General features: G+C 49.7%; 36 protein-coding genes. 12 read left to right on the forward strand and 24 right to left on the reverse strand.

The window, feature by feature from the left end; all coding sequences use genetic code 11:
- Together PHW04_09005 and PHW04_09010 are read right to left on the reverse strand one after the other, a co-directional pair.
- A partial coding sequence (locus PHW04_09005; protein MDD2716018.1) for an ankyrin repeat domain-containing protein occupies positions 1-1,707 on the reverse strand: 1,707 nt, incomplete at its 3' end.
- Between the two features lie 97 nt (positions 1,708-1,804).
- Positions 1,805-2,713: a hypothetical protein gene (locus PHW04_09010; protein ID MDD2716019.1), complete on the reverse strand. Its 909-nt coding sequence runs from the start codon at positions 2,711-2,713 to the stop codon at positions 1,805-1,807.
- Positions 2,714-2,850: 137 nt separating this feature from the next.
- On the opposite strand from PHW04_09010, the gene PHW04_09015 reads away from it, so the two are divergent.
- Complete coding sequence (locus PHW04_09015; GenBank protein ID MDD2716020.1) at positions 2,851-4,602, forward strand: ABC transporter substrate-binding protein; 1,752 nt, start codon at positions 2,851-2,853, stop codon at positions 4,600-4,602.
- A 47-nt stretch (positions 4,603-4,649) separates the two neighbouring features.
- Positions 4,650-6,395, forward strand: a complete 1,746-nt coding sequence (locus PHW04_09020) for an ABC transporter substrate-binding protein (GenBank protein ID MDD2716021.1) — start codon at positions 4,650-4,652, stop codon at positions 6,393-6,395.
- Positions 6,396-6,439: 44 nt separating this feature from the next.
- Here PHW04_09020 and hrcA read toward each other — a convergent pair whose 3' ends face one another.
- From hrcA to groES, 3 genes are all read right to left on the reverse strand, one after another.
- Complete coding sequence (gene hrcA / locus PHW04_09025; protein MDD2716022.1) at positions 6,440-7,504, reverse strand: heat-inducible transcriptional repressor HrcA; 1,065 nt, start codon at positions 7,502-7,504, stop codon at positions 6,440-6,442.
- A gap of 80 nt (positions 7,505-7,584) precedes the next feature.
- A complete protein-coding gene (gene groL / locus PHW04_09030) occupies positions 7,585-9,228 on the reverse strand; it encodes a chaperonin GroEL (GenBank protein MDD2716023.1) in 1,644 nt (547 codons plus the stop codon).
- Between the two features lie 30 nt (positions 9,229-9,258).
- A complete protein-coding gene (gene groES / locus PHW04_09035; protein MDD2716024.1) occupies positions 9,259-9,555 on the reverse strand; it encodes a co-chaperone GroES in 297 nt (98 codons plus the stop codon).
- A gap of 361 nt (positions 9,556-9,916) precedes the next feature.
- Between groES and PHW04_09040 the strand changes: the two genes are divergently transcribed.
- A complete protein-coding gene (locus PHW04_09040) occupies positions 9,917-10,603 on the forward strand; it encodes a hypothetical protein (protein MDD2716025.1) in 687 nt (228 codons plus the stop codon).
- A gap of 82 nt (positions 10,604-10,685) precedes the next feature.
- Here PHW04_09040 and PHW04_09045 read toward each other — a convergent pair whose 3' ends face one another.
- On the reverse strand, positions 10,686-11,342 hold the full coding sequence (locus PHW04_09045) for a hypothetical protein (GenBank protein MDD2716026.1): 657 nt from the start codon (positions 11,340-11,342) through the stop codon (positions 10,686-10,688).
- Positions 11,343-11,487: 145 nt separating this feature from the next.
- On the opposite strand from PHW04_09045, the gene PHW04_09050 reads away from it, so the two are divergent.
- Positions 11,488-13,560, forward strand: coding sequence for an adenylate/guanylate cyclase domain-containing protein (locus PHW04_09050; GenBank protein ID MDD2716027.1), 2,073 nt, complete (start codon positions 11,488-11,490; stop codon positions 13,558-13,560).
- 17 nt (positions 13,561-13,577) lie between these two features.
- On the opposite strand, the gene PHW04_09055 is transcribed toward PHW04_09050, so the two are convergent.
- Entirely contained in the window at positions 13,578-14,981 is a 1,404-nt protein-coding gene (locus PHW04_09055) for an adenylate/guanylate cyclase domain-containing protein (protein MDD2716028.1), read from the reverse strand.
- A gap of 193 nt (positions 14,982-15,174) precedes the next feature.
- Between PHW04_09055 and PHW04_09060 the strand changes: the two genes are divergently transcribed.
- Positions 15,175-18,600, forward strand: a complete 3,426-nt coding sequence (locus PHW04_09060; protein ID MDD2716029.1) for an FAD-dependent oxidoreductase — start codon at positions 15,175-15,177, stop codon at positions 18,598-18,600.
- Positions 18,601-18,799: 199 nt separating this feature from the next.
- Here the strand turns inward: PHW04_09060 and PHW04_09065 are convergent, their stop codons facing one another.
- The 9 genes from PHW04_09065 to ribD form a co-directional block, all read right to left on the reverse strand.
- Positions 18,800-19,465: a HAMP domain-containing protein gene (locus PHW04_09065; protein ID MDD2716030.1), complete on the reverse strand. Its 666-nt coding sequence runs from the start codon at positions 19,463-19,465 to the stop codon at positions 18,800-18,802.
- A 10-nt stretch (positions 19,466-19,475) separates the two neighbouring features.
- The gene (locus tag PHW04_09070; GenBank protein MDD2716031.1) at positions 19,476-19,811 is read right to left on the reverse strand and encodes a hypothetical protein; all 336 of its coding nucleotides are present in this window, start codon (positions 19,809-19,811) and stop codon (positions 19,476-19,478) included.
- Positions 19,808-20,725 carry an RluA family pseudouridine synthase gene (locus PHW04_09075; GenBank protein ID MDD2716032.1) on the reverse strand — a complete coding sequence of 306 codons (918 nt, stop codon included), beginning with the start codon at positions 20,723-20,725 and terminating at the stop codon, positions 19,808-19,810. The genes PHW04_09070 and PHW04_09075 overlap by 4 nt, the downstream gene beginning before the upstream one ends.
- 9 nt (positions 20,726-20,734) lie before the next feature.
- Entirely contained in the window at positions 20,735-21,205 is a 471-nt protein-coding gene (gene ribE, locus PHW04_09080) for a 6,7-dimethyl-8-ribityllumazine synthase (protein MDD2716033.1), read from the reverse strand.
- Positions 21,206-21,230: 25 nt separating this feature from the next.
- A complete protein-coding gene (locus PHW04_09085) occupies positions 21,231-22,436 on the reverse strand; it encodes a bifunctional 3,4-dihydroxy-2-butanone-4-phosphate synthase/GTP cyclohydrolase II (GenBank protein MDD2716034.1) in 1,206 nt (401 codons plus the stop codon).
- 72 nt (positions 22,437-22,508) lie between these two features.
- A complete protein-coding gene (locus PHW04_09090; GenBank protein MDD2716035.1) occupies positions 22,509-23,060 on the reverse strand; it encodes a riboflavin synthase in 552 nt (183 codons plus the stop codon).
- Positions 23,041-23,820 carry a HEAT repeat domain-containing protein gene (locus tag PHW04_09095; protein MDD2716036.1) on the reverse strand — a complete coding sequence of 260 codons (780 nt, stop codon included), beginning with the start codon at positions 23,818-23,820 and terminating at the stop codon, positions 23,041-23,043. The genes PHW04_09090 and PHW04_09095 overlap by 20 nt, the downstream gene beginning before the upstream one ends.
- Positions 23,817-24,251: a GatB/YqeY domain-containing protein gene (locus tag PHW04_09100; GenBank protein MDD2716037.1), complete on the reverse strand. Its 435-nt coding sequence runs from the start codon at positions 24,249-24,251 to the stop codon at positions 23,817-23,819. The genes PHW04_09095 and PHW04_09100 overlap by 4 nt, the downstream gene beginning before the upstream one ends.
- Positions 24,252-24,402: 151 nt before the next feature.
- Positions 24,403-25,539, reverse strand: a complete 1,137-nt coding sequence (gene ribD / locus PHW04_09105; protein ID MDD2716038.1) for a bifunctional diaminohydroxyphosphoribosylaminopyrimidine deaminase/5-amino-6-(5-phosphoribosylamino)uracil reductase RibD — start codon at positions 25,537-25,539, stop codon at positions 24,403-24,405.
- Between the two features lie 205 nt (positions 25,540-25,744).
- Between ribD and PHW04_09110 the strand changes: the two genes are divergently transcribed.
- Both PHW04_09110 and ord read left to right on the forward strand, forming a co-directional pair.
- Entirely contained in the window at positions 25,745-26,419 is a 675-nt protein-coding gene (locus PHW04_09110; GenBank protein ID MDD2716039.1) for a hypothetical protein, read from the forward strand.
- Positions 26,420-26,562: 143 nt separating this feature from the next.
- Entirely contained in the window at positions 26,563-27,609 is a 1,047-nt protein-coding gene (gene ord, locus PHW04_09115; GenBank protein ID MDD2716040.1) for a 2,4-diaminopentanoate dehydrogenase, read from the forward strand.
- 46 nt (positions 27,610-27,655) lie between these two features.
- Here the strand turns inward: ord and rfaE2 are convergent, their stop codons facing one another.
- Genes rfaE2 through PHW04_09130 form a run of 3 tightly spaced genes read right to left on the reverse strand, consistent with a single transcriptional unit; the run spans position 27,656 to position 30,648 of the window.
- Complete coding sequence (gene rfaE2, locus PHW04_09120) at positions 27,656-28,105, reverse strand: D-glycero-beta-D-manno-heptose 1-phosphate adenylyltransferase (GenBank protein ID MDD2716041.1); 450 nt, start codon at positions 28,103-28,105, stop codon at positions 27,656-27,658.
- Positions 28,106-29,134 carry a D-glycero-beta-D-manno-heptose-7-phosphate kinase gene (gene rfaE1 / locus PHW04_09125; GenBank protein ID MDD2716042.1) on the reverse strand — a complete coding sequence of 343 codons (1,029 nt, stop codon included), beginning with the start codon at positions 29,132-29,134 and terminating at the stop codon, positions 28,106-28,108. It lies immediately after the preceding gene.
- On the reverse strand, positions 29,131-30,648 hold the full coding sequence (locus PHW04_09130) for a S1/P1 nuclease (protein ID MDD2716043.1): 1,518 nt from the start codon (positions 30,646-30,648) through the stop codon (positions 29,131-29,133). The genes rfaE1 and PHW04_09130 overlap by 4 nt, the downstream gene beginning before the upstream one ends.
- A gap of 154 nt (positions 30,649-30,802) precedes the next feature.
- Between PHW04_09130 and PHW04_09135 the strand changes: the two genes are divergently transcribed.
- Positions 30,803-51,100 carry a hypothetical protein gene (locus PHW04_09135; GenBank protein MDD2716044.1) on the forward strand — a complete coding sequence of 6,766 codons (20,298 nt, stop codon included), beginning with the start codon at positions 30,803-30,805 and terminating at the stop codon, positions 51,098-51,100.
- 220 nt (positions 51,101-51,320) lie between these two features.
- A complete protein-coding gene (locus tag PHW04_09140; GenBank protein MDD2716045.1) occupies positions 51,321-52,628 on the forward strand; it encodes an AAA family ATPase in 1,308 nt (435 codons plus the stop codon).
- 60 nt (positions 52,629-52,688) lie between these two features.
- Here the strand turns inward: PHW04_09140 and PHW04_09145 are convergent, their stop codons facing one another.
- From PHW04_09145 to PHW04_09160, 4 genes are all read right to left on the reverse strand, one after another.
- The gene (locus PHW04_09145) at positions 52,689-52,952 is read right to left on the reverse strand and encodes a type II toxin-antitoxin system RelE/ParE family toxin (GenBank protein ID MDD2716046.1); all 264 of its coding nucleotides are present in this window, start codon (positions 52,950-52,952) and stop codon (positions 52,689-52,691) included.
- Positions 52,939-53,193, reverse strand: coding sequence for a hypothetical protein (locus PHW04_09150; GenBank protein ID MDD2716047.1), 255 nt, complete (start codon positions 53,191-53,193; stop codon positions 52,939-52,941). The genes PHW04_09145 and PHW04_09150 overlap by 14 nt, the downstream gene beginning before the upstream one ends.
- Before the next feature lie 147 nt (positions 53,194-53,340).
- Positions 53,341-53,616, reverse strand: coding sequence for a type II toxin-antitoxin system RelE/ParE family toxin (locus PHW04_09155; protein ID MDD2716048.1), 276 nt, complete (start codon positions 53,614-53,616; stop codon positions 53,341-53,343).
- The gene (locus PHW04_09160; protein ID MDD2716049.1) at positions 53,609-53,851 is read right to left on the reverse strand and encodes a CopG family transcriptional regulator; all 243 of its coding nucleotides are present in this window, start codon (positions 53,849-53,851) and stop codon (positions 53,609-53,611) included. The genes PHW04_09155 and PHW04_09160 overlap by 8 nt, the downstream gene beginning before the upstream one ends.
- 207 nt (positions 53,852-54,058) lie before the next feature.
- Between PHW04_09160 and PHW04_09165 the strand changes: the two genes are divergently transcribed.
- The 3 genes from PHW04_09165 to oraE are packed head-to-tail and all read left to right on the forward strand — an operon-like array spanning position 54,059 to position 56,974.
- The gene (locus tag PHW04_09165; GenBank protein MDD2716050.1) at positions 54,059-54,409 is read left to right on the forward strand and encodes an STAS domain-containing protein; all 351 of its coding nucleotides are present in this window, start codon (positions 54,059-54,061) and stop codon (positions 54,407-54,409) included.
- 29 nt (positions 54,410-54,438) lie between these two features.
- Positions 54,439-54,801, forward strand: coding sequence for an ornithine aminomutase subunit alpha (locus PHW04_09170; protein MDD2716051.1), 363 nt, complete (start codon positions 54,439-54,441; stop codon positions 54,799-54,801).
- Positions 54,794-56,974, forward strand: a complete 2,181-nt coding sequence (gene oraE, locus PHW04_09175) for a D-ornithine 4,5-aminomutase subunit OraE (GenBank protein MDD2716052.1) — start codon at positions 54,794-54,796, stop codon at positions 56,972-56,974. Before PHW04_09170 ends, oraE begins: the two co-directional genes overlap by 8 nt.
- 9 nt (positions 56,975-56,983) lie before the next feature.
- On the opposite strand, the gene PHW04_09180 is transcribed toward oraE, so the two are convergent.
- A complete protein-coding gene (locus PHW04_09180; GenBank protein MDD2716053.1) occupies positions 56,984-57,505 on the reverse strand; it encodes a hypothetical protein in 522 nt (173 codons plus the stop codon).
- Between the last annotated feature and the right edge of the window lie 166 nt (positions 57,506-57,671).

Genomic DNA, 57,671 nt, shown 5'->3' on the forward strand with positions numbered 1-57,671 from the left:
TTTCTCAGTATTGACCGCATTCGGATCAGCCCTGTTCCTGATCAGGAGTTCCCAGATTTCGGATGCGTCCATCTGGTAGAAAGAGGGGTTGGCTCTGCCCAGATAATGCAGGGCAGTATTTCCTTCACAGTCAACAGCAGAAGCGCATGCTCCGCAGGCAATAAGGGTTTTCGCTTTAGCCAGATCCCAGCGGCTGAGTGCATGCAGCAGCGGAGTCCTGCCCTTCGAATCCCTGGCCTCCAGGTCTAGCCCCTGACCGGCCAGGAATTTTACCAGTTCCGCGTCGCACAGGTGAAGGGCTGTCTCTCCTGTCGAGTTTCTGGCAAAAGGATCGGCACCCTGATCGATCAACTGCCGCACCGTGCCTGGAGATGAACAGCAGGCATGAAGCAGTGGTGTGTTGCCTTCCCTGTCGGCTGCATTCACGTCTGCACCGGCACTGATAAGTAAGGCGGCCTCTACGCTCCCCTGAAATTCGTTGACCAGCATCAGCGGTGTCAGGCCGCTGCTGTCTGAAAGATTGGGGTCAGCGCCATAGTTCAGCAGCAGCCGGACCAGGGCGGGATCGTTCCTGTAATGATAGTGTCCGTATCTTAAACTGCAGGGATTGTTCATCACGCTGAGCAATGCAGTCGCACCGTTTTTATTGCGCTGATTCACCGAAACCTCGCGGGACAGCATCAGCCCGGCGATCCTGCAGTTCCTGGTCAGCATCAGGGACGTATTGCCGTCCTGATCCACTGAGTTCACATCCGCCCCGCAGGACAGGAGATAGACGAACGACTCATACTTGTTGGCTGCCAGAGTAAGCAGATAAGGGTTGCCGTCCGAATTCACTGCATTGACGTCCAGGCCATTGGAGACAAGTTTTCTGAGCATTTCGCAGCCTTCGATGGCTTTCAGGGGAATCATCTTACCCGCTGATCCGGTTTCTTTGATTCTCTGCAGGACTTTTTTAAAGGTCGCTTCATTGTGTGCGGCTGCTGCATGATGGAGCCCTGGCCCAGGGTGCCGTTCCAGGAGCAGGTCGACGACAGTGCGGGCTGAGTATCTAGCCAGGGCGATGTACAGTGCGTCTTTCCCCTCTACATCGACCAGGGAAGGATCACCGCCGTATCGCAGCAGCAGCCTGATATCCTCCTCTTCGCAATATCCCTCTGCCGCAATCTGCATCGGCGTCTCCAGCGTGCCCGGCAGCCGCAGGTTCGGGTCAGCGCCTGCCCTGAGCAGCATCTCCAGGCAGCAGCAATGGCCATTCATCATGTTTGAAGTCAAAGCGCAATTGGAATATATCTTTCCCTCATAATTATCGGTGTAACTCAGATTCGGATCAGCTCCGTATCTCAAGAGCAACTGGGCCAGCGGTTTGCCGTTGCTGCCAAAGCAGCAGACTTCCATCAGAGGAGATGGCGACCTTCTTCCCTGAAATTCTCCCCCGAAATCAGGATCAGCCCCTGTCTTCAGCAGCAGTTCGACGATCTCCAGCTTGTCACCCTCCCTCCGGTTCGCGCAGGCCATGAAGAGGGGGGAATGGCCGTGGAAATAGTAATCCACTCCGAAATTGAGATTCTCTTTCGTGACTGAGAGCAGGGCCTGCAGTTCGGCAGTACTGGAATGGAGAACTGCGTCCAGGATAGCCTTCCTCGAATCCTGTGCCTGCAATCCGAAACAGTTGATGAAAAAAATCAGAGCCAGCAGTCTGGTCATGGACATCTCCTGTTCCAGTTTCATGATTCAGGTAATCCTACTCTCTTCAATCCCATTTAATCATGACACTAAACCTTCAAATCCTGTCTGCTGCCGGTCAGAGCCAGGCTGCCGTATGCTTGTGAGTTTTATCAGGAGTGGTTACGACCTGTAAACCGGAACCGTCTGCTTTGATTCTGCAAATCTCCATGGTCCTCGATGGTTTGACAGGCATGGAAAAAATGATGCATTTTCCGTCAGGAGAAAAACGCGGATTCATAACCGCTGTATATGGTTCATATGGGAACTTGTAAACTTCGTGAAGGCCTGTGCCGTCAATCTGCACGATGGAGATCAGGTTCTGCTTGCCGGAAAGTCCTTTGAAGACAATTTCCCTGCCGTCCGCTGAAACGCTTAGATACTCGCAGGAATACATATCTTGAAGGTCAATGATCCTTGTTTCTGATGTTGTTTTCAGGTTATAGGAACTCAATCCGAATCTCCCTTTTCTAATGCAGGAAAAAACGATTGTGTCGTTACTGGAAAAACAGGAGAAGCCTTTAAATCCGCCTAAGCAGCATTCCGCAATCATGGTTACCCCGGTGCCGTCGGAATTGATCAGATAAATTGAAGCGCGGAAATTTGACATTCCTGTGAAGCAGATTTTTTTCCCGTCCGGTGAAAATCTGGCATCACTAGGGAAGAGGTTTTCGTGATCCAGGATTGTCACAATATTACTGCCTTTTTTCAAATTCAGGATGCATTTATCGTTTTGCTTTTCAGACGGACAGGTCGAAAAAACTATGCTCCCGTCACCCGAAACATCGAAACCGAAAAGTCCGGTTTTACTTTCAAAAAGTGTGGTGACTTTTCCGTTTTCAGGGTCCAGAGATTTGATTGTATCCATTGTAGTGTCAAACTCTTCAGCACTGTAGTAAATCATTGATTTTTCAGCTGCTTCGCCTTCGTACGGCGGCCTGGCCAGGAAAATAACCAGTATCGCAATCCAGACAGCATTTTTTTTCATATCTCCCCCTAGACTGTTTTTGTCTTCAACTTACTTATACTTTTAAAACTTCAAGAACCTGTCAGAAACCTGTAAAACAAATGTAAATAAAATTTGTCGGATTTTTTTATTTTGATCGGCAATGGTATTATTTTATCATGATTTTATGGCGGCTCTATCTGCTCGGTTTATTACTGGGCCTTTCCTGTAAAGGAATTTCTTCAGTACCGGATACGCTGGAAAAAGCATTGTTCGAGCATTATGTGCTGGGCGACGGAAAAGCCGCCCGGGCAGATTATGAATCATTCATTAGCGGGGCTGGCAGCAGTGAAAACATGATCCTGGAAAAAGTACAAGGCAGTTATCAGAAACTCCTTCAAAAACAGATGTTTGACAGTTCCCCGGCCTATGGCGATTCCCTGATCATGAGGCTCTGCGGGAATCCGGATACGCTCAATCCGCTGACTACCATGAATCCTGCATCCCAGGACGTTTTCATTTTGATCTTCGAATTGCTTCTTCCCTGGGAAGCAGGGTCAGGAACGACCAAGGGTCTTACTGAATCCTGGGAGGTTTCTGCGGACGGAATGGAATGCATACTGCACCTGCGGAAGAATGTCAAATGGCATGACGGGGTTGAGTTCACCGCTGACGATGTCGGATTCACCTATGAATTTATCATGAATCCGGAATCAGTCAACTTATACAGACCTCTTTTTAATTTATCGCTGAAGACTCTGGAGATCATAGATCCCTATACAGTCAGGGCAAAATTTGTCAGCAACTCCCCTCGCAATCTGGCAAGCCTGAGTTTTTATATCCTGCCAAAGCATATTCTGGAAAATAAAACCGTCAAATCCGATGACTTTTTTCAACATCCCATTGGAACCGGCCCTTTCAGTTTCAGCAGATGGGAATCTGATGAACAGATCGTTCTGGATGCCTTCAAGGAATACTATCGGGGAAGGCCATTCCTGGATCACCTTGTCCTGAAAATTGTCCCAGACGATTCCGCGGCTTTCCTGATGATGCTGAGGGACGAACTGGACCTGAAACGGCTTACTCCCGATCAATACTTAAAACAGGCCAACTCAGATGAATTCCGGAGCCATTTCAATGTTCATGCTTTTCCCACCAATTGCAGATATTATGCGCTCTGGTACGACCTGACCTCAGCTTTTCTCAAAGACAGGAAAATCCGCCAGGCTCTTGCTGAAGCCATTGATCTGCAGGAGATCATTAACCAGGTTTTCCATGGCTTCGGGAGAACCATCACCGGTACCTTCATCTTCGCTGACTGGGCCTACGACAAATCCATCCGGCCATATCCATACGACCCCGGGTCGGCTGCAAAAATCCTGGCTGAAGCGGGTTGGAAAGACGGGAACGGTGACGGCATCCTGGAACGGGACGGACTCCAGTTCTCACTGGAGCTGGTAACCATCCTTGGCGATCCGATAAACAGGTTCATTGCAGAGATGGTCAGTGAGTATTGGAAAGCGGTTGGGATTAAAACCAGGGTGAGCATTCAAGGAAGAGAAAAGGAATCTCCGGTGATTGTCGGCAGCTGCCTGCTGGACGAAGATCAATACTTATGGCATTCCTCCCAGATCCCGACGAAAGAGAACGGGTTTTCAGGCTGTAATGTTGTTTCATATGCAAATCAGGAGGTCGACAGGCTCCTGGACCTCAAGCGCGTCACCAGTGACCGTGAGAGCCTCGCAGCCATTTACCACAAGCTGCAGGCCATAATGTATGAGGATCAGCCTGTGATGTTCATCTGCGCCCCCGACGATCTCTGGGCAGTGAACAAGCGTTTTCGCGGGGTGACCCGGAAACAGGACGGAGTAGAAATTGATTATTCACTTATCTATGTCCCCCAGGAATTTCAGAAATACGCAATCCACTAGTAGATTCATCCGTTCTCAGATTTTGCAGTTTGTGGTAGAATTCCGGTATGATAAAACTCTCTTTATTACTGTTGTTTTTAGCATCCGCATGTGCGGCTGCACCGGATTCGCTGGATAAGGCCCTGTTCGAGCATTACGTGCTTTACGACTGGAAAGCTGCTGCCAGTGACTACGATTCCTTTCTCTCCAGCCAAACCGCAAGCATGGAAAACCAGATCCTGGAAAAGGCGCGGGAAAGTTACCAAAAACTGCTCAGCGATCAGGAATACGACAGCTCACCTGCTTACGGGGATTCCGCTCTGCTGAAGATCCCCGGAAATCCGCTTACTCTCAACCCGTTGCTGGCGGGTGACGATGCCTCCCAGGAAGTGATCCCGTTTATTTTCGAATGGCTTCTTTTCTGGTGGCCTGGAGAAGATCCTGCACCAGGTCTTGTGGACTCATGGGAGATTTCAGCAGACAGGCTGGAATGCATACTCCATCTGCGGAATGGAGTGAAATGGCATGACGGGTTTGAGTTCAGTGCTGAAGATGTCGTATTCACCTATAGAATGATAATGGATCCTGAATTCGTGAGTTATTACTGGACTGACCTGTCTGTGCTGGAATCCATGGAAATCCTCGACTCTTACACTGTGCGGGCAAAGTATTTCGGAAGTTCCAGCGGCTGTTTTCCTCAGGGCCTGACTTTTCCTGTACTCCCGAAGCATCTCCTTGAAGGTAAAAATCCAGCAGAGGCCGAATTCTTTCTGCATCCTGTAGGGACTGGACCTTTCCGTTTCGGGCAATGGCTGTCTGATGAGCAGATTGTGCTTGACTCGTTCAAGGATTACTACAGAGGCAGGCCTTTTCTGAATCACCTTATCCTGAAAATTGTTCCTGATGATTCCGCTGCGTTCCTGATGATGCTGAGAGATGAGCTGGACCTGAAGCTCCTTACCCCTGACCAGTATCTGAAACAGGCCAATTCCGACGAATTCAGGGCGCACTTCAGAATCTATTCGTATCCCACAGACTGCAAATTTTACTGTCTCGAGTACTTCATGTTCTCCCCCCCGCTTAACGATAAAAAGATACGCCAGGCGCTGGCCCGTGCCGTTGACCTGCGGGAGATCAAGAGACAGGTTTTCCAGGATAAGGGAAGGATCAACACCAGCCCATTTCTGTTTGCGGACTGGGCTTACGACGAATCGGTAAAACCCTATCCGTTCGATCCGAAGGCAGCGGCGGACATACTGGCTGCAGCTGGATGGAAAGACGCGGACAGCGACGGAGTCCTGGAACGCGGGGGGATTGAATTTACTCTGGAAGTAGTAATTGTTCCTGGAGATCCGATCAACAGATTCATTGCGGAAATGATCAGGGATTACTGGATAAAAATCGGTGTAAGTGCCACCATTGCGATTCCGGGAAGAGAGAGCAGGACCGACGTTCTCATAGGCAGCTGGGCGCCCGGTGATGATCAGTACGATCTCTGGCATTCCTCCAGCATCCCCATGGAGGAAAACGGATACTCAGGATGCAACCTGGGAGGATATGCGAATCCAGAAGTCGACAGACTGCTGGAGCTCATGCGCGCGACCAACCCTGCGGAAAAGGACAAAGTGGGCTTGATCTGCAAAAAGCTCCAGACCATCATTCACGAGGATCAGCCTGTGTTGTTCATCTGTGCGCCCGACGACATCTGGGCTGTGAACAGGCGCTTCCGTGGAGTTTCACTGGAGCAGGGCGGAGGCGAACTGGATTACTCGCAGCTGTATGTTCCCATGGAGTTTCAGAAATACAGCGACTAACCTTAATTTCCTGTTTCAGATAATTCATGTTTTGAGACAGGATTTTATAGTTTCTCTAGAATTTCACTGAGTTTTTTTGAAATTTCAGAAACCGCTGTGATGATGCGGCCATATTGGATCCGGTTCGGCCCGATAATTCCTATGCTGCCGCAGGTGTTGGGGCTGACTCTGAAGGGAGCTGAGATGAAAGTGAGGTCACGGAATTTTTCAGCATTCCGTTCGTTGCCTATGATCACCTGCACGCCTTCTGAAGTGATGCAATCGTTAAGCAGCTTGATCAGCTCTTCTTTTTCTTCGATCAGCTTGAAGATCATTTCCAGCTTCTTTGTATCCTGGAATTCAGGAAGCTTCATCATGCTGGAGGCCCCTTCAAACATGATTTCCTGATTTCCCAGTCCTTCGATTTTATCTGACAGGGCTGAGGCGATGTTCTGCAGAGCCCGCTGATAATGTTCCTGCTCTTCGTGGAAGATCAGTTCGATCTCGGTTTTCAGTTCAGCCAGGCAGAAACCGGGTTTCTGATTTAGCCGCTGTGAAAGAACTTCCAGCCGTTCCTGCGAAATTTCACTGTCTATTTTGATGATCAGATTCTCAACGAGGCCTTCCCTGGTCAGCAGCAGCAACAGGATTTTTCCTTCACCCAGCGTCACCATCTGAAGTTTCTTGAACAGGGTGCGGCTAAAGGTGGGCATCAGTGAAAGGCCAGGAAGAGAGGTGATTTCAGTCAGAAGGTGAGAGGCGTTCTTCAGGACCTCCTTGATCTTCTGACGCTTGCTCTCGTATTCCTTGCGGATTTCTTCGATTTTTTTTTCTTCTTCGCGGGTCAGCTCTTCCAGTTCCATCAGATAGTCGATGTAAAATCGATAAGCCTGAGGTGTCGGAATCCTGCCGGCCGAAGTGTGGGGCTGAGTCAGGTAGCCCTGGTCCTCCAGTTCCATCATCTCATTCCTGATAGTGGCTGAGGAAAAGCTGATCCGGCCAGGTTTGGCGAGATCCCGCGAGGCAATAGGCTCCGCACCGGATATATACTCATCGATAATTTCCTTGAGTATGCGTTTCTGGCGCTCGGTCAGGGAGGAAGGAATGTTTTTATCTTTTTCGTTCTGCATATACTTCTGCTGAGAAATTATGGTGTTAAAAGTAAAAAAGGGGGAGACTGGCTCCCCCTTTTTTTATTAATCTTTCTGGATCAGTCCATGTCTCCGTATGGCATGCCACCGGGCATACCACCGCCGCCACCCATGGGCGCGGATTTCTTTTCCGGTTTGTCTGCGATCAGCACTTCTGTAGTGAGCAGCATGGCTGCCACTGAAGCGGCGTTCTGCACGCAGCAGCGGGTGACCTTCGCCGGATCAACGATACCGGCTTTGGTCATGTCTGCGTATTCGCCTGTCATGGCGTTGAAACCCCAGCCTTCCTTGTTGTGCTTGCGGATATTCTCCACAACTACGGAAGGTTCGAATCCGGCGTTCTTGGCGATCTGCCGGACCGGTTCTTCAAGTGCTCTTCTGACGATGGCGATGCCGATCTCTTCTTCGCGGTTGTCGGCCTTGATCTTGTCCAGATCACTGCAGAGGTTGAGCAGAATCGTGCCGCCGCCCGGAACGATGCCTTCTTCAACGGCTGCGCGTGTTGCGGAAAGCGCGTCTTCGATTCTGGCTTTCTTTTCCTTCATTTCAGTCTCAGTAGCTGCGCCGACTTTAACTACTGCAACGCCGCCGGCAAGCTTGGCCAGTCTCTCCTGGAGCTTTTCCTTGTCATACTCGCTCGTGGTGGTCTCGATCTCGTTTCTGATCGCTGAGATTCTCTTCTTGACATCTTCGGCTTTTCCATGGCCTTCGACGATGGTGGTGTTTTCTTTGTCAATCGTCACTCTCTTGGCGCGGCCGAGATTTTCGAGGGTGGCTTTCTCAAGTTTCAGGCCGAATTCCTCGGAAATGCGGCGTCCGTTGGTGAGAATGGCGATGTCGTCGAGCATGGCCTTGCGCCTGTCGCCGAAACCGGGTGCTTTGACTGCAACGCAGTTCAGGGTTCCGCGCAGCTTGTTCACCACAAGGGTGGCCAGCGCTTCGCCGTCCACGTCTTCGGCTATGATCAGCATGGGCTTGCTGTTCTGCACGACTTTCTCGAGCAGGGGCAGCAGGTCTTTCATGCTGGAAATTTTCTGGTCTGTGATCAGAATGTATGGATCATCAAGAGTGGCGACCATTCTCTCTGTGTCAGAAACCATGTAGGGTGAGATGTAGCCCTTGTCGAACTGCATGCCTTCCACGACTGTGAGTGTGGTTTCGATGCCCTGATTCTCTTCAATCGTGATGACTCCGTCTTTTCCGACTTTGTCCATGGCATCAGCGATCCATTTGCCGGTCTTCTCGTCGCTGGCTGAGATGGTGGCGACTTCGCTGATTTCCTTGCTGTCTTTAATGGGTTTGGCTCTCTTCTTGATGCCTTCCACGCAGGCGTCCACTGCTTTGTAGATGCCGCGGCGGATGACCATCGGATTCGATCCTGCTGCCACGTTCTTCAGGCCTTCCTTGATCATGGCCTGGGCAAGCACCGTGGCGGTGGTGGTGCCGTCGCCGGCTGTGTCCTGGGTCTTTGTGGCGGCTTCCTTGATCAGCTGGGCACCCATATTCTCGAAATGGTCATCGAGTTCGATTTCCTTGGCAATGGTCACGCCGTCGCTGGAGATTGAGGGAGTGCCGAATTTCTTGTCAAGCACCACATTGCAGCCTTTGGGGCCGAGGGTGACTTTCACTGCATTGGCCAGCATGTTCATACCTTTTTCAAGAGCTGCACGTGCATCAGCTTCGAACAACAGTTTCTTGGACATCTTATTTCCTCCTGATTTTTTTTGAGTACATTACTTTTTGTCGATGATGGCGAGGATATCACTGTCGGTCAGGATCAGGTAATCTTCCTCTTGGATCTTGATTTCGGTCCCTGCGTACTTGGAAAAAATGATTTTATCGTTTTCCTTGACTTCCAGCGGTTCTCTCTTGCCGCTCTCCAGAAGTTTGCCGGGACCTACTGCGACTACTTTGCCTTCCTGGGGTCTTTCTTTGGAGGCTGTGTCAGGAAGAACGATTCCGCTCTTGGTGACCTCTTCCTGTTTCATGGGTTTCACGACGACTCTGTTTGCCAGTGGTTTCAGATTCATCTGTCCGAACTCCTTTCTTTCCTCATTTTTTTGGCACTCGCTGATTCGGAGTGCTAAGTTTGGGCTTAATCTATCTTTAGCAACATACGATGTCAAGTGCTAGCAAAAATCAGTTGTAGCCAATTAAATTAAAATAACTATCTTTTAAGCGCTTTTTCGGCTGTTATCTGATTTGAAGAACTTCCATTTCAGGACCGCTGACCTTGATGGAGATATTCAGCCGATTGAAATGTATGCTGATCAGCCGCACGAAGTTGGTAGGTTGGTATGTTGGTATGTTTGCATGTTTTTTAAGAAAATATTGTTCCAAACATACTAACATACTAACCTACTAACATATTACTGCATCAATGGAGATTCCATGCTTAAATTTTATGATTACATCTTACTGGCCTTTCTATTTTTAATGATTACTTATACAGGCGTTTATTACTCATTTGCCAGATCTTTTACCAGAGAACTGGATCCGGGACTTTATGCCAGACCCCAAGTCAGAATGCCTGCCGAATCCAGTCAGGGCACTTTTGAAGTAAAATTGAAGGATCTGAATTTCAAGGCCCCCTGGTCTGGAGGAAGATTATCTCCTGGCGAAGAAAATGTAATTTCATACGAGTTCCAGGATGGAATCCAGATCATGCTGGTGACTGATCCTTCACTGAATTACAGGGATCAGCAGGACTGGATCGTAGTATCCAGGGTGCTGAAAGAATTCCCGGACGAAAAGTCATTTAACTGTAATTTCACCCAGGCTTATTTAAGCGCTACACCTGCAGAAATCCATTATCTGGAATTTCCCTGGACACTTTATTACCAGATTTATCTGCTGATTTTCAAGCAGACTGCCAATCAGGGTGTTTCCGGTGACATTTACAGCATCACAAGGAATAACTTGAAAATCTTCCAGATCGGAAGTACTGGGACAACCGGGATCGTGATCCTGGATATTTTTGACGACAAGGACAGATTCTATCAGATACTGATCACTGGAAAAACCGTCAAGCAGGAAGAGATTGATTCCATGATCATTAGCCTTAAAATTATTCCCTAAAAAAAAAGACCGGTATAGAGGCCGGTCTTTGTATTAAGTCCTTTTTTTCTAATCTATTGACTTCCGACTTGGTTCCTTAAAATTACTTCACTTCCAGTACGCTGTCTTCAAACTTGCCGACCTTTTCCTTGGGTGCGTTCGGATCAAGGACGAGGTTCTTGTCATCCACCCAGAAGCTGTAAAAGTACTTGCCCGGCTTCAGCTTGAGCTTGACGTGGAAAAGGCCGTCTGCTCCCTTTTCCATCGGATTGGCTTTCTTGTCCCACTTGATGCTCTTGTCAGGATTTGTCATCGGTACGCAGACTGTCTTGGCATCGCTCTTGAAAGTGAGTTCGACTTCCTTGAGACCCTCTTCAGACTTTGGGCTGACCGCGGTTTCTTTTGTCCCGGCTGCTGCTTTAGCGGCCTGGATCTCTTCAGGTGTGCCTACGGACAGTAAAGAGTTTTCGAAGTCGCCATTCTTGACTTTGGCTGCATTCGGATCAAGCAGCCATTCTTTGCCGTTGATCACGAACTTATACTGATATTCACCTGCAGGAAGCTTGATCACAACATGGAAAGCTTCGTCTGTTCCCTTTGCCATAGGGTTGGCGTTTTTGTCCCATTTGTTGATGTCCATGGGAACTGTCACTGTTTCGGCTGTGGCCCATTTCAGAGAGAGGGCGACATCGTAAGTCTTCGCATCGGCATAAAGCGCGATGGAGCAGAGAGCGATCATGAGCAGAGCGATCTTTTTCATCTTGTCCTCCTTGTGAAAATTTAAACCAGATGAATCATAATGAATCTAAGCTTAATTTGCAAATCAAGATTACTCCAGATTCAGATCAGATCCTGTTTAGATCTGCTGTTTGCTACGGAAGGCTCTGATTTTGTATATTGATAGCATGAGTTCAAAAGTTCTGACCATAATGATAACTGACATCAAGGGCTATACAGCACGCAGTTCAGAGTCCTCCAGGGAAGACCTGCTTGACCTTCTGGAGAAGCACGAAAAGCTGCTGATTCCAGTAATCGGACACTTTGAAGGCAAGCTGATCAAGACCATCGGAGACGCCTTCCTCGCCACTTTCGAGTCAGCGACAAACGCGGTTTTATGCGGAATCATGATGCAGGAAACGCTGAGAAATTACAATTCCATGAAAGCCGAAAACGAAAAGATCGCAGTCAGGGTCGCGATCAACACTGGAGAAGTAGAGCTGAGGGATAACGATATCTATGGGGATGCTGTGAATCTTACGGCAAGGATTGAGGGCATCACAGTCGCAGGTGAGGTTTATTTCTCTGAGTCAGTTTACATGTCGATGAACAAATCAGAGGTTCCCTCCAGCGAAATCGGGTTTCACGTATTCAAAGGCATCCCTGAACAGGTGAAAGTGTTCAGGGTGGTTCAGGACAGGGATTCAGATGACTATCGCAGGCTGATTCAGAGACTGGAAAAAATCAAGGAGAAAGCCGATTCTGGAATCGCGGATACACCCTTCTGGAAGATCAGGGTTCCTGTGAAGTTCCTTTATACTGCTTTCGTGACTCTGGCACTGCTGGTTGCTCTTTTCTGGTATGAGTATGTTTTCCGCTCGAATTCCCTGGTTGAGCTGTCCAGCCAGATTTCTGCGATCAGGGCGAAGACAGGAAACGGATCCGGCAGTTACGAGTGCAGAAGAGCGCTGAAACTAGCCAGAGAAATGCACAGCCGGTTTCCAGAGGAAAATCTTACTGCAGGTTCGGTGTTTGACGCAGTTGAAATCAATCTCGAGCGGCAGATCAGGGATGGAAGGATCGCAGATGCAGATGCTTTTCTCAAGAGTTCGGCCAAAGAATTTCGTGATATTGAGTTCAGCAGGCTTGAGATACTTGTGCTGATAGCTGAAGCTGAGCAGCTGGTCGCTCAAAAAAAGTATCAGGATGCAGTGATTCATTACCTTTTACTCCTGAAGACTGACAGTGGGAGTGTCAGGGTCTGTCGCTCTCTGGTTGAGAAATTTGAAAACATAGTGATTGACCAGCTTTCGCAGGAAAACCTCCTCGCGCTGAAAAAAGCGCTCTTTCAATCTGCGCTGACCCTGTGCCGTGCCGGGGAATTTTTCCCCGGAGAAATCCTGTATCTTTACCTTTCGACCGGATACTGGGACCCTGAGTGCGCAGGCACGGACCTGGCCGAAGAAACTGCAGGGTACCTGACTAAGCTGGATCCGGTTAAGAGTTATGCCGAAGCCTGCCTCAGGATGCGATCCGAACTGCTCCAGGTAAGGAAAAATGCCCTGGAACTGCTGAATAGGATGAAGGACCAGGACATCAAAAGCTATTCGGTTTATCTTGCACTTTTCCATTTCATGAATCTGACCAGGCTTTCCCCTGAAGGAGGGGAACTGGAAAAGCAGGCACTTTCAGATTCCGTCGGTTATTTAAAGACCCGCTCCGGAGCGCCGGACTGGCAGGATTTGAAACAGAGCCTCGAAGTGGCTGTCATCCACAAGGTGGCGGCTCTGAGCTGCGAATCAGATGGGATCACAGACATTATTGATCTCCTGATTGACAAATTCAGGAAGGAAATGGAACCTTCGCTGACCATCTGGAGCAGCATCGCAGGTGACGGCAATCTGGTTTACAATTCCTACCTGATCATGAAAAAGCTTGATCTTCTGAGCAGGCTCGACCTAATGAAATTTTTTCATGAGAGTCTGCTGCGGGGAATCGATCCTGTCAAGGAGCCATCGAGTTATAGAAAGCTATTCAATGAAGCACTGCCTTTTTTTTTGTCGGAATGTTCAAAAGGCCGGAAAACAGAAGCATTCAATGCTGCGAAGGATTCTTATCACCGTCTGGAACCGATCTACCGGAATGTGATATCCTCGATCGGAGAGATTGAGGGAGCGGAAAAACATGCAATCGAAGTTAAAAGCATGCTGGACAGCCTGAACTCATCATTTCCTGAAATCACTGACGGAAACGGAAATTAATTTGACTGCTGAACCTCTCAGCCTCTGATCTGATCCACCCGCCAGACTTTGATCGACTTATTCTTTCCCTTGACCTGGACTTCTCCGATGTCAGAGGCTGCGACCAGGTGTTTAACCAACTCGTAGGTGCTGTTGCTGATGAGCAGAAAACATTTGTATTCTCTTGTTAGCGACTGCAGCCTGGCTGCAGTGTTGACAGTGTCGCCGATTACTGTGAAATCCATCCGTTTCTCAGATCCCATGTTGCCTGAGATCAGTTCGCCTGTATTCAATCCCATTCCTATGTTGAATGGTTCGATGTTTCTCTGCTTCCAGGATTCCTGAAGTTCGCGCAGCTTCACCAGCATCTTGGCGCAGGCCATGATAGCCAGTTCAGCGTGATTCTGGATCTGGGACGGAATTCCCCAGAGCGCCATGATTTCATCTCCCACAAACTTATCCAGCGTCCCCTGATGTTCCAGGATGATGTCTGTCATGGCAGTCAGATATTCATTCAGTATCTGCACAACCAGCTCAGGTTCGTATTTTTCCGAGTAGGTGGTGAAATTCACGATATCAGAAAAGAAAACAGTGGCGACTTTCCGCTCGCCTCCGAGTTTCAACATCTTCGGGTTTTTCATGATCTCCTCCACGACCGTGGGAGAGGTATATTTAGAGAGAATATCGCGGACTTTTTTCTTCTCGGCAATCTGAGACTGGGAAAATTTCTTTTCCGACTGCAGTTCATCCTTTGTGAGCTCAAAGACGTTCGCATTGTTCATGGCAAGTGACGAGACATTGCAGATCATGGCCAGCAGCTGCTTCTCTTCGGTGGTGACCTTGTCACGTCCGCCTGAAAGTGATTCAACGTTGATCACACCTACTATTTCCTTGCCTTTTAAAAGAGGTGCGCAGGCAACGGTAGGTACTTTCCCTTTGCCCACCAGGTTTTTCAGAGCGGGATTTTCAATGGCTTCGCTGCGTGAGATGTACAGTCCCTCCCGGGCTGATCTGGAGAGCAGGGATTCCTCTTTCAGGGAAAATTTGAGCGTGGGGTTGATGGATTTGCTGCATTTCACCACAAATCCTTCGCTTGTTTTGCGGTCGATCAGAAAGACAGCCGCACGTTCAGCGCCGAGCCCCTTTTCCAGCAATGAGACAATGCCGGAAAAAAGGGCATCCTTATCTATGGTGGAAGCAATATCCTTGATCGACATCATGATCGAAGCTGATCTCACATTTTTTTCCCGGAATTCAGAGTTCAGTTTCTCCTGCTGCTGGCCCTCGACCATTTTAAGCGAACGCAGAGCTGAAATCTTGGAACTGGTTTCCCAGAAAAAATAAAGGGCCAGACCGGTTGTCAGGATCAGAAGCGATAGTGCTGCAGGAAGCAGGTAATCTATCAAAGGAGGGAGAAACAGGGGCGCGCAAAACAGATTCAACTGGCTACGAAAAAAAAATATTACTGCAATCACTATCAGGAAAGGTATTGATTTGAGAAGATTGGAACCATTCATCTATTCAGTTTATCCATAAAATATGATTTAAGCAAAAGTGAATTGTCTTTCAGTTTTCTGCTATAATTTAACCGGTTGTCTAAAGGAATCGACCGGCATTTTCATAAAAGGAGTGCAGATGAGCGAACATTTTACCCCACTGTCCTTTGAACGATTGCTCGCCTGGGTCTTATCGGAACTGAACCAGAAAAGAACAGTATTTGGCATACCTGAGGAACTTTTTTTCAAACCCTCAGCTGAGGATTGTTTTTCAGGCACCCGTTATGGAAAGCTGCTTGAAACCCCGATCGGTGTGGCGGCAGGCCCCCACACCCAGATGGCCCAGAACATCATAGCAGCCTGGCTCTGCGGGGCACGTTACATAGAGCTCAAGACAGTCCAGACCCTGGATGAGCTCAAAGTGACCAAGCCCTGCATTGACGCGGAGGATGAAGGATACAACTGCGAGTGGTCTCAGGAACTGAAGCTCGAACAATCCTTTGAAGAGTATCTGAAAGCCTGGGTCATCATCCATATCCTGAAGCACAGGCTGGGGCAGAAAAAGCAGGAACTCGGTGCTATCTTCAACATGAGTGTGGGATACAATCTGGAAGGGATCAAGAAAAAAAACGTGCAGGAATTCATCTCCAGGATGACCTCTGCCGGTGATTTTTTGAAAAACTATCTCCAGATTGCCCGGAAGCATTATCCTGCTGTCCGCAATCTCCTGATTCCTGATAAAATCTCCGACAGCATCACACTTTCCACCATGCACGGCTGCCCGCCTTCTGAGATCGAGAAGATTGCTTCCTATCTGCTCTCTCAAATGGGAATCCACACCACCATCAAGTTCAATCCCACTTTGCTGGGAGCTGAAATGCTGCGCTGGGCGCTCAACGAGAAACTCGGCTTCACCACGGTCGTGCCTGATGAGGCTTTCTGCCATGACCCGAAATTCGAGGATGCGCTCCAAATCATCAGGAATCTTAAAGCTGTTTCGAAGAAATGCGGCCGGGAGTTCAACATCAAGCTGACCAACACACTGGAATCCCTCAATCTCAGGAATGTTTTCCCGGCCCATGAAAAAATGAACTATATGTCTGGACGAGCGCTGCATCCCCTGGATGCAATTCTGGCTGCCCAGCTGATCGATGAATTCAAGGGAGAGATCGAGCTGTCATTTTCAGGCGGGGCCGATGCTTTCAATCTGCCTGAACTCGTTGCCTGCAACATCCGGCCGATCACTGTCTGCACCGACATCCTGAAACCAGGCGGCTACGGCAGGCTCAGTCAGTATCTGGAAAAGCTCGACAAAGCCATGAAATCATTCAAAGCCCCTGATTTCGACTCTTTCGTCGTGGCAAAATGCTTGAATGATCAGCAGAGTTCCAGAGTCGCGATCGAGCTGCTCTCCCGGGAACTGAAAAAATCACTTGCCAGGAAGCTGACCGCAGGGTTGACAAAACAACCGGAACTGGGTGGAACGATTCTGAAAGCAGTGTCAAAAATATTCCCTGAGCTCAACCTGGAAGACAGGAAATCCCTGGGGATTCTGACTGTCAGGCAATGCAGCCGGGTGAACGCCACCGCTTACATGGACGAAGCGCTTGAAGATGAACGTTATAATCATTCCAGCCAGGCCGGGATCTCGATCAAAGGGGAGCGCGAGCTTTCCGCATTCGACTGTATTTACGCACCCTGCACTGAGAAATGCTGTACAGGGCAGAAAGCCCCTGATTACATGTTCAGCGTGGCAGGCCGGAAATATCCTGAGGCAATGCAGGTGATCCTGACAGACAACCCTCTGCCCGGAATTGCCGGCCGCGTCTGCGACCATCTCTGCCAGACCAGGTGCCTGCGCGGGCAGTACGACAGACCGATGCAGATTAGGGAAATCAAGAGATTCGTGACCGACACTGTGAAAACAAAGCCGGTCAAAATGGAAAGAGATTCCAGGAAGATCGCGGTGATCGGCGCCGGTCCAGGCGGTTTGTCCTGTGCAAGTGTGCTGGCAGCGCACGGCCTGGGAGTGACTGTGTTTGAAGCGAACAGGAAGCCCGGCGGCATGGCCGCTTTTACGATACCTTCTTTCAGGCTTTCTGCCGGGAAAATTGCCGAAGATATCCAGCGGATCGAAAAAATGGGAGTGGAGTTCAGATACGGAGTCAGGGTTGGAACAGACATTTCGCTTGCCCAGATCCGGAAGCATCACGATGCCGTTTTCATCGCTACAGGTGCATGGAGCGGTGTGAAGCTGGGCATACCCGGCGAAGAATCGTCCGGCGTGATTGATGCGCTTGAGTTTCTCGGAAATCTGCGCAATGGGAAAATGATGGAACTGGGGAAAAAAGTTGGAATTGTGGGAGGCGGAAATTCGGCTGTGGATGTGGCGAGAGCTGCCTGGAGAATCAAAGGAGTTTCAGAAGTTTATCTTATTTATCGGCGAACTGAGCATGAAATGCCTGCAGACCGCGATGAGATCAGGGAGTTGAAGGAAGAAGGCATCCGGCTCCTGGAACTGACAGCCCCGGTCAAAATATCAGTAAAAGCTGGGAAAATGAAATCCCTGGTCTGCCAGCGCATGAAACTCGGCGAACCTGACGAATCGGGCCGCAGAAAGCCTGTGCCTATGAAAGGATCTGAATTCGAGATCAGGCTCGATACACTGATCCCTGCCATCGGGCAGCAGACTGTGACCGGATTTGCGGACAAGTCAGGATTGAAGCTGGACAAAAAAGGCTTGATCATCGCTGATCCTGTAAGCCTGGAAACGAATCTGAGCGGAGTTTATGCCGGTGGCGACGCAGTGCGAGGACCTGCCACGCTGATCGCTGCGGTAGGTGACGGCAAAAAGGCCGCCCTGAAGATACTTGGACTTATCACCAGAGGAAGCCTGATCGACAAGGGGCTTTCCTATTCCGAACTGATCTGCCGCAAATCGCACCGCGTGTATCCTGAAGCTCTGAAGGAAATACCTGTGGAAAAGCGGCGGAATTTCAAGGAAGGCACTCTCACCCTGGACGAGGACAAGGCCATGGCTGAAGCGGCGCGCTGTCTATACTGCGACCAGCTCTGCAGCATCTGCGCCACTGTCTGCCCGAACCGCGCCAATCTGACTTACGAGGTTTCTCCGTTCAAGGTGGACTGGAAAACAGGGGACATCGAATTGAAACTTGAGGTAGTTCAGGGATATCAGGTGCTGAACGTGCATGATTTCTGCAACGAATGCGGCAACTGCCGGACTTTCTGTCCGAGTTCAGGTGCGCCTTACAAGGATAAGCCCAGACTTTACCTGGACCGCAAGGCCTTTGACTCAGATAAAGATGACTGCCTGCACTTTGACAAGACTTCAGGGAAGCTCCTCAGCAAGCATGCAAAGAAAAAGTACTCGATTTTGAAAAAAGGAAAGTCCTTCCTGTTTGAGGGTAGCTCAACCTGTGAAATCGGGCCTGACCTGTCGCTGAAGAAAGTCACCGGCAAACAGAGCAGGGAAGACTTGGAACTCTGTTTCAAGCTGCTGGTGATTTACAAGGGTATCACCGAGTCTGCAGGGTATTTGTTTTAAGTTGCAGATGAAGGTGCCTACAGAGTCAGGTAAATTGTTCCTTTGATTTGAGTTCCGGGCAAATCCATTTAACCGGGAACTCTTAGGCAAAGTCAGGTTTATCGGGTGTGATTTAACTAATGTCACGATCTTGACATTAGTTGATTTTAGAGTTGATTCCGGGATACTATTTTATGAAAATCTATTGCTTAATCCAGCTTTAGGCTTCATGTTGCGGGTTTTCAGGGGCGGGCTGTTCCTGGCTTTCTGCAGCATCATCACCTTCGAGAATGCCTCCGTCCTGGATCTTGAAAGACCTGGTGATGGTCTTGAGGTCATCAACTATCTTGATAAGGTTGTCCATCACTTCCTTTTTCTTATTCTCCGGGAAATCGTTGCGGGTAAGTTCCATGGGCAGTTCCTTGATCACGCAGATGATCTGCTTGATAGTCTGGCGGTCGGTGATTACCAGATTTTCCAGATTTTCGGCCATCAGGTTGAAACATTCTGCCAGATGCTGCAGTTCGTCGCCCTTTCTCAGTTTTACTCTGAGGGTGAGGTCACCGTTCGCGATGGTCTTGGCTGATACTTCGAATCTGTAGATCGGACCGGCGATGCGGTGGGAAATGAAGAGGGAGGCAAGGGCCAGCAGCAGCGCGAACAATGGAATCCTGATCAGCAGTTCACCATTGATCATTTCAAAGATCTTGGAAAGGTCGGCCGCGGATTTGAGATCCCCGGTGGCGAGCCTCGACCAGATGGTGAAATAGATGGTCCAGCAGGCGATCATGGTCAGAAAGAGCATGGTGAGCAGAATCACACCCATGTATCTGAATTGAAGCCCCTTCTTGATTACAAACCTGGATCTCCTGTTTTTCGTCTCCATCTATCCTCCTCTAGTCAGATTGCTTATAATTGTGAAAACTGCAATAAATCTCTCCATACTGGTTGACCGTGTAAGCCCCTCCGTTCGGGCATTCTTGATATTCCTTCAGATATCCCTGCTTGTACAGATTTTCCAGGTTGACTATCTGGCCGGGATAATACCGGGACTCAGGATGGCGGAGCTTCTCCTCGGTTACGGCCGACTTGACCATCTGGCGGAGTGCCTCGCAGGAGATTATTTTAACCTTTTTTTTCAGGAAAGAAAACTCATAAGTCGCGACCAGCAGAAAAATCACTACCAGTGAGATCAAGGCCAGCATCGGGAGATTATATGGACCGGATCTCATGGGTTCCTCAATTTATCCAGGATCGAAGTCATATCCGCAGGAAGCGGGGCGACCAGGTCGAGGGTTTTCTTTAAAAATGGATGTTCAAAAATAATTCTCTGCGCATGCAGCGCCTGCCCGTCGAGCGGTAGTTTTTCTCCCCTGTATCCATACATTTCATCATTAAGGACCGGATGGCCGAGATGGGAGAGATGAACCCTGATCTGATGAGTCCTCCCAGTCAGGATCTGAAGGTCAAGCAGTGAAAATCCGGGGAAAGCTTCTTTCACTGTAAACAATGTGACTGCAGACTTCCCGTCTGCTGAGATGCCCATTTTTTTTCTGTTGACCGATTCTCTCTTGATGGGATATTCGATCCTGCCCTGCCTGACTTCAAACACTCCTGACACAATGGCCTGATAATACTTTTCAATTTTGCGTGCAGCAAATGCTCTGGATAAATGAAGCTGCATCCGGTCAGTCTTGCAGACCAGCAGCAGCCCTGATGTTCCCATGTCCAGCCTGTGGACGATTCCCGGTCGGCGCACTTCTGTACCCTGGGACAGGTGGCTCTTGAAATGATAAACCAGAGCGTTGACGAGGGTCCCGGATTCATGGGAAGTGGCAGGATGCACGACCATGCCGCGTTTTTTGTTGAGTACAACCAGATCCTGGTCTTCGTAAATGATGTCGAGCGGGATGTTTTCACCCAGGACGCGGGTGGTTTTGTCTGGTGGTGCTTTCACAGTGACCAGATCTCCGATTTTCAGCCTGTAATGGCTTTTTGTCGGTTGAGTGTTGACCAGCACCAGTCCATTTTCAATCATCCCCTGGAGCGTATTGCGGGAATAGTCGATGATTTTTCCCGCCAGAAAAAGATCCACCCGTCTCGGGGAGTCTCCATCATATACAAATGTCATCTCCGGGGTTGTCATTTAAAACGATTATTTTCCGGGAAGGCATTTCAGAAGATTGGCTGATTCGATGGCAGACTGGGCGGCTTCGAAACCCTTGTTGCCTGATTTGACTCCAGCCCGTTCCAGTGCCTGTTCCAGCGTGTCCGTGGTAAGCACGCCGAACGTGATCGGGACACCTGTTTCCAGAGAAGCCTGGGCTACACCTTTGCTCACTTCTGAAGCTATAAAGTCGAAATGGGGTGTATCGCCGCGGATGACTGCACCCAGCGCGATCACTGCATCAAATTTTCTGCTGGACGCGAGTTTTTTTGCGATCAGAGGGATTTCATATGCTCCTGGTACTTTGAAAACCTGGATTCCGGCTTCAGCCACACCATGCCTGGTTAGACCATCCAGGCAGCCGGAGAGCAGCTGCTCTGAAATCAGGCTGTTGAATCTGGACAGCACAATGCCGATGACAAGTCCTTTCCCGTTCAGGTGTCCCTCGTGAATTTTCATGCTTGCTCCCTTCAGAAGGTTGAGGTTATAAATAATGTCCCAGTTTTTCTTTTTTTGTTTTGAGGTATTCCCGGTTGAACTTGCTCTCACCGACTTTGATGGGGAGTGTTTCCACAATTTCCAGGCCGTAAGCCTTGAGACCTACGATCTTCCTGGGATTATTGGTCAGCAGGCGCAGTTTATGCACGCAGAGACTCCTCAGAATCTGTGCTCCTGTACCATAATCGCGGCCATCTGCTTTGAAACCGAGCTCCAGATTGGCTTGCACAGTATCCATCCCTTTATCCTGCAGGCAGTAAGCCCTGATCTTGTTCAAAAGGCCTATTCCGCGGCCTTCCTGACGGAGGTAAACCAGAACGCCGCGTCCGGCTCTGCCGATCTCTGAAAGTGCGTAGTTAAGCTGGGCGCCGCAGTCACAGCGCAGCGAGCCGAGCGAATCTCCTGTGAGACACTCGGAATGCACTCTCACCAGCACCGGATCCTCAAGGTTCCAGGACCCCATTACCAGCGCCAGATGATGCTCATCTTTGTGGTTCACCTGGAATCCGATCAGGCGGAATGTTCCGAATTGAGTCGGAAGTTCGGCTTCATCCCCCACGCTGACAACACATTCCCTGGAGAGCCTGTAGCGGATCAGTTCTTCAATTGTCAGGATCTTGATCCCGTGTTTTTCCGCAAAAATCTCCAGATCCGGCATTCGAGCCATGCTGCCGTCCTGATTCATTATCTCGCAGATGGCGGCAGCCGGTTCCAGTCCGGCCATCCGGCAGAGATCGACAGATGCTTCGGTCTGCCCGGCACGGATCAGCACTCCGCCCTGTTTCGCCGCCAGCGGGAATACATGCCCGGGCCGCACGAAATCTTCAGGAGAGGAATCAGCCTGGGAAAGTTTCCTGATCGTGACCGAGCGGTCGCCGGCGGAAATCCCGGTGGAAACCCCTTCCCTCGCTTCCACAGAAACAGTAAAAGCAGTTTTCAGCGGGGAAGAATTTTCAGGGGTCATCTGCGGGAGACGCAGGCGTTCCACTCGCTCCGGCGAGAGAGGGGAACAGATCAGGCCTCTGGCATGCAATGCCATGAAGTTTATGATCTCAGGTGTGGCGAACTGTGCCGCGCACATCAGGTCACCTTCGTTTTCCCTGTCTTCATCGTCGACGATGATCACCAGTTTCCCGGCCTGGACATCTTCGATGATTTCCGGAACTCCGTGTATATGTGAATTTTTTGCCATGATTTAATAACCCAGTTGTCTAAGTTTTTCAAGCGAGAGCGGTTTTTTTTCCGATTCTATCCGAGCTTTCAGCTAATTGCGAAACTCCAGATTGATCTCATCCCCTGGTTTCCGCAGTTTCAGGGTGGTTTTATCCAATGTGACCGGGATCAGGCTGACCTCAAAACAGCCTGTCAGCTTCGCCTGGATGGTGAGTGAAATTCCTGCTACAGCTACAGAACCCTTGGAAACGATCAGTGGAGAATACTCCGGTGGATACGAGACAGTGTAGATAATTCCCGGTCGTCCTTTGACGAGTCTAATGATTTTTCCCACACAATCCACATGCCCGGATAAAATATGCCCGCCCAGACGGGAATCAGCCCTCACCGCGCGTTCCAGATTGAGGTAATCGCCCCTTTTCAGCTTTTTCAGGGTGGTGTTCTGGATTGTGACTGGCATCAGATCAAAGAGAAGGGAATTCCGGACGACTCCGGAAACTGTCAGGCAGACTCCCTCCAAAGCCACTGAGTCCCCGCGAGAGATTTCCTGGCTGCAGCCGGCTGCGACTTGAAGAATCAGGTTCCCACCTTTGCGCTTCAGTGAAACCACTGAGCCGGTTTCTTCAATCAGGCCTGTGAACATCGAGCACCGCCAGTTTTTCCCGGGCTGACCGCAGCAGCAGTTTGGCCAGCGGAGATTTCATTTTCCCCAAAGCATAGATTGCGGATTCAATGGCATGAATTTTCCCGGAAAAAATCATATCCTTCAAGATCCTCAGCACTGCTTCAAGACCGATGCCGGAAAGAACCAGGGCGGCATTCGATTTGACGCGGGCGTCACTGTCCTGAAGCAGAGGCACGATCTCCGGGTAAGCGCTCTCTGCTTTTAGTGCGACCAGGGCTTCGATTGCATTTGCCCTGACCCTCGAGTCCTGATGCTGCAGAAATCTGAAAAGTACAGGGCCGTCCAGCTGGTCTCCGTTTTTTCCCAGCAGACTGATTAAAGCGGCGATGATGAAAATGTCTTTCTCAGTATCAAGAGCTCTGACGAGCCATTCCCTGGAAATTTTCACCCTGGCCTTGATCAGTTGTTTTAAAAGCTGGAATTTTTCGGAACTGCTGCGGGTTTCAAATACAATCGACAGATTCTCCTCAATTTTTTGGGCCTGGATCGCATGAATTTCTGAAGCTGAGGGATGATCGGGAATTGCAGTCTCAACGGAAAAGAGATGAAAGTATTTTCTGGCTGCCGCTCTGATTTCAGGATCAGGGTCGTTCGTAAAAAGGTCCTTCAAAAGTTCCAGTCTGGAAGTTTCGGATACCAGTTTATCTTTGATCAGATCATCCAGGGCGGCTTTTCGCACTGCGGGATCAGCGCTGGAAAGATTCTGAAATCCTGTCATGCCTGCTTCTGCTCCAGGAGCATTTTTACCAGTCCGCTGGCTGTTTTACCGTCAAACTGGCCTTCATGCTTTGTTTTAAGCTCTTTCATCACAGCTCCGACATTGGGGTTTTGGAGGGTTTTAGCGATCCCGATGATCGCTTCCCTGAGTTCGGTTTCAGTCATCTGGCTGGGAAGATATGAGTTAAGCCATTCAATTTCCTGCACTGCCGCATCTTTTTGAGCGGGATTACCCACCCGCAGAATTTCATCGGCGTTTTTCTTGAATTTTCTGATTACAGCCAGGGCTTCCTGGTCGGTCGTTTCACGATTGCCGCCGTTTTTTCCTATCATCACGATTTCAGAATAGAGAGTGGAGAGGAAGGTGCACTTATCTTTCTGACCTGCCTTAAGGCATTCAAGCTGCTGCTTTTTTATGGTCGCTGCGATCATGGTTTCTCCCTTGACCGATGATTATTAATTTGATTATAACATATTCTAGTGGGCCGTTACATTTGAATTTACCCACTGTAAGTTTAAGGAAACGCTCCCTGGCAGGCGTTTGTCGGAAAGCGTTATTATAAAATTCAAATGATACGGACCACTAGTTTGGCAAATTGCCCGACAGAGCAGACAGCATTGCTTCCAGGTCACGGCTGTAATAGCGTGCTACTATGTCAGAATCTGATTTTCTGACTTTTTTCAGAATGAATTGAGGGGAATCAGTGATCCTGATCCTCTGGCCTGTGAAAATGGCGTTGACGCCGAGTTCCCCGAGCAGCCTGGGCGCTGTCATGATCAGCAGTTCATCTGCCAGCTTTTCCCTGATGAAACTCCCTGCGACTCGTGAACCGCCCTCAACCAGCAGTCTGCCGATCCGGAAAGATTTATAAAGTTCGGCCAGCATGGTCCCGATCTGCAGAGGATTCAGATCAAGCACTTCTGCGCCGGCTTTTCTCAAATTCAGGGCCTTATTCCTGTCGATTCTGTCACCTACTATGATCAGAGGAGCTTCACCCGCACTCTGTACAAGCTTGTATTCAAGAGGGATCCTGCCGGTCCGGTCCAGCACGATCCTGGTGAGAGGTTTGTTTTTATAATGCAGGCGGATGTTGAGCCGGGGATTGTCAGAGAGAACTGTGTTGATCCCGACCAGCACAGCGTCTGAACGAAACCGCTCCCGGTGTACAAGTTTTCTGGACCCTTCCCCAGTTATCCAGAATGAATTCCCGAGAAAGTCGGCGATTCTGCCGTCGATTGTCTGGGCGAGCTTCAGGGTCACATGGGGTCTTTCCAGCATGATGGAAGTAAAGAAGGACCTGTTCAGGTCAAGCGCAATTTTGGCCAGGATGCCGGTTTCCACTTCAATCCCTGCCGTATTGAAAATCGCAGCGCTTCTGCCCCTGGTGAGAGGGTTGGGATCTGCGACTGAGTAAACGACTTTTTTTATCCCGCAATTCCTGATGGCGAGGGAGCAGGGAGGAGTTTTCCCCTGATGAGAACATGGCTCAAGATTCACGAAAATCGTGGCGTCATGCAGCAGCGCCGGGTCAGCCTTGGAAATGGCGTCGGCTTCTGCGTGCGCCCCTCCGAAGCAATGATGCCAGCCCTCGGAAACGATTCTTCCGTTTTTTACAATGACCGCCCCCACCATAGGATTTGGGCTTACGCAGCCTGCGCCCTTTTTGGCGAGCAGAATGCAGCGGCGGATGTAATCCTCTGAATTGCAGTTCGAGTTCATATTATTATTTTAACTCAGGTATAATGGATTACAAAGGAGACACTTGCAAAACTCAATTTTAGATCTGAAAATATTTTTTCCTGTAAGTAGGTTACCGGAGTTTCGCTAGTGCTCCATGAGCCTCTAACAAAATTCCTACCCAAGATATAGCGTAAAAAAGAATTTTGCAAGAGGCTCAAAGAAGATTTAATGTTCCGGGGGTTATATGAACAAGGTTTCAGCTGTGCATCTCAGGGATAAAAAAATGAAGTCTGCCTGCCTGGCATGTGGAATCGTGACCATGGTTCTTGTAATTTTTGCCTGTCCGGGTTTTGCGAAAGGCCCGTTTTATCCGGAGAAGCTTCCGGATGGCTTGAATTTAAGCGTACCCCGCGACTGGAAGACCGCCAATCAGGAATTCCTTAAAATGCTGCAGGAGAGAACTGAAAAGTCTGCGAAAGCTGCAGGCAAGAGTGTCAGCGACCAGGTGATTTTCCTTTCCAAGTCGCCTGCCACCCCTGAAGCCACCGTAATGGTGATCGTTGACAGTAAGGCATCAGGACCTGACCAGAACAAACTGGCCGGATGGGGAACGACTGAACTCAGCATGGCTGACTCGGAAATCAGGTTTTCGGACGAAATGACATGCCGACAGTCAGGATTCAAGCTTCTGCAGTGGTTTACCCTGAAACTGGAAAAACTGGCAGGGAAAAATGTCTTGGTTGAGGAATTCATGTTCGAACAGCCGAATGGACAGAAGATCCACACCAGAACTTACATGCTCCCCTGGAACGGTAAACTGATCAGGCTCAAGTTCAGCTGGCCGCTGGAGCGGGAAGCAGTCGAAAGCGCTAATGCGGAGAAGATACTCGCAACCTTTTGTCTACCAGCACAGCAATGAAAATGCTTACTGACATACCAGCATACTAACTTGCAAACTTCCTGCAGAGTTGAGCGATTAGATGAACATCGCTTATAATCTACTCATTGTTGACACTTCATACCAGTCTGATATGATAGATGCATATCTTAGGGGAGGTACTGATGCATAAGATTCCTGGCGCGTATGCGCTGACGAAGAAACCGGTGAAAGTCATGCAATGGGGGCTGGGGGCGATGGGCTCCGGAATGGCCGACCTGATCCTTAAAAAGAAGGGCATGAAACTCGTGGCTGCTTACAAGAAGAGACCTGAAGGACAGGGCAAGGACCTCTGCAAAGTGCTCAATTTGACTAAAAAAACCGGCATTATCGTGGGCAATGACCCGATCAAGGAGATCAGGAAGCACAAGCCGGATGTAGTAATAATGGCAGTCTGCTCCGGTGTGAAGGAAGGTTTTGACGACATCATGTCCGTAATTGAAGAGAAAGTCAATCTGATCACGATCGCTGAAGAAATGGCTTATCCCTGGGCATACGACGAGAAGCTCGCTGCCAAACTGGACAAGGCGGCTTTGAAAAACGGCGTCACAGTACTCGGCACAGGCATCAATCCCGGATTCGTGCTGGATTCCCTGGTCATCATGCTCAGCGGAGCCTGCAGACGCGTGGATTCGATTGAGGCCTCCAGGATCAACGACCTGTCCCCGTTCGGACCTACGGTGATGAAGAGCCAGGGCGTAGGAACCACCAAGAAAGAATTCGACAGCGGCATCAAGGATGGAAGCATAGTCGGGCACATTGGATTTCCGGCCTCCATCTGCATGATCGCAGACGCCATGGGCATCGAGCTTGACGAGATCAAGGAATCCAGGGAACCGATCATGTCCAAGACCGAACGCAAGACCAAATATGTGCACGTGAAGCCGGGAATGGTCGCCGGCTGCAAGCATATCGGTTACGGCATCCGCAAGGGAAAGAAAGTCATTACCCTGATTCATCCGCAGCAGGTGCTGCCTGAGAAGGAAGGGATAAAGACCGGCGATTACATCAAGATTAACGGCGACCCGAATGTGAATGTAGCCAATTCTCCTGAATATCCGGGTGGAATCGGTACGATGGCAGTCACAGTGAACTGCATCCCGTTCATCGGGAATGCCAGGAAGGGATTAATTTCGATGCTGGACATGCCGGTCCTGCGGATTGCCAAGTAAAATTACGCATCAAAATATCATTGCAGGGGCGCAGCATGCTGCGCCCTTACTTTTTTGTGCGGTTAATCAGATCCGTTGTCGAATATCCTTCTTCAAAAGGCACGATCACGACTTTTTTTACCAGTTCCCGCCCTACGACCTGGTCAGGCTGGTAATCACCGCCTTTGACGAGAATGTCCGGCTTTAATTTTGAAAGCAGCTCCCAGGGTGTGTCTTCGTCGAACGATGTGACCAGATCGACAAATCGGACTGCATCCAGCACTTCCTCACGGTCTGAAAGCTTGTTTAAAGGGCGGGATGGCCCTTTCAGGCGTTTCACCGAGTCGTCGGAATTTAGTGCCACGACGAGAAAATCGCCGAGGGTTTTAGCTTCACGTAATACCTTGAGATGGCCTCTATGCAGAATGTCGAAACAGCCGTTGGTGAAGACCACGGTTTTACCGCTTTTCTGCTGGGCTCTGATGATTCGAATGGCTGCGGCGCTTCCTGCGATCATTTATTTCAATTCTTCCGCGTAATATTCCCCGCATTCATGACCGTTCCTGATATGCTCGGCCACTTCCTCGGCTGTCACTGCGGCTGATCCAAGTTTGGTCACCTTGATGCCTGCAGCGATGTTGGCGAGTATTGCCGCGTCGACCGGCTCAGCTCCTGCTGCCAGGCAGGCGCTGTAATGCGCGATCACTGTATCACCTGCGCCGGTGACATCGTAAACAGCTCTGGCTACAGTTGGAATATGGAAAACATTTTTCTGGGAAAAAAGCGACATGCCTTCTTCGCCCCTCGTAATCAGCAGGTAATCAGAGTTCATGTCCCGGATCAGCTTCCGGCCGGCTTTGATCAGGCTTTTTTTATCCCTGATCGCGATCCCGCTGGCCTCTTCAGCTTCTTTTTTATTTGGGGTAATGGTGTTGGCTCCTTTGAACAGACGGAAATTTATCACTTTCGGATCAACTGTGACCGGGATCTTCATCTTCCTGAGAAAGGTGAGCAGAGGCCTGCTGAGGCTTTCGGTGATTACTCCCTTGGCGTAATCCGAGACGATCACCAGGTCAGATCCGGAGGCTTTGTCTCTGATTTTAGAAAGCAGCGGACGGTTGATTCCTGATCCGATCGGATCTGTGCTTTCGCTGTCTGCCCTGGCGATTTGATAGCTGTGTGCCATGATCCTTGTTTTGACGGTGGTAGGCCTCAGTTTGTCGATCTCCAGCCCTTCGGTGTTGATGCCCAGGTCGATCAGCAGCTGCCTGAAAAGTCTGCCGTAACCGTCATCGCCAAGCACGCCGCAGATCGAGACCTTCACTCCAAGGGCGTGCAGGTTGTTGGCTACATTCGCTGCACCGCCGGGGGAATAAGTGCGTGAACTGACTTTGATCACCGGCACCGGTGCTTCGGGTGAAATACGGGTTGCGTCTCCCCAGATGTATTCATCGAGTATCAGGTCCCCTATCACAAGGATTCTCCGGGAGCGGACAGCAGTCAGAATTTTAAGGAGTCTTTTAGTGGCCTGGGAGTCGTATATCATTCCAGTGTATTCCTGCCGTCGATTTTTTGATTCAGGTTTTTCCCGTGAAAATATTCCACGAAGAATTCCAGATCATTGCAGGCTTTCAGATCGGTCCGAGAGGTATTCCTGAATTCAGAATAACCGTCTCCGCCATGAGCCAGGAAAGAATTCGTTACCACAAAAAACAGGTGATCAGGGTTGATTTTTTGACCTTCGTAGAAGGCTTCTTTTACGAAATACCCGCCTTTGTCTTTGGAATAGACTACTTTCAGGCCACTCTGCTGGAACGCACCGCCCGAGACTTTAGGATTGTTCATGGCTTTGACGAGAATGGCGATTATTTCAGATCCTGTAAGCTTGACAACAGCCAGATCATTTTCCATCATGCAGAGCTTAAGGTCTCCAAGCAGGATCATTCCAGGCTGGAACCATTCGCGGAAACCGCGGACATTGTAAAGCGCGATCCCGTTGCCCTTCAGGTAGCGATCCCGCAGTCCGTCGCAGAACAGCTCGGCCAGGTTGCTTTCCAGGACTGAGTCGGAGTCTGGAACGAAGCTGGCAGATTCCCGCATGGAGCGGCTCTTGAAAAGATCTGCCAGGTACTCAGGATGTGCGGCATGGATGTGGATTCCATTGATCAGAGTGTTGCTGGTTTCGCAGATCTTTTTCAGGTATGGTTCGTCGTAGGAGCTTCTCAGAGCAGCAGTCAGATCGAAGCCGGTCCCCTGGGGCAGGGAACTTCCTGCATCCTGGACTGCGCTGAAAATGACTGAGGAGAGAAAAATCACTGATTCATGCAGAAGCTCTTCGCAGAAGCCCATCAGGCGGATGTCGCCTGAGCCGAAATCAGGACCTGGATATCTCAGCCTGTCTTTTCCGTAGAGACTTTCTTTAATCAGGATATCCTTGATATAGGAGCGATTTTTCATCATCAGGTCGAAAATCTTCCCATGCAGGTCTGTGATCCTCTCAATTCCCGGCAGCTCGCGCTGGTCGACCCTGGGCCAGAGGGCATCTGCCAGGCCTGATTCAAAGGCGGAATGGATGCCGCGTTGTTTTCTGTTGTAACCGTCGAAATAGTTCGTCATGTGCAGGGGCTGGAAAAGGTCCCCGCAATAATGCGAGAGAAACCCCAGGTGCTGCTGGGCGGATTGATAATCTTTTCTTTTGAGGCAGTCGACCAGGGCGGCATACTCATCTTCAATGGCATAAGGGAGGTTGCCGTTTTTTGTAATGAACTCGCGGCTGTATTTTTTGTAGAATTCTTCTTTGGAGGGCAGCCCCATCCCAAGATCAGGAAAATTCTCGAAATCCAGGAAATGCCGTGGATACTCGTCTGCTCTTACTTTTTTTACGTCATCCACCAGAGCTGAGAGGAACGATATTTTTTCGTGATTCCGGCATAGTCCCGGCAGTGAGGCCGATAAATTCCTGAGTGCAGATTCAGTGATCTGGTAATGGGATTTGAAGCCATAGGAAAAACCGGATGAAACCCAGAAAATCAAGGCGAACAAAGTTATTTTTTTAATCATGGGACAAAGCTTATCATACAAATCCAAAATATTTCAAATCCAAGTTTATTATCTCCATACTCCATTTCTCAGTTACTGAAAAGAATTAGAAATTCTGGTATAATTAAATTAATCAGAAAATAAACTGATAAAAATATTATTTAACCGGGAAAAAATGCGGGCATTTACGATCGTCGAGATCCTGGTCACCATGATACTGCTTTCACTGGCTTTGCTGCCAATCTCACTTCTTTTTTCAACTGGAGTGCAGTCAGGCAAGGAAGTGGAAGGCCAGATGAAGATGCGCATGCTGGCCGAAGATCTGATGCAGGAGATCCTGTCAAAAAGTTTCGACGACCCTGAGAGCATTCTCTCGATCGGCCTGGAAGAAGCTGCCACAATTGAAACCGTCGTTGACAGGAGGCGTCTCGACGATGTGGACGATTACAGCGATTACGACGATCTGAAAAATATTGCCAATCGAAAAAATCAGGCTCTGCCGATGTCGGCTGAAGTTTATCCGATTTCAGCTAACGGTGAAAAGCTAACTCAATATTCAGGGATGAGGCGCCAGGTCAAGGTAATGGAAGCCGACGGCATCACACCCCTGAAAAACACCGGTTTTGTGCGTACGATTTCGCTTCCGCTCGGATTCACACCCAAAAAATCGCTGCTTTCCAGATATGCCTCCAGATTTTATGTGATGAACGACAACCTGTTTAAAGCGGTGAATCTCGGGAAAACCAAACTTGACGACATGATCGAGACCACGATCTCAGGAACGGATTTCCAGGATTTCGTTCTCTCTCCTACAGACAATGAACTATACCTGATCACATCCGATTCGATTGAAATTTATGCCATCCCCAGTACTGATCGGGTAAACCTCGGGCTGCACTATCAGAAAATCGCCGAAATTTCCTCAAACTTTACTGACGGCACAATTGAAGCAATGATCACTGAAGCGGATACCCCGGCGTTTTCCTGCGGCAATCTCTGGATCCATTATGACGGAGGCACCAATTTCCGCAAAATGCTGCCGGTTTTCCCGGACATGATTACCTGCGCTTATTATGCTCCGGACGAGGGGAAGACTTACTTCGGCACACGCACAGGGCTCTGCGACGAATCCAGGAAGGTAATCTGCGGCTCTACAAGAGTCAATCAGATTTTCAAAGACCTGAGGAATCAGCGCCTGTATTTCTGCACTGAAGGAGAGGGAATCTTTGTGCGCAGGGACGGTGTATTCCAGAACATCGGTTCAGCCAGCGGATTGCCTGATCCTACCGGACGGGTGAACGTGCGCAGCCTCGCGCTCGACGAATACAGCGGCTATCTCTATGCAGCCACCGACCTGGGCGCGTATTTCAGCGTGGATGGGGGGCAGCATTTCGAGTTGATCAGACTTCCATCCGGAGTGATGCAGTCTGCAGATTACAGTAACATTGCTCTTTATTACGCGGACAGGAAAAGATACCTGGCACTTGCCAGAGCAGATCAGAATCTCATGATTTTCCGCGAGCTTACCCTGCCAGGCACTATTGCCAATCTCAATCCCTTTGCAACTACTGCCTCGCTCGCCATGTGCACTTCCCACATCAACCGCTTTAAAAACAGCGGGCAATCCCTTTATGTCTGCTCAGATCAAGGGATGTTTACAATCCAGAAGACCCCGGCAGCATGGGAAATCAAACAATCATCAACTAAGTACGATTCCCGCAATACAGGTCTCGCTTCAGCCAATGTCCGGGATTTTGCCGGCGACAGCTGCGGCAGGAACTGGCTGGCCACTTCCAAAGGAATGGCGGTAGATTCAGGGAACGGGATCTATTCTTTTTTTCCGATTTTCAGTAAATTCAGGAAGCTGGTCCTGAGGGACAACTGGTATCATGTCCTGCAGGCTGTCGACGAGGCAGGCAGGATCATGGAAGTCGACACCTTTTCCAAACGCAAAATTTTCAGGTGCGATGGAACAGCAGGCACCATTCCGGGTAATCCCCTCCCGAGAGTGCTCAAGGACGTCACGGGAAACTCCCTGGCGATCACCCTGTCTACAGACGGGGCCAAGGATTACCTTGACGACGGCAGCAGCACTTTACAGCTGCCGCGGAATTATGACAGGGTTTACAGGGACCCATCCCGCAGATATGTCTATTGCCTTTCCAAATCCAGCGAAAGAATTTCCATCTTCAATTCAGCTGAGCGTTACCTGAACGAATTTAATTCGTACGATGGTTTTGAAGAATATGTGATCCTTGATACCAGCGGCACTCTTGGAGGTTACAACGTAGGAGTGGAATCATCAACCCTGCCGGCTTCGGCAGGGAATTCAGTACTTAAGATAACGAGCGACAGGAAATTCAGAGGATGGGTCTGGTGTTACAGAGAGTTCAATTTCCAGGAGGAAACGAGGACTATCGAAGTCGGCCTGAATTTTCTCAGCCGGTTTTCACAGAAAGGCACCCAGGCAGCATGCAAATTATGGATATATGGCCGCGAAATAGCTCCCTCACTGGATTTAAGCAGCGCAGGGCAGCCTGACTTCGGCAAGGACATCACACTGGATTCAGTGGAAACCGGGATCATCATTTTGCCTGCCCCTACCCAGAGAGTAACTGTAGCCATAGGCTGCAGGGATATTTGGCCTGAAGACGGACTTTCCATTGAACTGGACAGGATGACTGTGGATTTCGACAGAAGTTATTCACCCCTGCAGGGACCATTTCCTCTAGAACTGTCTGTTCCCAATATTCAGAACCCGATTTCCCTGAGTTTCGGCGTCAATCCGGAAATAGTGATGGTCATTTACAAGGACTCAAATTACAGACTGGGTGTTTTTTACCTGGATACGTCCAGCGCGATCCCCCAATTATTACCCAGGGGAAGCGTGCCGATGGAATCCTACGTATCGAACCCGATGGAGATTCTGCTTTCCCCTAACGGAAGAAGAATCTTCATCCTGGATGGGGACAGGCTGGTTGTTTTCCAGCTGGTGCCTGTCCGTAAAACCATCAGGGTATCTGTCAGCGACCTGATGAACGCTGCCAGCAGCCCGTATGTCATGACCTCCACCATGAGCTACTGGCGCAGCCAGAACAAAGGCAGGAAACTGCCTCCATTGATCACTGAAGATCCTGAGTATCTGACTTCAAACCCTAATGGTGATTATTATTATCCATATAGAACCTATATTTATGACACCGATCTCTCCATGACTGGCGGCTGCTATAATTTCCGCGGTCCGCTTGCTTTCAAATCGAACAAGGGAAAATCAATTTCATTCCAGAATTCCGAACTGATCTCCAGGAGCCCCCAGTTTGCTTCAGTCATTTTCTCTTCATACAACGATGTTTCCTGCGGTTACTCCCCTGATGACGCCGACCCCAGCATTTCAAAGGCGTGGCCCGGCCTGAGAATCGGTGCCTGCAGCCTGGATCTTCCCGGGATCCTGATCACCCATGCTGATGAGAACATAATTACCGATTTATACGGCGGCACGCTGCGTGACATCTCTCTTCAGAACAACGTGATCGGATTAAGAATCGCAAACGGTGATTTCACGTTCAAACAGGCGGAATTCGCAGGCAATCTGTCAGGTCTTGTATTCGATACCGGTAAACAGACCATTGAGAATTCAGTTTTCAGGGACAACAGGGAAGCCATCAGCCAGAAAGCCGGGACCCTGCATCTATACGGGGCAGGCCTGATCCGCAACTATGCCGGGTTATCCCTCTTCGGTACAGACACTGCCGATTCCTGCAGTTTTCTGAACAATACTACCGGTCTTGACGATCAGGGTTCGATTCATCTTGCCAAATGTTTTTTTGGAAACAATACTGCAGGCATCAACTGCTCCAGGGACGGGCAGTTTTCGGGCAGTTTCAACCTGTTTTACGGGAACACCACTGCGATCGACCATTCAGGGCTGAGTATCGGCAGCAGCGCTCTCCCGGTATTCGTTTACAATTATTTCAATGCCAACCATTTGAACCTGCAGCGGAGAACAGGGTCTGGAAGGGTTTTTGCCAGATACAGTTTTTTCAACGGAGCAAGAGTTGGAGCCGACGCTTTAGTCAAAGGGGAAGATCAGCAGGCTCAGGCTGAGTCGGATATCCAGCCGCTCGCCCTGTCCGGCTGCGTCAACGGATCAGCAACCTATCCTACTGCCGACCCATCCGACCCGATACCTACCGTGATTCTGGACTATGTGCTGCAGGAAACGGGTGAGATCAAAATACCAGCACCCCAGTTGATCGAATTCTTCCCTGGTGAAGTACCCGGCATTTTCACCAGCAACGGAAGCCTGAGGATCGAAGGAACATCAACTTCTGAAGTAGTGTTTACTACCGGTACGGACCAGATCGCAGGCAAGGTTCTGCCGCTCCTCTCACCTGGTCCGAAAAATGGGGAATATACCGGAATCGTGCTCAACGGCTGGGATGAGCTCGATATCTGCAAATGGGCGAGGTTCCGTTACGGTGTCCTTGAAATCCACGGGCACTGCAGCAATCAGGAAAATTTCTATTACAACAGGCTCGAAACTGAAAGCAAAGATGACCTCAAACTGGTGCTTTCCATCGACGACGGCAAGGAAGCCAACCTGAAGTACAATTACTGGGGAAGGAATGTACCAGATTTTTCCAAGGTTCTCTCGGCTCAGAGCGGCAAAGAAACGCATATTCCCTGGGCTTATGCAGGGACTGTGGAAGCGAGCGAGACCTGGCCGTGCTATAATTACGGGGCAGCGATCATTTCCACGATCGAGGCCGCCCTGGGCAAACAGATCCAGATTGACGCAGGCACTGGTGAAACACTGATCAAGTTCGGCGGTGATTATGCCGTCGAAAACAGCGATGAAATCATCATCACAGGAAACAAAAACGTTATTTTCACCAGCAAGAACGACAGCCAGCCCCCGATTCCACCTGAGTCGGTTTCCTCTGACCTGTCCCTCGGATGGTGGGGAAGCCACGGAATCAATGCAGCCCCTTTCGCAGGAATCGGGAAAATCAAAGCTGATGCAGGCAAAAAGCTCGAATTCAGATACGGCTGCCTCAACACTTCGAGCTTCAGCTCTTTCAAGGCTAATTCCAGCCTTGCCTTCAAGGATTGCTTCCTGTTCCTCAATGAAACTCTGATCAATGAAACTCCAGGCGGACTGCTCATGCAGCGCTGCCTCGTCAAAGGCAGCGGGAGCGGCGGCGACAGATCTTTGATGACCAATATGATTACTGCAGAAGTGGATCACTGTTTCTTTACCAGTGCGGATGACAACGATTTCGACAGTGTGGAGACCTGCGGACTGACAGGATTCAAACCTGAGCGCTTCAACATGCCTTCCGCGGCAGGCAGTGCCTGGGGAGGTCTGAATCTCGGATCCGGAGCGTTGACCTGTACGGAATCGATTGTAAAAAAGGCTGATACAGGGATCTCTTTCTCAGCTTATTCTTATCTTAATTTCAGCGGCAGGAATTACCTGACTGACGACAGTATCGGATTGAATCTGACTTCTTCCGCAGTTCCGACTACTATTACAGGACTTACTTTTCTAAACGACAAAGTCGGGATCAGGCTTCATTCTGCAGATAATCTCAACCTGGGCAACGGCACCGCAGCCGGTGCCAACAGTTTTCTTTATTCCCAGGACCTTCCGAAAGGGGACAAGGCGCTCTGGGCCTTGAGCAGCAAGAATCTCGTGGTAGCAGTGAACCTTTTCGGAGCCGACAGTTTCGATTACGCGAGTTCCAGTGCCTTTGGAAATTACACCACAGGTTTGAAATGCGAGAGTCTCACAAATCCGTCGTTTAAAAAGAATCTGATCGCGAATTATCAGAATATCGGCGCCTGTTTCAATTCCTGCCAGAGCGTGGAAGTGGCTCTGAACGAGTTCGACAATAACGGGATTGCACTGGAGATCGTCGACGGCGACCGCTATCTGATCGGCCATACAGTCGAAGTCGGAGAAGTGAGCAACAAATTTTCTGGCAACGGCACAGGGATCAAGACCAACGGCGGTACCGGAGTAAGGGTGATCTATAATAAGTTCGAGAATCAGATGGATCAGGGCATAGACAACAATACTTCACCTACCATCTCGGGAAACCTTTTTACTGCGAACAAGGCCGGAATCATAAGCGGCGGCGGACAGCCGCTGATCATTTTGAATGATTTCAACAACAACCCGACTGGAGTCAAAGCGGAAATGCTCTACGATGCAGTCGGTTACAAGGACAGAATTATCCGCAGCAACAATTTCCGCAACAGCACCCAGCTGGCCTGCCAGACCAGCGGCGGGGACGTGGAATTCAACCGCTACACGGGGAATATCGGCAATCAGTCCGGAGCTGCTGCAGCTGATGTGGCAAACTTCTTTAGCTCCGACGCTGACCGCTACCTGCAGTTGCCTGAAGGCAACTTCCTCACAGTCACTGCCAAGGTTTTCCCGGGTTATACGAGCGAAGAAGCAGGCATAGACCTTTATCCTGAAGGCCAGATTCCCACCATGGAAGTTGCGCTCAAACTCCATACCCTCAAAAACTCATCCAGCGGCCCATATTCCACTTCTCTGCTGGTTGCAAGCTATGACGATGCAGGTTCCAGGCTGGACGAGATCGAGTTCGAGCTTAAGACCTCAGGCAGCGCTGGTTCAGAATATGAAGGCCTGTTCGAAGTTTATGACATCAACGGAGTGCGGCACGGATCTCCTTCCATACCAGCTCTCAAAGCCAAAAAGAAAGGGCATCTCAAGTTCGTCTGGCTGCCGATGGGTTTTGAGCAGCCGGTTGATTCCCTGGAAACCCAGGCCCCCAACCAGGCGGACCTTTTCATTTCCACTCCCTATGATGCGACAAATCACAGCATGTATGGTCATAACCTGGGTAATGGCGATGACACATATTACGATTTTGACGGAATAGTTATCCTGACCGCAGGCATAGGAGACGAGCCCAGGGCAGGCCACGGGACTTCAGGCGCAGGCATCACCACATTGCTGACTTTCAATGTAGGCGGCGATGTAGCTGCCACAGCCACCAGGTTGAATCTCTCGGATCAGACAGTTACTGCCACCATCAATCTGACTAATTTCCCGAGCGGCAAAGCAGGAGTTGACTGGAAGCTGGTGACAGGCGATCCCGGTTTTCTGGAAAGGCATGGTCATGCCAGCGTTGTGTTTAAAAATAAGATGTGGGTGATCGGCGGTTACTGTCGCGCAGCAGCTGGAAATTACCTGAATGATGTCTGGAATTCCAGTGACGGCAAAAACTGGACCTGCATTACGAACAATGCCGGGTTTCCAGGGAGGGATAACTTCACAGCTCTGGTTTTCCAGGACAGGATCTGGGTGATTGGCGGACAAGTCGCATCTCATGTTGCACAAAACGATGTCTGGTGGTCTACAAATGGAATTACCTGGTACAGCGCACGAGAGAATGGAGAACCCAACGGCTTTTCTGCCAGGTATGGTCATAGCAGCGTAATCTTTGACAACAAGATGTGGGTAATCGGAGCTGAAAGCAGCAGCGGGCTTAAAAACGATGTCTGGTGGTCTGATGACGGCACCACCTGGAGCATGGCCAGGGACAGCGGAACACCCAATGGTTTTACTGCCAGAGCAGGGCACGCCAGTGTAGTATTTAACGACAAGATGTGGGTAATTGGAGGGACAACAGGCAGCCTGATGGCAGATGCCTGGGTTTCACCTGACGGTGTGAACTGGACCTGTGTACGTAAAAACTCTGATCCTGACGGATTCCCGGCAATGAGCGGGCAGACAAGCGTGGTGTTCGGCAATAAGATGTGGGTGATTGGCGGAAGTCCGTCAACTCCAAGGAATGTTTACTATTCGGGTGACGGGATAGTCTGGTATCAGGCAGCCAGCCCTGCGCCATTCCTTACTGAAAATGCTCATACAAGTTTAGTTTTTTCAGGGAAAATCTGGGTAATCGGCGGCATAACTGACGTCAGTCCCTCGAAGCAATTCAAGGAAATCTGGTGCTCTCCCACTGAAGACAGCTTTGAAATCACTGAAACAGCCAGCAACCAGATCGGAGGGAGTTCCCAGTCCGACAATGTGGAAGTTCTGCTGGTGGATCCTCCGCTGCTCGATGACAGGATCAAGCTGGGAGACATGACTGAGGGCAAAAAAGTCAAGATCATCACCTTTAAGAACAGCCAATACAATGATCCTGATTTCCACGGCCTGCAGATCAATTTCATCGACATTCCGCAGGTGCCTGCCGGCATGGTAGGATTCCATGTCGCCTGGTCGCATTCGCCTGACCTTTCTGATTTCAGCTCAGACTTAGTGATTCAGCCCGGTGAGAACATGAAGGAAACCCCTGCCCTGGACCCTGGAATCTACATGTTCAAGGTGCGGGCTTTCAGAAAAGACCCGCAGAAACTCGGCACCTATGAATATACAGCCTGGTCTGAACCTGCCTCATTCAGGGTGGAAGGCTGGTATCAGGTGGCCCTGCCCCCGGTTCCGGCGGGTTTGAATCTGCTGTCCTGCAGCATGGCGGACGGGCGCGTGGCTGTGCTCTCAGACAGGAGCGGCGGAAATTATTATGTGCTCTCAGCAATCGGATACGGAGACGACACCTGGGAAGTTTTCAAGATTTCAAGCGGCAGCATGACTCCCACCAATGTCAAAGTCCAGGACCATGACCATTTCATTGTGACAGGCTACAACCTCTCATCAGTGGGAACCTATCGGCTGTATCAGGCTGGGTTACTGAGGCCTGCTGTTGCAGACGCCAATATGAAATCCCTGCTCGACGCAGAACTCGGTGTGGATAAAAAATATATCTGCGTAGGAGAAGACAGCGGATCAAACGGCGGGATCTGCAACTCCCTGGAAGCAGTTTTCCACGCTTCCAGTATTCAGGACAATATTGCTGCCTGGGACAGGGAGCATTGGCAGACCATCGGCAACGGTGCAGAGCGGAACATGCTTTACTATCACTGGGATTCGACAGGCGACACTGCAGAGACGGCTGAGACCGTCGCTCCGGCTTATGCGGTTGATTCCCCCTATTACAGCATTTCTTCGGCAGACAAGTATAACCAGCTCGTCTGGGCCGGAGGCCTGCACGGGAAACTGCTTTATTCAGGGAACTTCGGCCGCACTTACAATACAGTGGAAGTCATCGGCATCGACGCTCCGGTCAGGGGTGTGGAATTTCTGAATTTTTACCTGGGTTTCGCCTGTCTGAGCCGGAAGCGGTCTGACGGATACCAGATCCTCTATTCCGCAAACGGCGGCACTACCTGGACCGGCCAGAACACCCCTGCTTCATCCTGGAATCTGAATGACGTGGAAATGGACCCTGACACTGATGAAATCCAGCCTGAAGGCATAGTCCGCGGTCTGGCTGTCGGCGACAAGCAGACGCTGCTGCTTTATTACGGGAAAAATGTCGCAGAACCGGCTGATTTCCCGCTCAAACCCTGGCTGTTCGTCAGAAACATGAATCTGATCCCGCCGACTTTCCAGCATCCCAGCGTTTATTATGATCTGGACGGCAGGAATGTGAATTTCAACTGGGACAGCATCCCGATGGCTGACAAATACAGATTATCATGCAATGGAACCGGCATTCTGGATACCTGTGAACTTTTCTATACTGTGGAAATACCCGCGCTTCCTGTATCCGGTCCGCTGACAAAGGAGATTTCAGACATTTACAGGCTGACTGAATTGCGCACAGGCAGCGGCTCTCTGCCTTCGGTTTACAGCAATGAAATCAAGATAGTCGTACCCATGTTCAATCCGCACAGGGTGAATTTCTTCAAGGATGTGGTGGAAACATGCCAGCTGCTCGACCTGTCCTTCGCGCAGCTCGGTGATTCCTCGCTTGGCGGAGCCAATGGTTACAGGGTCGAGAGAACCATCGATACTGAGCCGAACAACTGCCCTGATTTCATGAAAGTTTTCAATACCTCCACCAACCTCTGGAGCGACAATGACAGCGTGAATCAATTCGGTCTTTATCATTACCGGATTTTCGGCACTTCCGGTTCAGGCACTTCCCTGGACAGCATCGATAGATTCGCATTGCGCAACATGCCTCCCACCTGCGATGCCGGACCAGACATGGGCGGCATCGAGAACGAGACCATTCATCTGACCGGCACTTATGAAACAAACGATGCAGGCCAGGACATGAAAACTTTCCTCTGGCAGATCGTGAACGGCGAACTGGAAGATAACTTTTCCGATAAGTATTCGGCTGAAACAGATATCCTGCTGAAATTACCCGGCACCGGTTCCGACGATTCAGGGGAAGCCAGGGTGATGTTCCAGGTGCAGGACATGAATCAGCAATACATGCCGACGACTTCTTATGACTTCAGGGATCCGAATTCAATTTATTTCAGGAATTACACTGACTCAGACGAAATGAGGATCAGGGTCTTCAGAAGTTTCTGGGTCACACTTGACCTTTCCCGCAATCTGATCGACCAGGCTGATCCCAAAATCAGCATCATCAAAGGCCATCACGGCGGAGTACCTCCGGTCCCTGATCCGATCCTCTGCCTGCCGACAGGCACCAACACACCGGCAATGACAGAGCCTGACCCGAGATTCAGCGTGATCCTGTCGGATGTCAGGTACGCGATTGCCGGTACGAAATACAAATTTTCCTACAACTTTGTCCTGTATTTCGACAAGCTGGATATAGACACGGCTTATCTCAGGTTTTTCAGCTCCAACCCATTCGAGACACTGGAAACTGCGACCCAGGGCGTCGGACAGGGCTTTACAGGCAACCTTAATTTTTCAGCCAAGGACATCCAGGTGCAGGCCTCATCAGATCCAATGATTAATCTCAGATTCCAGGTGATCGGAGTGAAAAACGGTGCTGCGAGCGTGCTGGCTGAAGGAGTGAAAAACGGCTCTCCCAAGCTTTCGGAAGATCAGTGGTGGGGATTCTACGATTCGCTTACCCCCACTGTTTATTACAAGGGAGGATCTGCTCCGTCCGGATCAGCTCTGTGCAGCGTGCTGCCGCTCGTGAAGATCCACCGGAAATCCGACCAGAACAGGGAAATATTTTTTAACTTGACAATGGATTCGGCCAACCCGTCTGCCTGCGGTACGACTTATGTGCTCGCTGATTATTACGATAACTCGGGTACCAAGTATGAGAAAAAATGGGACAAGATTGATTGTCCATTCGACCTCTCAGATGTTGCAGATAAGGATAAAAAGCTGGATGCCAAAAAAGACAAGTTCGTCGGCTCCAGGTTCGTTTATACAATTTATCTGGGAAACCAGAGCCCCAGAACTTACTCTGGCGTGATCAACAATCTGGAGACAATGCCTGAAGATGTCTGGACCGTCTGCCCGCTGCCTGAAGGCTGGGACTCAGGCTCCCTGTCGCCTTACGGCGCCAACACACCTGCAGCGCACTGGGTGAAAGTCAGCCCGCAGGGGCAGATCTGGACTTCCCGGGCAGATCAGGTGGTTTTCGTCTACAATAACAGGATTTACCTGATGGGCGGCTATGACGGCACCACTTTTTTCAATGATGTCTATTCTTCGGCAGACGGTTTCACCTGGCGCAGGGAACGCGACAATACTGACGACGCCAGTTCCTGGTCCAGGCGCCGTGGTTTTGCCGCTTACGAATGCAATGGCAGGATGTTCATCGCAGGCGGAGAAAGTTCTGCGGCTCCCACATACAAATCCGATATCTGGAGCACAGCTGACGGAAAAACCTGGACAAACGAAGGAAATCTGCCTAACTCCAACTGCCAGCATAACGTTTTCTGGCTGAACGGGAAACTTTATCTGACCAGCGGGTACGATAATGTGGTTGTCAGCAGGGTATACGATTCTACAGACGGCAAGAACTGGACCCTGCGCACCTCGAACCCTGGCTGGGCTGCCAGATGCTGGCAGAGCGCAGTCGCGTTCGATCCTGGCAGCGGCACTAAGGCCTGGCTGCTCGGCGGCTGGCCCGGCACACCCAGCGGCATGCTTTATGCCAGTGATTCCCCTGGCACAGACAACAGCTGGAACCGGGTAAGTTTATCCGAAGTTCTGGGGCACAAGATCGAAGAACAGGCGATGGTGGTGTTTGACGGAAAAATCTGGGTGCTGGGCGGGTTTGACGGCAGTTCATGCAACAGCGAGGTCTGGAGTTCCAAAGACGGCAGCAACTGGCAGCTTGCCACCAGCAAACCCGGCTGGTCTCCCCGCAGCAGGCTTGCTGCTGCCACATTCAGCAACAGGATCTGGATTTTCTGCGGTTTTGATAACTCCTGGACTTCCAACCCCACAAATGACATCTGGCATTCACCGCCTGCGATTTCTCCGCCTATGACAATGGCCTGCCAGAAGAGCAACTGGGACACTGAACAGGTTGATTTCAGCCTGGCTCCGCATGCGCTGGACTGCGGCACATTCGAGATCATACTCAAAGGACAGGATGCAGTCGGGATCGGACTCGGGCATTCGGACTGGACCTCTGAGATCATGACCATGCGTCCTCCCAAGCCGGTTTTCGCGTCCCCTGTCCCTGCAGGCGACTTCGCCAATCCTCCGGTCCCGCTTCCTACTCCCACTGTCTATTACACTTATCCTCTGGGCGGAAGCAGGACCTATTCCATTACCTTCAGCCTGCCGAGCGGCCCCTGGCTGACAGGCACCACCCAGTATTCCCTCAAAACCTTCCCTTCAGGTTCTGTGGAGACCGGATTAATGGATTCGACGAGCGGTATATGGAAGGGGAGCCAGATTTATCCCAACGTGACTTCAGCACCGCCGCGGCATGATTTCAGCTACATTGTCAAAGCCCGGCGGAATGAGATAGATTCCGTCTGGAGCGATACCATGGCAGTTCGATTGAATCAGGTCCCGATCGCTTTTGTGCGGGACATGAAGCCTACCCTGGAAATGGATGTCAGGCCGGTTTCCAAGGAAGTCTGGACTGTGGGATTGATCGACGACGATACTGAAGGTGTCTACACATGGGATGACACACATTTCAACTGGGACCAGATCAGCGGCACGATCCCTGTCAAGCCCACCCGAGAAGTCGGGACCAAGCTCCAGTTCAATTTCCAGGTCACTACCCCAGGCGTTTATAAATACAATCTCAAAATCAAGGACCAGTTCTACGAACCGAATACAAACGAGACCTGGCTGAAATACAATGTTTACGACATGTTCCACAATACCCTGAAAATCACTCCTGAAATCACTTATCAGGGCACAGCCTCAGTCACTCTCACCAAGACCATTACCGGCGGGATCGGGCCTTTTACAGATCAGACAAATTACGGGGACGGCGGAGGCTATAAGACGATCGAAGTGGATGAACCCAGCTTCAAGGTAGACGTTCATAATTTCAGCACACTCGAATGCGGAACAGTCCAGGTCAGCCTGCATGGATTCGATTGTTTCGGGCCTGTCCCCAACCATCAGGACACCAGCACAGTCCAGCTGATCATCAGGCCGACCAAACCGCTCTGGGACACTCCTGAATTAGCCTTGGCACCTGGAGAAAAATTGAAATCCATTGGTACTGCTGAAATCAAATCTTTTTATTTCGCCTATCTTGGCAGCATTTCAGGAAATCCCAAATTAAAATTTCATGAGATTCTCACTGTTTTAACAGACACTGCCGTACCTGACCTGCATACATATTTCCAGATCATGGACACTGCCAGCGCTCCATACGGCACAAAAACAACTTCGTACACTGATAAAATGTCGCCAGGCAACCCCTGGACAGGATTCCTGAGCCCGTTCAATTATAATAACCTTCCCCACGCCCATACACTTACAGTCAAGGTGTTGCGCAATGGCCAGGAATCGTTCTGGAGCGACCCGCTCTATCTCGAGGTCAATCATATTCCCACTGCTGAAGTGATCATCGCGCACCAGCAGTATTATCTTAAGGGAGATCCTGCAGGCGGCGGAACAAACCTGCGCCAGTATCTGAACCAGGACTGGCCATGGAGTGTAGATGTCAGCGACGATGATCTGATCTCAAGCTATGATTATCCTTCGGCCTTTACCTGGGAAGTTGCGGCATCCAGTTCTGAAGTTGCAGCAGGCTTGTTCAACAGGGGTCTCGGAGTGCCTCTTCCTACAGGCACCAGCCCCAAGTTCCACTTCAGCAATCCCACCTCAAGTGTTTACAAGTTCAAGCTCAAGCTCACAGATCCTCGCAATGAGCAGAGCATCAACCGCAACACCATGGAGATCTGGATCTACAATGATCTCTTTGTCACGGTCGAATTGACCATTACTGACGAGATCTGTGCTGATACGACACCTGTCACAATCACCAAAAGCTATTCTGGCGGCCTGGAACCTGTGCGGTCACCGTATCTCTGCCTGCCCACTTCAGACAATGGTTCTACAGCTGATCCCACCAGTGCCTGGACGCAATCTGTCCCCAAAGGAGCTCCCTGGAGCAGCCGCTACAACTTTGGCTGCACAGTATTTAACGGGAAAATATGGGTGGCAGGCGGCAGAACAGATGGGGGTTCTCTGAATGATATTTATTCTTCAGCAGACGGAATGCTCTGGGAAAAAGTCTATACCAGCGGACAGATCTGGGGTCCGAGAGAAGGGATGATTTTTGTCGGATACAAAGGAAAACTGTGGGTGATCGGAGGAGATGACGGCACCCGCAAAAACGACATCTGGAGCTCAGCAGATGGAGTGACCTGGCAGCAGAGTGGTTCAACATTCCCGCAACTGATTTGCAATACTGTCTGCCTGGAATACGCAGGTGTGCTTTACATAATCGGGGGATTCGGCACAACCGGGGCTATTAATGATGTCTACATGACTACAGACGGGGAGCATTGGAACAATCTACCTCTGACTGATACTTACCCTATGCGCAACAAGCACAGGGGAGTGGTATACAATGACGGCGGGGGAGACAAGATGTGGATCAGCGGAGGTGCTACTCCTTTCCGCAACGATGTTTACTCGTCTACAGATGGCGCAGACTGGAATACAGCAACCAACGGAGCCGGCTGGGATGTCCGCGAAGGCCATGCCATGATTAATTATAACGGTAAGATGTGGGTAATGGGCGGGCATAAAAATGGCTACTCTACCATGTATAATGACTTGTGGTATTCCACAAACGGCAGTGCCTGGACCGAGTCAGGGACCAAGCCCGGCTGGTCTGGCCGCGCCTTGTTTGGTGCAGTTGTATTCAGGAACAGGATCTGGGTGCTGGGAGGCTACAATGGCTCGAATAGCCTCAGCGATATCTGGTATTGCGGCACTACCCTGCCTGCCACATCGGGTCAGGTCAGTTACTTATCTTCTTACGGCGCAGAAAGCAGATCATTCAGTTACCTGGACTGCGGCACTTACGAATTCAGGCTGAAAGGCGACGATTATTATGCAACCCTGTACGCTCCGACCACCTATCAGCCGCATCACGACGAAGATGCCAAGATACTCACGATCCGGCCGCCCAAGCCTGTCTGGGATCCTCCAACCACCTCCTGGACCACTCCCTGCACACTGACTGCTGAATCCACTTATTATTTCCCTTACAGCCACCCCACAGATCATACCCAGAACGGCACTGTGGCTGTTACACTCAAATTCCACGACGACCTTGCTGTGCTGACCACTCCTGAAACCTATTTCCAGATCTGGGAGACTACTTCCCCGCCTGCCGCAGGCGTGAAAACTTCATATTCCGATAAAATGACATCAGGCACACCCTGGACAGGAATATTAACACCATGGTTCTATCCCAATGGAACATACGCCAAAACTATCCATGACCATAAATACATAGTCAAAGTGAAGCGCAATTCCCAGGAATCAGCCTGGAGCAATCAGATCACCGCTGAGATCAACCGGATCCCCTGGACCCTGCTTTCAGGATCTCCATTAGCTACCAGCGAAATCAGGACCATTGAAACAGGTACATACGGCACAGCAGTCAGCTTTGAAGTCAGCGTCTATGATGACGACATGCCACTCACAAACTCAGCCTACAAGTGGGACACTTCCCATTTCGTCTGGACGCAGATTGAAGGCACTACCAAAGAACTCACTTTCCTCACAAAGCCCAAATTCCAGTATCAGGACAGTGTCGGAGTAGAGTCTGTCTGCAGATATAAACTGCAGATCAGGGATCAGTATAATGAGCCCAGCACCAATGAAACCCTGCTCACTATAGTCAATTCCAATTCCTTTGTGGTGACCCTCAAACTTTCAGATGATAAAGTTTTTGATACGAATCCGCTCTTCATGGATACTACAGAAGATCATATGATTGTGACTCTTAACAAGACCCATACTGGCGGCGTCAAGCCATACTCATGCCGGATAGATTACCGAGATGGGGGAGGATGGCAAACACGAGAAATCGACGACATGAACCCGAATAAATATCCGGCAGATCCCCACGATTTCGGCACTTTCGAGTGCGGAACCTTCGCAGTCTCGCTGAACGGCTGGGACAGCCTGGGAAAGGGCTTCCCAGGCCACGACAATACCAACACCCAGGTGCTGACAATCCAGCCCCAGATCCCGCTCTGGGATTTTCCGGCAGCGAATCTTGCGCCAAAGGACTGGCGGTCTGCTTCCAGCTGGAATTCAGGAACCAACTGGGATCATGACATGTATTACTTTACCTATCCGAACCCGGCTACTTCCATGGAAGTCAAGCTCGTTTTCCATCTCCCGCCTGTGATGCGGTCAGGAGGAGGTGTGACATATGAAGTGACTACAAATGAAGTCGCACTCCCATATTCCGGGGCTATGACGTTTGAGGTGGGCGACTACTGGTGGGAGGGCACCCAGTCTGTGATCCTGAAGAATCCGCCGACACACGATTACACCTGGGAAGTGCGTGCCAGGCGCAATAAAGTTGCTTCTCCCTGGAGCACTAAATTCCCTGTGCGCATCAATCGGGTGCCTGATGCCTGGGCCATCAATACAGGTGAGAGCTACACTTATGATCATGTGTCAATCATAGCAGGTGCAGGACACACTTATGTCTGGTCCGCAGGCTCCAAAGACGACGATCCTGCTACAAGCTATCCCTATCCCGACAACTTTGTCTGGACATATATTTCAGGCATACCTGGATATACACCGACTCAAACTGGCACTAAACCCAAATTTCAATTTTCCACTGATAAGCCTCAAATCTATAAATACAGCCTGCAGGTGGCTGACCAGTATGGCGAACCCAGCCTCAATACAGCAACTGCAGTCATGACGATCTATGCCTATGACACCATGGACGTCACTCTGAACATCTCGCGCACTTGTGAAATCTGGGGAGACAACACTGTCATCACCTTGAATAAATTTTACAACACAACCGGCGCACTGCCGCCTGTCGGAACCCCTCAGATTGATTACGGTTACGGAGCATTCATCAACACAGCCTATGAGTTAGAAGACAAGGATTTCAGCAGTTATGACTGCAGGAGCGGAGATTATCCGTTGATTCTGAAAGGATCCGACCAGACCGGTTCATTAGCTATCCCGCATTTTGATTCCAGCTCAAAAACAGTGATAGTAGTCCCGCAGACACCTGTCTGGGACGCTCCACTCTCACCTAAAACTTATCCCTGGCAGAAGAACGGAGTCGGCACTGTTTATTATTATTATTCCTACACTGCTACGCCTTATAATGCTGCCAATACTCAGAATCAGGTTACATTGAATTTTTACCTTCCTGCGCCGACTCCAGGCGCTCCTGTCGGCGCTGTTGACGGGACAGTGCGTCAGGCTGGTGTAACTTCCAGAACTGAAGCAATGACAGTAGAAACCGGGGTCTGGAAAGACAATCAGGTCTGGGACCTGGATGTGGCAAGCCATGTCTGCGACATGTATGTCAAAGCCACCCGCAACACCAAGGTTTCCACAGAAGAAGTGCAGCATATCTATGTCAATCATGTCCCTAACGCCTATGTAACGACTTCTTCGGGAAACAAGACTCAGGATGTAGTACCATACAATTTCAACTGGTCCTGGCAACTTGGTGTGGATGACGACGATCTGATCAGCAGCTATCTCCCCTGGGATAATAATTCAATAAAATGGACGCAGCTCGATCCTGCACCCCTTCCCATGCCACCGAATGTCACGATCGGTTTTGCCGCAGGCCAGAAATGCACTTTCACTGCTCCCACTGCAGGTACTTATGCTTATCGCCTGCAGGTTAAAGACCCTGATGGAGAACTCAGCACAAACGGTCCAACCTACACTATTTATGCCTATGATAATATCTCTGAATCACTCTCGCTGTCTCCTTCTACAATCACCTGTTCGAACACATCCGCCAATGTACAAATCGAAAAGAATTCAACTGGTGGACTGCCTGATCTGAATTACTATCTGGATTATGGACTGGGCTCTGGTCTGCAATTAAACAGCACAGGTACGGAAACAAAAAATTACTTCAACGTTGATTGCAACGTTTATACTGTCAGGTGGCAGACAGTGGACAGCTACCCTGCAGCGCTCGGCGGCCCCCACCAGCCGATCGTCACCAAAACTCTTTACATCAACCCGCCTGTGCCGGCCTGGAAGGATCCCTCAGGCGCTACTGCAAAAACTATCAGCGGCACGCCTTATTATTATTATGTTTACGCAAACGGCGGCAGTACGAACATCACTGTGAATTATGAACTGCCGTCGACCACGCCAAGCAATACTTACATTCCCAGCATGAGCAGCCAGATTAGGATCAATGGCGGCAGCTACGCAGCCAATGTCATGGCCTGGGACGGCACCATCTGGAAGGCATCCAAAACATATAGCGGCCTGACATCATCTCCCACGCATGCCAGGAGCTTCGACGTTTACGCAGACCGCGGCAATGGCAGGACCTCTTCTGTAATCACTATTCCGAAGTCGGTTTTCATCAATCAGAGGCCCTGGGCCCAGGCTTATTCAGGCAATGACAATTACACGATCGACGACGTGCGGCCAAGTACGAACAAGGATTTTTCCATCGGAATACTCGACGATGACGCCTACACTTTCATTTGGGACACTTCCCATGTGATCTGGAAAAGAGAATCAGGCCCCGGATCATCCATACCTGCGCCTTATTCTTCTCCCAAAACCTGCAGGTACAATGAACCGATTGACGGCACACAGGTTTTCAGCCTACAGGTCAAAGATCCCTATGACGAACCGAGCACAAATTCCGCCCAGCTCACGGTGTATGTTTATAATGTGGTTTCGATAGACAGCTGGAGCATTTCCCCGTCAACGATCGACGCTAGCACTTCTGCTACAGCGACAATGTCTTACTCAGCAAGTGGAGGGATCGGCGGGCTCAGTGCCTGGTACAATGACGGAATGGGTGGAAACGTCGGTTTCTCAAGCCCTCTGACCCACAATTTCGGCGACCATGACTGTGCAGTTTATACAATCAGATATCATGTCACGGACAGTATTGGAAACAGCGGCGGCGTTACCACCCATGAAAATGAAAAGACCGCTTCACTCACCATCAATCCTCCTGTACCAGAATGGACCGCACCGTTAGGTCCGCCGCCGACCAGAACAGTCAGCGGTACACCGTATTATTATTATGTCTATCTCGAAGGAGGAAGTGCGACTGTTACCATGAACTATCAATTACCTTCAGGCACACCCGGGAGTTCTGTGATTCCAAGCATGAGCAGCAAGATCAAGATCAACGGTGGCACATACGCCTCCACCACAATGTCCTGGAGTGGAGTCGTATGGAGAGCGGCTAAGATTTACTCTGTCACTTCAGGCGGAGGACATGCCAGGAATTTTGATGTCTATGCAGACCGCGGTAATGGCAGGACATCAGGAACTGTAAATACGCCGCAGGATATTTATGTCAACCAGAGGCCGCAGGTTGTCGCTAAAACAGTTAAGGATGATGTAAATGCATATTTCCCATTCAATGTGACCATCAATGATGATGATTCCTCATTTACTTACAAATGGACTCAAATAGATGGTCCATGGTCTGGCTTCACTACATCCCAGCCATTCTACGGACAATTCAGTGAGATTTGCGGAGGTTCCGCTACCAATCCTGACGCCCATTACAGTTTAGATGCAACTGACTCGCCTGCAGGTGAAACCGGAAGCGGGACAATCGCTTTCCATATCAATCCCCCGGCATACGGTAGTTTCAGCACTACAGGTAGTGAAGTAGAGAACCAGGGAACGCAGGCTATCTTCACAATAGTATACTCTTGCGTGGCAGGGTATCAGACAATGTACAGATGCTCTGACAACGCAGGGAATGAATCTGGCTGGATTACTCGTTCAAATTCCGTAAACGAAACCTGGACAGATCCCTTTAGCGCAGGCACAACCGAGACCTTTACACTTTTGATTCAGGGCTGGTACCCAAACACAAGCGGGGATAAAATATTCCATGCCGGTAAAGCAATTACCCCAGTTGCACCAGGAAATAACGGATCTTTCGGAAATATTCCAACTGCCCCTGACTGGACATTCTGATTCTGATTCTTAAGATTCAACGTGGGTCGGTCTAAGGTGTCAGACCTACACAGGCTGTTGATAGAGGAAATTAGGGACGCTCTCGTCAGGCTGATGTCATTTGACAAAATCTGAATTAACTTGATGCTTGGAAAACTAAATTAAAAAGACGAAAATAGACTTGACTATCTAAAATGAAATGATAAAATCATGGCTGGAAAACTAAAAGCAGGGAATGTAAATGAAGCGATTAGCTGAAAAACAGATTGCAGATTGGAAGAATTCCAGTCGCCGTAAACCTCTGATAATCAGAGGAGGCCGTCAGGTCGGGAAAACCTGGCTGGTTGAGAATGCTTTGGCTGAGCAGTTTGAAAACTACGTGAAAATCGATCTGGAAAAGCGGCATGACCTGCATGTCCATTTTGAAGGCAACCTTGACCCTGGGAAAATTATCCAGGCTTTGGAGCTGTCCGGTGGACGGATCATCCCAGGCAGGACTCTTTTGTTTTTTGATGAAATTCAGGCCTGCCCCAGGGCAATTATGGCTTTGCGTTATTTCTACGAGCAGATGCCTGAACTGCATGTTGTTGCTGCAGGCTCGCTGCTGGGATTTGCCTTTTCTGAAGTTCCCATCCCTGTGGGCAGGGTCCAGTATCTGCAGATGTATCCGATGACTTTCTACGAATACCTTTTAGCGCTGGGAAAGGAAGCAATGGCAGAGCAGACTCTTAAGCCGCCATTACAGATATCATCTGCGATTCAGCAGATGATCCTCGGCGAATTAAAAAAATACTTTTTTGTCGGCGGGATGCCGGAGTGTGTCAAAACATACCGCGACAGCAACTCTTTACTGGAAGTGTTCCGGGTTCAATCTGAAATCCTTGATTCTTTTCGGGATGATTTTTCCAAATACAAGCCGCAGATCGACCCGTCCTGCCTTGACGCCGTATTCCTGCATGTGGCATTGGCAGTCGGCGAACAGATTAAATATACCCGTTTGAACGATGGTCACAGCGGGCCAACCAATCGAAAAGCTTTTGAATTATTGACCAAAGCGAAACTGATTCATAAAATTCCGGCCTGCAACCCATCCGGTTTGCCTCTCGGTGCTTCAGCGAGTGAAAAAAAGTTCAAAGCCAGCCTGCTGGATATTGGAATTTTGCAACGGCTCTGCCAGGTCACTGTCGATCTGGAGATTGCACAGGAAAATCTGCTGGCAATTTATCAGGGCAAACTTGCCGAGCAGTTCGTCGCCCAGGAATTGATGGCGTGGCATGGACCGGATTTATTCTATTGGTCACGAGAAGCAAAAAACAGCAACGCAGAAATTGATTATCTGGCAGTCCGCGAAGGGAAGATTTACCCTGTAGAAGTCAAGTCAGGAACTGGAGGCAGTCTGAAAAGCCTTCATCTCATGCTGGAAAAATATCCGTATTGTCCGCAGGGATTGGTCCTCTATAGTGGTCCTTATAAAGAACTATCCAAACAGAAACTGACCTTTCTGCCGCTTTATTATGCGGCCATCATTGGTGATCAACACATAATTTGATTAATCCCGGAGGAGCTTGTGGCGGGCCACTAAGGCTTCAGGCTTGCTTTTGCACTTGATTCAATATGCGTTTCCGCGCGGCAGAATGGAAATCACATTGATTGTTTGCCGGTCTTTGACGAATCGCAATATCACCCTGTACGATCCTACCCTTAATCTGCTGAGGCCGGCCAGATCTCCGGTCAGGTGTTTCACCTGCTTATGAAAATAAGGATTATCAGATGCCGATGAATCCTGCAGGGATTTAATGATCTGCCTGACCCTTTGAACGGGTGTTTTTTGAAGCTGTTTAAGGGATTCCCGGCTCAGTTCAATCTTCCACATGCAGGATTTTTTTTGCCTTTTTGAGTGAGGCCATTTTCCCGGACTTTTCATCCTCAAGTCCGCGCCTGATCGATTCCATACTGGTCTTGCAGGAAATTATTTCCTGTGTTTCCTTGTGACGTTCAAGGTAATCGTCCAGAAGCTCCTCGACAATGCGGCTCATCGGCCTGTTTTCGTATCCGGAAATCGCCCGCAGCATTCTCAATTTGTCGTCAGGCAGCCTGATGGTGGTGTTTCCCATGATATCTCCATATCGTGATATTCTGATATTATTATATCGTGATATAGCATGATGTCAATACTGAACTTGAGATTAGTCGGAGATTAGGAGATTAGGGGTCGCGTCTCGTCATTTGACAAAATCAAGGATCAATCTGCCCGGCACATTTTAGTAACATTTCTCTCTTTTTACTGCTGTCAGCATGAAAATAATCCGTTCCTGATCGTCGATTGAGAAGAAAAACCTGTAATCTCCGATCCGGTAACGCCAGGTCTCAGGGCTCAGGGATTTGATCTTCTTGATGTTTCTGCCGAAGTATGGATTCAATTTCAATTGGGGATATACTGAATCCGCAAGTTTTTCCAGAAACTGACCTCTTCCTTTAAAAAGATGCTTGAGGTCTTTTCTGAATGTTTCTGTTTCAAAGATCCTGAAATCACTCAACAAAGCTTCCCTTTCTTAGAGCAGCATCCTGCCTTCCCTGGTTCAACCTCTTGAGAAGTTTATGGTTGGTAAGAATTTCCTCGGTCTCAAATTCATCGGTAAAAAAGAATTCTTCAACCTGATGCAGGGCAAAAGTAGTGATCAGATTGGCGATACTGCGGTTTTCTATCCTGGAGGCATCCAGAAATAGTTTGTAAATATCGTCTTCCAGTCTCAGAGTAACTGTTTTGGGCATAAAAAACCTCTATGCATTCATTTTAATTCTATTATATTCTAAATGAACTCAAGAATCAAGATCCCAACAGTGTGGAAGGAATGTGGGAACGGGGTCGTTTCTCGTCATTTGACAAAGTCGAGAATCAACGCTGAATATTAGCACTTCACTTTCTCTGTTTTATGGCTATAATTAATTTATAAGCGAATTCTGCGGAGAAGGTTGTAGATGGTAATCAGTTCAAGATCAATAGATAATGGTGAGCACGGACCTGTGACAGTAATCAGCCTGGACGGTGAGCTTGATTATTTCAATGATGAAATGGTGCTCGGATATTTCGACAAAGTCTGTTCTGAAGAAAAAATTAAAGTCGCCCTGGATTTAGCTGGAGTTACCTATATCAACAGTATCGGCATGGGCACGATCAAGAAATTGTTCGTTGATCTCAAGAAAAACGGCGGCAGACTTGTGGTTTACAGACCAAACCCGCAGATCAGAAAAGTATTCGAAATCACTAAGATCAACAGGTTCATACCCATTTACCCCAGCGAAACCGAAGCGCTGGAAAATCTGATATAATAATCCCCAATATCCATTTTGGGGGATTCATGGAACGCAAAGACGATTTCGAGAAAAGACGCAAACACCTTGCAAAAATGACTGACGAGCAGCTCAAGGCCAGATTCTGGGAGCTGGCTGATAAGCTGGTGGAACCGCTTGTCGAACTCGCTGAAACTCATACTTCGCCTTCAATCGAACGCTCAGTTATCCTGAGAATGGGCTTTTCTTCCCTGGATGCCAGGATAATTGTAGATAAAGTCAGGGAAGCCGGATTGCTTGGCAAAGGGGCCGGGCATGTGGTACTGAAGCTTTCACAGCAGCAGAAGACCGGGATCGAAGAAGCAGGCCAGGCGATCATCAAAGGTGCTGATCTTTCCGGACTCTTTGCAGAGGAGGCTCCCAATGCTTAAAAAAGACGAAAAGCTGAATATCCCGGAAATCCTCAAGGATCTCGATCAATACAGGCCGAGACGCAAAGGCTGGACCTGGAGGAAGAAGAAACCAGGCCTTAAAATGCACAGATTCGTATTCCACGAGTGCTCAGAGCCGCTCAAAAATTCCATCCCTCTTCCTGCTGCCAAGCATTTTGAAGGAATCGACCCGCAGCCTGACTGCGTGATCACCACTGAGATCGCTTCAGGACGTTTCGAGGACGATATCAGGAGAATGCGGATGGCTGCCTGGCATGGAGCAGACCATCTGATGGTGATCCGAACTCTCGGCCAGTCCCATTTTGACGGACTGATCGAAGGCAGTCCCGAAGGCGTGGGAGGAGTGCCGATTACCCGGAAACAGGTCAGGGCAACCCGCAAAGCGCTGGACATGATAGAAGACGAGGTCGGCCGCAACATCAATTTCCATTCCTATGTCTCAGGCATCGCAGGTCCTGAAATCGCGGTGATGTATGCTGAAGAAGGAGTCAACGGCGCGCATCAGGACCCTCAATACAATGTGCTTTACCGGAACATCAATATGTACCGCTCCTTCGTGGACGCGGCTGTCGCCAAAAAACTGATGGCAGACGCAGGCATTTTCCAGATCGACGGTGCCCACAATGCGAACGCTACAGCCAAGCAGGCCTGGTGCGTGATGCCTGAGCTGCTTGTCCAGCACGGCATCAATTGCGCCTATTCGGCAGCTGTCGGCATGCCGAAAGGGCAGATCGGGCTTTCCACTGTGCCGCCCAATTCCCCTCCTGCACCTAAAATGTGGTATGACCTGCCTTATGCAGTAGCCTTGCGCGAACTGTTCAGCGAATACAAGATGCGTGCCCAGCAGAACACCCGCTACATGGAATCAGACATGGAAGAAGCCACTATCACCCATGTGATCGACACTCTGATCTCCAGGCTGACCAGCGTTGACATCCAGTCCACAATCACACCCGACGAGGGAAGGAACGTGCCCTGGCATTACAACAATATCCGCGGCACTACCACGGCCAAGCAGACTCTGGTGGCTCTGGACGGGCTGCGTGAACTGGTCAAGCTGGATTTCGACGGGCCATTGGGAGCCATGGTGCGCGAGCTCAAGGAGCGGGCAGTGCTCTTCATGGAGGAAATGATCGAACTGGGCGGCTATTTCGCCACAGTGGAAGCCGGATTTTTCGTGGATTCAGGCAAATACCCTGAGCGGCACGGAGACGGGATTGTGCGGAAATCCGACGGAGGGGTAAGTTCAGATACTATTTGTAAACGTGACAAAGATTATCTGGCGCCTGTCTGCAGCCATTTCGGTTACAACACCGCAAAAAAGAAGGATCCCTGTAAAGCAATCGGCGGCTGCACTCTCTGCGACCCTGATAAAATCAAATATATCGATGAGCTGGACCAGAACGACAATGCAGGGAAGAGGCTTGCAAAAAAGATCGAGGACGAAGCGAAGAATCTCTTGAAGCCTGAAGTGGAATGGCATGGAGATGGAATTGTGACGGTCAGCATTTTCCTGCCTGAGCGGGAAGAAGTGGCTCGCGAAGCTGCGCTCGAGATCGGCAGAAAAATGAATCTGATGGACCCTCAGGTGATACATACGCAGGTGCTTCACCCTGCCGAAGGCACATACCTGGAAATCAAGGGGGTGGTGCCGTTCGCTGTGGACAAGACCAAGCTCAAGATCCCGCAGAAAGTCGAACTGCTCTCAGACGCTGTGATCGAAACTGAGACCAAGAAGCGCAAGCTGAAGGTTGTCGGCGGAACTGTAGGCGAAGACGAGCATTCGGTCGGCATGCAGGAAATCCTGAACATCAAGCACGGAGGCATCGAGAAATACGGATTCGAATGCCATTATCTGGGCACATCCGTCTCGATCGAGAAGATGATCAATGCTGCCATAGAAACCGGCGCCAGTATCATCATGATTTCAACCATCATCACCCATAACGACGTGCATGTCTCAAACATGAAGAAGCTGCACAACCTCTGCATTGAGCGCGGCATCAGGGACCGCGTTTTCCTGATCGCTGGCGGCACTCAGGTGACAGATGAAGCAGCCAGGGAATGCGGGATGGACGCCGGTTTCGGCCGCGGCACAAAGGGCAACATGGTGGCGAGCTTCATCATAAAAAAAATGATGGGAATGACTTAGGGACGCGATTTAGAGCAATCGATTCAGCAGCTTTTCAGGTACCATTTCCTCTAATTCCGGAGCAGTTTCAAGCAAACGCTGAATATCTGCCAGATCCTTCTGCCTTTTGCTCGATCTGCGCGAATCATCCGAAGCTGCCCAGATTTTACCCTGCAGAACGTCTCTGATGTCTGCAACAGGCAGCAGATAGCCAAGAGTACGCTTTTTTTGGGCTCTGGAAATGAAATTCTGATACCTTGGATCTGTCTGGATCTGGATTCTGAGGTCCGAGCCTTTTACCGAGATATTGACGCTGTTTTCAAATTCAGTCAATGCATATTTTTTTTTCAATACTTCCAGCAGTGTTTCTATTCCATCAGCAGTGATCACAATATCCAAGTCCAGGCTCACAACCGGTTCGGCATAAGCATTCACCGCCAGTCCGCCGATGACGCAGAAACTAATTTTCCGGCTTTTCAACAAGCCGATGAAGGATTTGACAAAATCCTTTTTGCATCCTGAAGCGCGCTGATAAAATTCCTTAGCTGTCATTGTTAAAGCATATTATGGCGCAATCAGATTGTCAAATGCCAATATAGTGGAGTAGACGCAAGCCAAGAAAATTATCCAGTCAATTGACATATGTCAATTGACTGACAAGACGCGCTCCCGGAAACACACAAAACACAGGAAATGTGCAATGTTCAGGTCTGACCCC

This window comes from Candidatus Wallbacteria bacterium, from assembly GCA_028687545.1.
Taxonomy (GTDB): Bacteria; Muiribacteriota; JAQTZZ01; order JAQTZZ01; family JAQTZZ01; genus JAQTZZ01.

Coding starts and splice junctions, on each gene's coding strand:
- PHW04_09010 (MDD2716019.1), bottom strand. CDS start 2,713: ATGAAAAAAAATGCTGTCTGGATTGCGATACTGGTTATTTTCCTGGCC.
- PHW04_09015 (MDD2716020.1), top strand. CDS start 2,851: ATGATTTTATGGCGGCTCTATCTGCTCGGTTTATTACTGGGCCTTTCC.
- PHW04_09020 (MDD2716021.1), top strand. CDS start 4,650: ATGATAAAACTCTCTTTATTACTGTTGTTTTTAGCATCCGCATGTGCG.
- hrcA (MDD2716022.1), bottom strand. CDS start 7,504: ATGCAGAACGAAAAAGATAAAAACATTCCTTCCTCCCTGACCGAGCGC.
- groL (MDD2716023.1), bottom strand. CDS start 9,228: ATGTCCAAGAAACTGTTGTTCGAAGCTGATGCACGTGCAGCTCTTGAA.
- groES (MDD2716024.1), bottom strand. CDS start 9,555: ATGAATCTGAAACCACTGGCAAACAGAGTCGTCGTGAAACCCATGAAA.
- PHW04_09040 (MDD2716025.1), top strand. CDS start 9,917: ATGCTTAAATTTTATGATTACATCTTACTGGCCTTTCTATTTTTAATG.
- PHW04_09045 (MDD2716026.1), bottom strand. CDS start 11,342: ATGAAAAAGATCGCTCTGCTCATGATCGCTCTCTGCTCCATCGCGCTT.
- PHW04_09050 (MDD2716027.1), top strand. CDS start 11,488: ATGAGTTCAAAAGTTCTGACCATAATGATAACTGACATCAAGGGCTAT.
- PHW04_09060 (MDD2716029.1), top strand. CDS start 15,175: ATGAGCGAACATTTTACCCCACTGTCCTTTGAACGATTGCTCGCCTGG.
- PHW04_09065 (MDD2716030.1), bottom strand. CDS start 19,465: ATGGAGACGAAAAACAGGAGATCCAGGTTTGTAATCAAGAAGGGGCTT.
- PHW04_09070 (MDD2716031.1), bottom strand. CDS start 19,811: ATGAGATCCGGTCCATATAATCTCCCGATGCTGGCCTTGATCTCACTG.
- PHW04_09075 (MDD2716032.1), bottom strand. CDS start 20,725: ATGACAACCCCGGAGATGACATTTGTATATGATGGAGACTCCCCGAGA.
- ribE (MDD2716033.1), bottom strand. CDS start 21,205: ATGAAAATTCACGAGGGACACCTGAACGGGAAAGGACTTGTCATCGGC.
- PHW04_09085 (MDD2716034.1), bottom strand. CDS start 22,436: ATGGCAAAAAATTCACATATACACGGAGTTCCGGAAATCATCGAAGAT.
- PHW04_09090 (MDD2716035.1), bottom strand. CDS start 23,060: ATGTTCACAGGCCTGATTGAAGAAACCGGCTCAGTGGTTTCACTGAAG.
- PHW04_09095 (MDD2716036.1), bottom strand. CDS start 23,820: ATGACAGGATTTCAGAATCTTTCCAGCGCTGATCCCGCAGTGCGAAAA.
- PHW04_09100 (MDD2716037.1), bottom strand. CDS start 24,251: ATGATCGCAGCGACCATAAAAAAGCAGCAGCTTGAATGCCTTAAGGCA.
- ribD (MDD2716038.1), bottom strand. CDS start 25,539: ATGAACTCGAACTGCAATTCAGAGGATTACATCCGCCGCTGCATTCTG.
- PHW04_09110 (MDD2716039.1), top strand. CDS start 25,745: ATGAACAAGGTTTCAGCTGTGCATCTCAGGGATAAAAAAATGAAGTCT.
- ord (MDD2716040.1), top strand. CDS start 26,563: ATGCATAAGATTCCTGGCGCGTATGCGCTGACGAAGAAACCGGTGAAA.
- rfaE2 (MDD2716041.1), bottom strand. CDS start 28,105: ATGATCGCAGGAAGCGCCGCAGCCATTCGAATCATCAGAGCCCAGCAG.
- rfaE1 (MDD2716042.1), bottom strand. CDS start 29,134: ATGATATACGACTCCCAGGCCACTAAAAGACTCCTTAAAATTCTGACT.
- PHW04_09130 (MDD2716043.1), bottom strand. CDS start 30,648: ATGATTAAAAAAATAACTTTGTTCGCCTTGATTTTCTGGGTTTCATCC.
- PHW04_09135 (MDD2716044.1), top strand. CDS start 30,803: ATGCGGGCATTTACGATCGTCGAGATCCTGGTCACCATGATACTGCTT.
- PHW04_09140 (MDD2716045.1), top strand. CDS start 51,321: ATGAAGCGATTAGCTGAAAAACAGATTGCAGATTGGAAGAATTCCAGT.
- PHW04_09145 (MDD2716046.1), bottom strand. CDS start 52,952: ATGTGGAAGATTGAACTGAGCCGGGAATCCCTTAAACAGCTTCAAAAA.
- PHW04_09150 (MDD2716047.1), bottom strand. CDS start 53,193: ATGGGAAACACCACCATCAGGCTGCCTGACGACAAATTGAGAATGCTG.
- PHW04_09160 (MDD2716049.1), bottom strand. CDS start 53,851: ATGCCCAAAACAGTTACTCTGAGACTGGAAGACGATATTTACAAACTA.
- PHW04_09165 (MDD2716050.1), top strand. CDS start 54,059: ATGGTAATCAGTTCAAGATCAATAGATAATGGTGAGCACGGACCTGTG.
- PHW04_09170 (MDD2716051.1), top strand. CDS start 54,439: ATGGAACGCAAAGACGATTTCGAGAAAAGACGCAAACACCTTGCAAAA.
- oraE (MDD2716052.1), top strand. CDS start 54,794: ATGCTTAAAAAAGACGAAAAGCTGAATATCCCGGAAATCCTCAAGGAT.
- PHW04_09180 (MDD2716053.1), bottom strand. CDS start 57,505: ATGACAGCTAAGGAATTTTATCAGCGCGCTTCAGGATGCAAAAAGGAT.